This is a genomic window from Streptomyces sp. NPDC001852, assembly GCF_042891825.1.
In the GTDB taxonomy this organism is placed as follows: Bacteria; Actinomycetota; Actinomycetes; order Streptomycetales; family Streptomycetaceae; genus Streptomyces.
In genome coordinates, this window is the sequence record NZ_JBIATN010000003.1 from 429,162 (window position 1) to 482,767 (window position 53,606).

The 53,606-nt window shown below is 71.2% G+C and carries 59 protein-coding genes and 2 pseudogenes (2 of these 61 cut by a window edge); 22 read left to right on the top strand and 39 right to left on the bottom strand.

What is annotated here, in order from left to right; all coding sequences use genetic code 11:
• The 3 genes from msiK to ACFYZB_RS07345 all read left to right on the top strand — a co-directional run.
• A protein-coding gene (gene msiK, locus ACFYZB_RS07335; RefSeq protein WP_351214166.1) for a diacetylchitobiose ABC transporter ATP-binding protein MsiK crosses the window boundary here: on the top strand, positions 1-639 show its 3' portion. It extends 498 nt beyond the left edge of the window; only the last 639 of its 1,137 coding nucleotides appear in the window; its start codon lies off the left edge, out of view; its stop codon occupies positions 637-639.
• Between the two features lie 210 nt (positions 640-849).
• On the top strand, positions 850-1,311 hold the full coding sequence (locus ACFYZB_RS07340; RefSeq protein WP_388755389.1) for a hypothetical protein: 462 nt from the start codon (positions 850-852) through the stop codon (positions 1,309-1,311).
• 157 nt (positions 1,312-1,468) lie between these two features.
• A complete protein-coding gene (locus ACFYZB_RS07345; protein ID WP_388755392.1) occupies positions 1,469-2,200 on the top strand; it encodes an NDP-sugar synthase in 732 nt (243 codons plus the stop codon).
• An 82-nt stretch (positions 2,201-2,282) separates the two neighbouring features.
• Here the strand turns inward: ACFYZB_RS07345 and ACFYZB_RS07350 are convergent, their stop codons facing one another.
• The 7 genes from ACFYZB_RS07350 to ACFYZB_RS07380 all read right to left on the bottom strand — a co-directional run bounded on the left by ACFYZB_RS07350 (position 2,283) and on the right by ACFYZB_RS07380 (position 9,126).
• Positions 2,283-3,965 (bottom strand): DoxX family membrane protein, encoded by a 1,683-nt coding sequence (locus ACFYZB_RS07350; protein ID WP_388755395.1) that lies wholly within the window; start codon positions 3,963-3,965, stop codon positions 2,283-2,285.
• A 154-nt stretch (positions 3,966-4,119) separates the two neighbouring features.
• Positions 4,120-5,061, bottom strand: coding sequence for a 23S rRNA (guanosine(2251)-2'-O)-methyltransferase RlmB (gene rlmB, locus ACFYZB_RS07355; RefSeq protein ID WP_388755398.1), 942 nt, complete (start codon positions 5,059-5,061; stop codon positions 4,120-4,122).
• Positions 5,062-5,152: 91 nt separating this feature from the next.
• Positions 5,153-6,568: a cysteine--tRNA ligase gene (gene cysS, locus ACFYZB_RS07360; protein ID WP_388755401.1), complete on the bottom strand. Its 1,416-nt coding sequence runs from the start codon at positions 6,566-6,568 to the stop codon at positions 5,153-5,155.
• 45 nt (positions 6,569-6,613) lie between these two features.
• Complete coding sequence (locus ACFYZB_RS07365) at positions 6,614-7,018, bottom strand: PPOX class F420-dependent oxidoreductase (protein WP_388755404.1); 405 nt, start codon at positions 7,016-7,018, stop codon at positions 6,614-6,616.
• Positions 7,019-7,105: 87 nt separating this feature from the next.
• Positions 7,106-7,603 (bottom strand): 2-C-methyl-D-erythritol 2,4-cyclodiphosphate synthase, encoded by a 498-nt coding sequence (gene ispF, locus ACFYZB_RS07370; RefSeq protein WP_388755407.1) that lies wholly within the window; start codon positions 7,601-7,603, stop codon positions 7,106-7,108.
• Positions 7,593-8,345 (bottom strand): 2-C-methyl-D-erythritol 4-phosphate cytidylyltransferase, encoded by a 753-nt coding sequence (ispD, locus tag ACFYZB_RS07375; RefSeq protein WP_388755410.1) that lies wholly within the window; start codon positions 8,343-8,345, stop codon positions 7,593-7,595. The genes ispF and ispD overlap by 11 nt, the downstream gene beginning before the upstream one ends.
• 298 nt (positions 8,346-8,643) lie before the next feature.
• The gene (locus ACFYZB_RS07380; RefSeq protein ID WP_003953493.1) at positions 8,644-9,126 is read right to left on the bottom strand and encodes a CarD family transcriptional regulator; all 483 of its coding nucleotides are present in this window, start codon (positions 9,124-9,126) and stop codon (positions 8,644-8,646) included.
• 627 nt (positions 9,127-9,753) lie between these two features.
• On the opposite strand from ACFYZB_RS07380, the gene ACFYZB_RS07385 reads away from it, so the two are divergent.
• Positions 9,754-10,437: a DUF461 domain-containing protein gene (locus ACFYZB_RS07385; protein ID WP_388755413.1), complete on the top strand. Its 684-nt coding sequence runs from the start codon at positions 9,754-9,756 to the stop codon at positions 10,435-10,437.
• Between the two features lie 113 nt (positions 10,438-10,550).
• On the opposite strand, the gene ACFYZB_RS07390 is transcribed toward ACFYZB_RS07385, so the two are convergent.
• Together ACFYZB_RS07390 and ACFYZB_RS07395 are read right to left on the bottom strand one after the other, a co-directional pair.
• Positions 10,551-11,231 (bottom strand): response regulator transcription factor, encoded by a 681-nt coding sequence (locus ACFYZB_RS07390; RefSeq protein ID WP_076087010.1) that lies wholly within the window; start codon positions 11,229-11,231, stop codon positions 10,551-10,553.
• Complete coding sequence (locus tag ACFYZB_RS07395; protein WP_388755417.1) at positions 11,228-12,487, bottom strand: sensor histidine kinase; 1,260 nt, start codon at positions 12,485-12,487, stop codon at positions 11,228-11,230. The genes ACFYZB_RS07390 and ACFYZB_RS07395 overlap by 4 nt, the downstream gene beginning before the upstream one ends.
• Before the next feature lie 180 nt (positions 12,488-12,667).
• Between ACFYZB_RS07395 and phoU the strand changes: the two genes are divergently transcribed.
• The 4 genes from phoU to ACFYZB_RS07415 all read left to right on the top strand — a co-directional run bounded on the left by phoU (position 12,668) and on the right by ACFYZB_RS07415 (position 15,426).
• Positions 12,668-13,357: a phosphate signaling complex protein PhoU gene (phoU, locus tag ACFYZB_RS07400; protein ID WP_351213797.1), complete on the top strand. Its 690-nt coding sequence runs from the start codon at positions 12,668-12,670 to the stop codon at positions 13,355-13,357.
• 326 nt (positions 13,358-13,683) lie between these two features.
• Positions 13,684-13,839, top strand: a complete 156-nt coding sequence (locus tag ACFYZB_RS07405) for a hypothetical protein (RefSeq protein WP_351213795.1) — start codon at positions 13,684-13,686, stop codon at positions 13,837-13,839.
• Between the two features lie 220 nt (positions 13,840-14,059).
• Entirely contained in the window at positions 14,060-14,713 is a 654-nt protein-coding gene (locus ACFYZB_RS07410; RefSeq protein WP_388755422.1) for a LuxR C-terminal-related transcriptional regulator, read from the top strand.
• 140 nt (positions 14,714-14,853) lie between these two features.
• On the top strand, positions 14,854-15,426 hold the full coding sequence (locus ACFYZB_RS07415) for a hypothetical protein (protein ID WP_388755425.1): 573 nt from the start codon (positions 14,854-14,856) through the stop codon (positions 15,424-15,426).
• 141 nt (positions 15,427-15,567) lie between these two features.
• On the opposite strand, the gene ACFYZB_RS07420 is transcribed toward ACFYZB_RS07415, so the two are convergent.
• Entirely contained in the window at positions 15,568-16,329 is a 762-nt protein-coding gene (locus ACFYZB_RS07420) for a phosphoglyceromutase (protein ID WP_351213773.1), read from the bottom strand.
• A gap of 150 nt (positions 16,330-16,479) precedes the next feature.
• On the opposite strand from ACFYZB_RS07420, the gene ACFYZB_RS07425 reads away from it, so the two are divergent.
• Positions 16,480-17,733 carry an MDR family MFS transporter gene (locus tag ACFYZB_RS07425; RefSeq protein WP_388755428.1) on the top strand — a complete coding sequence of 418 codons (1,254 nt, stop codon included), beginning with the start codon at positions 16,480-16,482 and terminating at the stop codon, positions 17,731-17,733.
• A gap of 136 nt (positions 17,734-17,869) precedes the next feature.
• Here the strand turns inward: ACFYZB_RS07425 and ACFYZB_RS07430 are convergent, their stop codons facing one another.
• Positions 17,870-18,097, bottom strand: a complete 228-nt coding sequence (locus ACFYZB_RS07430) for a hypothetical protein (RefSeq protein WP_351213770.1) — start codon at positions 18,095-18,097, stop codon at positions 17,870-17,872.
• Positions 18,098-18,304: 207 nt separating this feature from the next.
• Positions 18,305-18,514: a hypothetical protein gene (locus ACFYZB_RS07435; protein WP_351213769.1), complete on the bottom strand. Its 210-nt coding sequence runs from the start codon at positions 18,512-18,514 to the stop codon at positions 18,305-18,307.
• A gap of 522 nt (positions 18,515-19,036) precedes the next feature.
• Here ACFYZB_RS07435 and ACFYZB_RS07440 point away from each other — a divergent pair.
• Positions 19,037-19,510, top strand: coding sequence for a carboxymuconolactone decarboxylase family protein (locus tag ACFYZB_RS07440; protein ID WP_351213768.1), 474 nt, complete (start codon positions 19,037-19,039; stop codon positions 19,508-19,510).
• 15 nt (positions 19,511-19,525) lie between these two features.
• Here ACFYZB_RS07440 and ACFYZB_RS07445 read toward each other — a convergent pair whose 3' ends face one another.
• Positions 19,526-20,002 carry a DUF2000 family protein gene (locus tag ACFYZB_RS07445; protein WP_388755431.1) on the bottom strand — a complete coding sequence of 159 codons (477 nt, stop codon included), beginning with the start codon at positions 20,000-20,002 and terminating at the stop codon, positions 19,526-19,528.
• On the opposite strand from ACFYZB_RS07445, the gene ACFYZB_RS07450 reads away from it, so the two are divergent.
• Positions 20,001-20,798 carry a helix-turn-helix domain-containing protein gene (locus tag ACFYZB_RS07450; RefSeq protein WP_388755433.1) on the top strand — a complete coding sequence of 266 codons (798 nt, stop codon included), beginning with the start codon at positions 20,001-20,003 and terminating at the stop codon, positions 20,796-20,798. The genes ACFYZB_RS07445 and ACFYZB_RS07450 overlap by 2 nt on opposite strands.
• Here ACFYZB_RS07450 and ACFYZB_RS07455 read toward each other — a convergent pair.
• The 3 genes from ACFYZB_RS07455 to mshA all read right to left on the bottom strand — a co-directional run bounded on the left by ACFYZB_RS07455 (position 20,777) and on the right by mshA (position 24,357).
• Positions 20,777-22,423 (bottom strand): glycosyl hydrolase family 28-related protein, encoded by a 1,647-nt coding sequence (locus ACFYZB_RS07455; protein WP_388755436.1) that lies wholly within the window; start codon positions 22,421-22,423, stop codon positions 20,777-20,779. The genes ACFYZB_RS07450 and ACFYZB_RS07455 overlap by 22 nt on opposite strands.
• Before the next feature lie 103 nt (positions 22,424-22,526).
• A complete protein-coding gene (locus ACFYZB_RS07460; protein ID WP_388755439.1) occupies positions 22,527-23,027 on the bottom strand; it encodes a YbjN domain-containing protein in 501 nt (166 codons plus the stop codon).
• Positions 23,020-24,357 (bottom strand): D-inositol-3-phosphate glycosyltransferase, encoded by a 1,338-nt coding sequence (mshA, locus tag ACFYZB_RS07465; RefSeq protein ID WP_388755442.1) that lies wholly within the window; start codon positions 24,355-24,357, stop codon positions 23,020-23,022. Before mshA ends, ACFYZB_RS07460 begins: the two co-directional genes overlap by 8 nt.
• Before the next feature lie 148 nt (positions 24,358-24,505).
• Between mshA and ACFYZB_RS07470 the strand changes: the two genes are divergently transcribed.
• The 3 genes from ACFYZB_RS07470 to ACFYZB_RS07480 all read left to right on the top strand — a co-directional run bounded on the left by ACFYZB_RS07470 (position 24,506) and on the right by ACFYZB_RS07480 (position 28,288).
• Complete coding sequence (locus ACFYZB_RS07470) at positions 24,506-25,318, top strand: class I SAM-dependent methyltransferase (protein ID WP_351213757.1); 813 nt, start codon at positions 24,506-24,508, stop codon at positions 25,316-25,318.
• Positions 25,319-25,517: 199 nt separating this feature from the next.
• Positions 25,518-26,609, top strand: a complete 1,092-nt coding sequence (locus tag ACFYZB_RS07475; protein ID WP_388755446.1) for an NlpC/P60 family protein — start codon at positions 25,518-25,520, stop codon at positions 26,607-26,609.
• A 377-nt stretch (positions 26,610-26,986) separates the two neighbouring features.
• Positions 26,987-28,288 (top strand): PP2C family protein-serine/threonine phosphatase, encoded by a 1,302-nt coding sequence (locus tag ACFYZB_RS07480; RefSeq protein ID WP_388755449.1) that lies wholly within the window; start codon positions 26,987-26,989, stop codon positions 28,286-28,288.
• A 162-nt stretch (positions 28,289-28,450) separates the two neighbouring features.
• Here the strand turns inward: ACFYZB_RS07480 and ACFYZB_RS07485 are convergent, their stop codons facing one another.
• The 5 genes from ACFYZB_RS07485 to ACFYZB_RS07505 form a co-directional block, all read right to left on the bottom strand.
• Complete coding sequence (locus ACFYZB_RS07485; protein ID WP_388755665.1) at positions 28,451-28,795, bottom strand: DUF2516 family protein; 345 nt, start codon at positions 28,793-28,795, stop codon at positions 28,451-28,453.
• Positions 28,796-28,915: 120 nt separating this feature from the next.
• Positions 28,916-29,503, bottom strand: coding sequence for a hypothetical protein (locus ACFYZB_RS07490; RefSeq protein ID WP_388755451.1), 588 nt, complete (start codon positions 29,501-29,503; stop codon positions 28,916-28,918).
• Between the two features lie 76 nt (positions 29,504-29,579).
• A complete protein-coding gene (locus ACFYZB_RS07495) occupies positions 29,580-30,056 on the bottom strand; it encodes a helix-turn-helix domain-containing protein (protein ID WP_351213749.1) in 477 nt (158 codons plus the stop codon).
• Between the two features lie 90 nt (positions 30,057-30,146).
• Entirely contained in the window at positions 30,147-31,013 is an 867-nt protein-coding gene (locus ACFYZB_RS07500; protein WP_388755453.1) for an RNA polymerase sigma-70 factor, read from the bottom strand.
• Positions 31,010-31,576, bottom strand: a complete 567-nt coding sequence (locus ACFYZB_RS07505; RefSeq protein WP_388755456.1) for a carboxymuconolactone decarboxylase family protein — start codon at positions 31,574-31,576, stop codon at positions 31,010-31,012. The genes ACFYZB_RS07500 and ACFYZB_RS07505 overlap by 4 nt, the downstream gene beginning before the upstream one ends.
• 173 nt (positions 31,577-31,749) lie before the next feature.
• On the opposite strand from ACFYZB_RS07505, the gene ACFYZB_RS07510 reads away from it, so the two are divergent.
• A complete protein-coding gene (locus ACFYZB_RS07510) occupies positions 31,750-34,119 on the top strand; it encodes an ATP-binding cassette domain-containing protein (RefSeq protein WP_388755459.1) in 2,370 nt (789 codons plus the stop codon).
• A gap of 60 nt (positions 34,120-34,179) precedes the next feature.
• Here the strand turns inward: ACFYZB_RS07510 and ACFYZB_RS07515 are convergent, their stop codons facing one another.
• The 8 genes and pseudogenes from ACFYZB_RS07515 to ACFYZB_RS07550 all read right to left on the bottom strand — a co-directional run bounded on the left by ACFYZB_RS07515 (position 34,180) and on the right by ACFYZB_RS07550 (position 41,928).
• Positions 34,180-34,719, bottom strand: coding sequence for a DUF6817 domain-containing protein (locus ACFYZB_RS07515; protein WP_388755462.1), 540 nt, complete (start codon positions 34,717-34,719; stop codon positions 34,180-34,182).
• 143 nt (positions 34,720-34,862) lie between these two features.
• Positions 34,863-35,339 (bottom strand): annotated as a pseudogene (locus ACFYZB_RS07520) (HAD domain-containing protein).
• Between the two features lie 12 nt (positions 35,340-35,351).
• Positions 35,352-35,848 (bottom strand): annotated as a pseudogene (locus ACFYZB_RS07525) (RraA family protein); the annotation flags it as partial.
• A gap of 38 nt (positions 35,849-35,886) precedes the next feature.
• Entirely contained in the window at positions 35,887-36,501 is a 615-nt protein-coding gene (locus ACFYZB_RS07530; protein ID WP_388755465.1) for a TetR family transcriptional regulator, read from the bottom strand.
• Positions 36,502-36,510: 9 nt separating this feature from the next.
• A complete protein-coding gene (locus ACFYZB_RS07535; protein WP_388755466.1) occupies positions 36,511-38,805 on the bottom strand; it encodes a phosphotransferase family protein in 2,295 nt (764 codons plus the stop codon).
• Positions 38,806-39,021: 216 nt separating this feature from the next.
• Positions 39,022-39,972, bottom strand: a complete 951-nt coding sequence (locus ACFYZB_RS07540; protein ID WP_388755469.1) for a winged helix-turn-helix domain-containing protein — start codon at positions 39,970-39,972, stop codon at positions 39,022-39,024.
• 337 nt (positions 39,973-40,309) lie between these two features.
• Entirely contained in the window at positions 40,310-41,047 is a 738-nt protein-coding gene (locus tag ACFYZB_RS07545; RefSeq protein WP_388755471.1) for an HAD family hydrolase, read from the bottom strand.
• Positions 41,047-41,928: a GntR family transcriptional regulator gene (locus tag ACFYZB_RS07550; protein ID WP_351213729.1), complete on the bottom strand. Its 882-nt coding sequence runs from the start codon at positions 41,926-41,928 to the stop codon at positions 41,047-41,049. The genes ACFYZB_RS07545 and ACFYZB_RS07550 overlap by 1 nt, the downstream gene beginning before the upstream one ends.
• Before the next feature lie 143 nt (positions 41,929-42,071).
• Between ACFYZB_RS07550 and ACFYZB_RS07555 the strand changes: the two genes are divergently transcribed.
• Entirely contained in the window at positions 42,072-42,239 is a 168-nt protein-coding gene (locus ACFYZB_RS07555) for a hypothetical protein (protein WP_351213727.1), read from the top strand.
• A gap of 18 nt (positions 42,240-42,257) precedes the next feature.
• Here ACFYZB_RS07555 and ACFYZB_RS07560 read toward each other — a convergent pair whose 3' ends face one another.
• The 3 genes from ACFYZB_RS07560 to ACFYZB_RS07570 all read right to left on the bottom strand — a co-directional run bounded on the left by ACFYZB_RS07560 (position 42,258) and on the right by ACFYZB_RS07570 (position 45,388).
• A complete protein-coding gene (locus tag ACFYZB_RS07560) occupies positions 42,258-43,172 on the bottom strand; it encodes a winged helix-turn-helix domain-containing protein (RefSeq protein WP_388755474.1) in 915 nt (304 codons plus the stop codon).
• A 307-nt stretch (positions 43,173-43,479) separates the two neighbouring features.
• Positions 43,480-44,715, bottom strand: coding sequence for a GNAT family N-acetyltransferase (locus ACFYZB_RS07565; protein ID WP_388755477.1), 1,236 nt, complete (start codon positions 44,713-44,715; stop codon positions 43,480-43,482).
• A 52-nt stretch (positions 44,716-44,767) separates the two neighbouring features.
• Complete coding sequence (locus ACFYZB_RS07570; RefSeq protein ID WP_388755480.1) at positions 44,768-45,388, bottom strand: aerial mycelium formation protein; 621 nt, start codon at positions 45,386-45,388, stop codon at positions 44,768-44,770.
• Between the two features lie 170 nt (positions 45,389-45,558).
• Between ACFYZB_RS07570 and dtd the strand changes: the two genes are divergently transcribed.
• Positions 45,559-45,984 carry a D-aminoacyl-tRNA deacylase gene (gene dtd / locus ACFYZB_RS07575; protein ID WP_351213719.1) on the top strand — a complete coding sequence of 142 codons (426 nt, stop codon included), beginning with the start codon at positions 45,559-45,561 and terminating at the stop codon, positions 45,982-45,984.
• 12 nt (positions 45,985-45,996) lie between these two features.
• Here the strand turns inward: dtd and ACFYZB_RS07580 are convergent, their stop codons facing one another.
• The 6 genes from ACFYZB_RS07580 to ACFYZB_RS07605 form a co-directional block, all read right to left on the bottom strand.
• Positions 45,997-46,962, bottom strand: a complete 966-nt coding sequence (locus ACFYZB_RS07580) for a folate-binding protein (RefSeq protein WP_351213717.1) — start codon at positions 46,960-46,962, stop codon at positions 45,997-45,999.
• Positions 46,963-46,971: 9 nt separating this feature from the next.
• Positions 46,972-47,409 (bottom strand): transcriptional repressor, encoded by a 438-nt coding sequence (locus tag ACFYZB_RS07585; RefSeq protein ID WP_351213715.1) that lies wholly within the window; start codon positions 47,407-47,409, stop codon positions 46,972-46,974.
• A 46-nt stretch (positions 47,410-47,455) separates the two neighbouring features.
• On the bottom strand, positions 47,456-48,031 hold the full coding sequence (locus ACFYZB_RS07590) for an FABP family protein (RefSeq protein WP_351213713.1): 576 nt from the start codon (positions 48,029-48,031) through the stop codon (positions 47,456-47,458).
• 235 nt (positions 48,032-48,266) lie between these two features.
• Positions 48,267-49,103: a hypothetical protein gene (locus tag ACFYZB_RS07595; RefSeq protein ID WP_388755484.1), complete on the bottom strand. Its 837-nt coding sequence runs from the start codon at positions 49,101-49,103 to the stop codon at positions 48,267-48,269.
• Complete coding sequence (locus ACFYZB_RS07600) at positions 49,100-49,954, bottom strand: hypothetical protein (RefSeq protein WP_388755486.1); 855 nt, start codon at positions 49,952-49,954, stop codon at positions 49,100-49,102. Before ACFYZB_RS07600 ends, ACFYZB_RS07595 begins: the two co-directional genes overlap by 4 nt.
• A complete protein-coding gene (locus ACFYZB_RS07605; RefSeq protein WP_388755489.1) occupies positions 49,951-50,664 on the bottom strand; it encodes a hypothetical protein in 714 nt (237 codons plus the stop codon). The genes ACFYZB_RS07600 and ACFYZB_RS07605 overlap by 4 nt, the downstream gene beginning before the upstream one ends.
• A 77-nt stretch (positions 50,665-50,741) precedes the next feature.
• On the opposite strand from ACFYZB_RS07605, the gene ACFYZB_RS07610 reads away from it, so the two are divergent.
• The gene (locus ACFYZB_RS07610; protein ID WP_351213705.1) at positions 50,742-51,104 is read left to right on the top strand and encodes a DsrE family protein; all 363 of its coding nucleotides are present in this window, start codon (positions 50,742-50,744) and stop codon (positions 51,102-51,104) included.
• Between the two features lie 4 nt (positions 51,105-51,108).
• Here the strand turns inward: ACFYZB_RS07610 and ACFYZB_RS07615 are convergent, their stop codons facing one another.
• Entirely contained in the window at positions 51,109-51,372 is a 264-nt protein-coding gene (locus ACFYZB_RS07615) for a DUF3099 domain-containing protein (RefSeq protein WP_351213703.1), read from the bottom strand.
• Positions 51,373-51,492: 120 nt separating this feature from the next.
• On the opposite strand from ACFYZB_RS07615, the gene ACFYZB_RS07620 reads away from it, so the two are divergent.
• The 4 genes from ACFYZB_RS07620 to ACFYZB_RS07635 form a co-directional block, all read left to right on the top strand.
• On the top strand, positions 51,493-52,236 hold the full coding sequence (locus tag ACFYZB_RS07620; protein WP_388755493.1) for a DUF2993 domain-containing protein: 744 nt from the start codon (positions 51,493-51,495) through the stop codon (positions 52,234-52,236).
• 197 nt (positions 52,237-52,433) lie between these two features.
• Positions 52,434-52,514, top strand: a complete 81-nt coding sequence (locus tag ACFYZB_RS07625; protein WP_350751515.1) for an Ms5788A family Cys-rich leader peptide — start codon at positions 52,434-52,436, stop codon at positions 52,512-52,514.
• A gap of 128 nt (positions 52,515-52,642) precedes the next feature.
• On the top strand, positions 52,643-53,488 hold the full coding sequence (locus ACFYZB_RS07630; protein ID WP_351213699.1) for a sulfurtransferase: 846 nt from the start codon (positions 52,643-52,645) through the stop codon (positions 53,486-53,488).
• 58 nt (positions 53,489-53,546) lie between these two features.
• Positions 53,547-53,606, top strand: the 5' portion of a protein-coding gene (locus tag ACFYZB_RS07635; RefSeq protein ID WP_004000115.1) for a DUF1416 domain-containing protein. Its footprint extends 231 nt past the window's final position; 60 of the gene's 291 nt are visible here — the first part of the coding sequence; it begins with the start codon at positions 53,547-53,549; its stop codon lies off the right edge, out of view.

The window sequence follows — 53,606 nt, forward strand, 5'->3', positions numbered from 1 at the left end:
GACGCCAAGCTCCGTGTGTCCACCCGTACGCAGATCGCGTCGCTGCAGCGCCGCCTCGGCATCACCACGGTCTACGTCACCCACGACCAGGTCGAGGCCATGACGATGGGCGACCGGGTCGCCGTGCTCAAGGACGGTCTGCTGCAGCAGGTCGACTCGCCGCGGAACATGTACGACAAGCCCGCGAACCTCTTCGTCGCCGGCTTCATCGGCTCCCCGGCCATGAACCTGGTCGAGGTCCCGATCACCGACGGCGGCGTGAAGTTCGGCAACAGCGTCGTACCGGTCAACCGGGACGCCCTGAAGGCCGCCTCCGACAAGGGCGACCGCACGGTGACGGTCGGCGTCCGGCCCGAGCACTTCGACGTGGTCGAGCTGGGCGGGGGAGCGGCCGCCTCCCTGACGAAGGACAGCGCGGACGCGCCGGCCGGTCTCGCGGTCTCCGTGAACGTGGTCGAGGAGCTGGGCGCCGACGGCTATGTGTACGGCACCGCCGAGGTGGGCGGTGAGGTCAAGGACCTGGTCGTCCGCGTCAACGGCCGCCAGGTCCCGGAGAAGGGTTCCACGCTGCACGTGGTGCCGCGGCCGGGCGAGATCCACGTGTTCTCGACGTCCACGGGTGAGCGTCTCTCCGACTGAGCAGCGCGTTTGTACCGAGGTTGACGAAAGGGGCCCCCGCGGATGCCGTGGGGGCCCCTTTCGGGTCGTTTGCGGGCCTGCGCATACCCCGGCACAGCGATCATTTCGGGCGGGCCGCGTCAACCCCTTACCCAGAAAGTGGCACCTCTTCATCCCCCGAAGGGGTGACTAAATGTCGCCAAATCATTACCCCGCGCTACCCTCACACGCGTGAAGCACTCCACCACCCCACAGACGCGACGCGGCCACCGGGGCGGCCCTGCCCGCCGGATCGGCCGCACTCTCGCCCTCGTCCTGCCCGTCTTCCTGGTGCTCTCCGGGACCCTCGCGGTGACCCGGGTCAACTGGACGGGCAGCCCCTCCAGCTCGGCACTGACCGCCACGGACGTCTCCTCGGCGGAGGTCTCCACCAAGACGGTCTCCCGCGCCCCGCAGGACGTGCTCCGCGACCAGCTGATGGGCGAGCTGCAGGAGGAGAACCCGGGGGTCGTCCTCACCCACCTCCAGCAGGCCGTGACCGAGCACCCCTCGCTGGCCCAGCACTGCTCCGGCATCGCGCGCGCCCTGGGGCAGCTCGCGGTGCGCATCTACGGCGCCTCGCGCGCCCAGTCCTACGCCCGCCCGGTGTGCGACACGTCGTTCGCCTCGGGCGTGCTCGCCGCGCACAGCTGAACGCCGCGCACAGCTGGACGCCGAGTGCGCCGGGATGTCGGTGACGCCTCCTTCGGGTACCGGTTCCTCCCCCCTGGAGGGTCCGTCGAGGAAACGGCTCCCCAAGGAGCGCGTCGCTGCCGGCCGGCCCGAGCGGGGCGCCACGTACAGTGCGGTCATGACCCATCCCAACGCCGCGTCGCGCCCCACTCAAGCCGTGGTCCTGGCCGGTGGCCAGGGCTCCCGGCTGCGTCCCTACACCGATGACCGGCCCAAGCCGATGGTCGAGATTCCCGGCACGGGCACGCCGATCATCGGCCACCAGCTGACCTGGCTCGCCGAGGAAGGCGTGACCGACGTGGTGGTCTCCTGCGGCCATCTCGCCGAGGTCCTGCAGAAGTGGCTGGACTCCGCCGACCTGCCCGTCTCCGTGACCACCGTGGTCGAGACGGAGCCCCTCGGCCGCGGTGGCGGCCTCAAGTACGCCGCCGCGCATCTGCCCCGCCCCGACCAGCCCTGGTACGCCACCAACGGCGACATCTGGACCCGCTTCTCGCTGCGGGACATGGCCGACTTCCACACCGAGCGGGATTCCGTCGCGACCCTGGCCCTGGCCCGGCCGCGCATCCCGTGGGGTGCGGTGAGGACCGACGGGTTCGGGCACATCACCGACTTTATCGAGGCCCCGCCGTCGACGTTCGAGATCAACGCGGGTGTGTACGTCTTCTCGCCCGAGTTCGCCGAGTTGCTGCCCGAGCGGGGGGATCACGAGCGCACGACGTTTCCGGGGCTGGCCCGGGAGCGGAAGCTGTTCGGGTTCCCGATCCCTCAGGGGGCCTACTGGCGGGCGATCGACACGGCGAAGGATCTGACGGAGGCGGCCAAGGAGTTGGCGGCCTTGGGCCGTTAGCCGTCTGTGGGAGAAGTTCCCGCCACAGCATCGAAAAGGCCCCGTACCTCCGTGGTACGGGGCCCTCTCTCGTCTCGTGCCGTCAGCCCAGCAGGCCGCCCACCAGGCCCTGCTCGCCGGAGGACGAGGAGCCGCCGGAACCGGAGGAGCCGCCCGAGCCGGACGTGCCGCCGGTGCTCGTCGGGCCCGCCGTGGTGCTCGGGGCGCCGCCCGTCGGGGAGGACTGGCGGGGCGGGGTCTGGCCCAGGGTGCCCTGGGTCTGGCTGGGGGTCGTGGTCGTACCGCCGGCCGTGCGGGTGGCGCCCGGGGCGGTCGCGGAGGGGCTCACGCCGGCCGTGGCGCCGCCGGTGGGCGAGCTGGACGCCGCCGGGGTCCGCTGGTGCCGCTTGCCGGGTCCCTGCGGGAGCGGGGAGCCGGGGAGGTTGTTGCGGGGGGCCTCGCCGGGGCCGGGGACGACGACGCGGCTGGAGTCGCGTACGGCGCCGCCGAGCAGGGAGCCGACGAGCAGGGTGAGGCCGGCGGTGACGGCCGTGATCAGGACGCCACGACGCAGGACGTAGCGGCGCAGGTCCCAGATGTCGGCACGGGGGCCGAGGCGGCGCCAGGCACCGGCGGCGAGGCGGCCGTCCACGGAGTAGACGGGGGCGCCGGCGATGATCAGCGGGGACCAGGCGGCCATGTAGATGATGTCGGGGGCGTCGTAGGCGGGGACCGTCTTCCAGCTGACGGTGACGATCAGGGCGGCGGACAGCAGGGCGCCCAGGACCGCGGCGACGCGCTGCCAGCAGCCGAGGACGGTCAGGACGCCGACGACCACCTGGAGGAAGGCGATGACCAGCCCGGAACCGACGGGGTGGTGCAGGGCGAACTGGCGCAGCGGCTCGGCGACCTCCCAGGGGTGCAGGGTGTTGAGCCACTTGACCATCGAGCCGCGCTTGCCGCCGTCGAAGTAGAGCGGGTCGCACAGCTTTCCCATGCCGGCGTAGATGGAGATGAAGCCGAGGAAGATGCGGAGCGGGAGGAGGACGACGCCGAGGTTCATCCGTCGGCCGGGGTAGTAGGCGTGCCGGGCCGGGTCGTCCCCCTGACGGCGGACGGGGCGCGGGGCGTCGGGGTCGGCGTAGTCGTCGTAATCGTCGTAGCGGCCGTGGCCGTCGGGGTCGTCGTGGCCGTCGTAGGGCTCGAAGTCGGCGTACGGGTAGGAGGGTTCGTCGTAGGCGCCGCCGACCGTGCGCATGTGCGGCAGCAGACGGGTGCCGTCGGCGGCGTCGGGGGCGGTGCGCTGGTGGCCCACGACCGGGGTCTCGACGGTCTGTTCCACCTCGTCGTAGCCGTCGCCGTAGTCGGTCCCGACGCGGGGGATGACCTGGGTGGCGCCGGGCTCGGGCTCCTCGGCGTGACGGACGCTGCTGCCCCGCACGGCCTGGAGGAGCCGGTGGGCGCCGGTGTCGTCGGGGGCGGACTTGCCGCTCCACACGACGGCGCGGCGGCGCCCGGCGGCGGCGCCCGGCCGGCCCACCGCGCCCACGACGGGCATCCGGGCGGGGTCCTGGGCGGCGCTCAGATGCCGGGCGATCCGCGGGGATTGGGTGCGCCTCGCCGATGCGCCCAGCTGTACGCGGAAGCTGGCGTGATTGACGATGACCTGCGCCGGATCGCTCGGCACCTTCACCATGCTCAGCGCGGGAGCCTCGTCGGACCCGGACTGGAATCCCGACGAGCGTCCCCCCGTGGGTGTGCGGGGTGTTCTGGTGTCCACACTCATCTAACCGAGCGACGTGGAGTTAGGACACTGCTTTGACCGGGCGGATGTGTCCGGACCCCGTCAAAGCGGCCTCTCACGCCACATGGACGCCAGAATTACCCCGCAAGGGTGAAATTCCGGACGGGTGTTCAGTCCCGTCGGCGCGCCGGATACGTCAGCTGCGCCTGCGCGCCGCCTCGTACAGGACGATGCCCGCCGCCACACCCGCGTTCAGCGACTCCGCGCCACCGGGCATCGGAATGCGGACACGGAAGTCGCAGGTCTCGCCGACCAGGCGGGACAGGCCCTTGCCCTCGCTGCCGACGACGATGACGACCGGGCCGTCCAGGGCCTCCAGATCGCCGAGTTCGACCTCGCCGTCCGCCGCCAGGCCCACGACCGTGATGCCGGCCTTCTTGTACGCCTCCAGGGCGCGGGTGAGGTTGGTGGCGCGGGCGACCGGGGTGCGGGCGGCCGTGCCGGCGGAGGTCTTCCAGGCACCGGCGGTCATGCCGGCCGAGCGGCGCTCGGGCACGACGACGCCGTGGCCGCCGAAGGCGGAGACGGAACGGACGACCGCGCCGAGGTTGCGCGGGTCGGTGACGCCGTCCAGGGCGACGATCAGCGGGTCTTCGGACTCGTCGTAGGCGGCCTCGGTGAGGTCCTCGGGGTGCGCGTACTCGTACGGCGGGACCTGCAGGACGAGGCCCTGGTGGTTGAGGCCGTTCGTCATGCGGTCCAGCTCGGGGCGGGGCGCCTCCATGAGGTTGATGCCGCCGCGCTCGGCCGCGAGCTGGAGCGCCTCGCGCACCCGCTCGTCGTTGTCGATGAACTGCTGGACGTAGAGCGTGGAGGCGGGGACGCCCTCACGGAGTGCCTCGACCACCGGGTTACGGCCCACGACCAGCTCGGAGGCCGACTTGCCGCCGCCCCGGCGCTGCGGCGGGCGGCCCTGGGCGCGGCGCGCCTTGGCCTGGGCGGCGCGCTGCTTGGCGTGCCCCTTGCGCATCTCGGCGGGCGGGGTCGGGCCCTTGCCCTCCAGGCCCCGGCGCCGCTGGCCGCCGCTGCCGACCTGCGCGCCCTTCTTGCCGGACATGCGGCGGTTGTTCGCGGCCATGACCTACCTGTTCTCTGCGAAAAAGTGTGCGTACGTCTATGCAGTGTGCCGCCCGGGGGGCCGGGCGGCACAATCGATCAAGAGTTGGGGCCTACCGGGGCCCGAGGGTCCAGCGCGGGCCCTGCGGGCTGTCCTCGATGACCAGCCCGGACTGGTTGAGCTGGTCGCGGATGGCGTCGGCGGTGGCCCAGTCCTTGCGGGCGCGGGCGGACTCGCGCTGCTCGAGGACGAGCCGGACGAGGCTGTCGACCACGCCGTGCGCGCTTTTGTTGAGCACGGTTTCGCCCGTGTCGGACCCTCCCGCCCACTGCTCGTCGAGCGGGTCGAGGCCGAGGACGCCGAGCATGGCCCGTACCTCGGCGAGGCGGGCGACCGCGGCGTCCTTGTCGTCGGCGGCCAGCGCGCTGTTGCCCTGCCGGACGGTGGTGTGCACGACGGCGAGGGCCTGCGGGACGCCCAGGTCGTCGTCCATCGCCTCGGCGAAGGCGGGCGGGACCTCGGCAGCCGGCTCCACGGCCTTCCCGGTCAGCTCGGTCACCCGCTGCACGAAGCCCTCGATCCGCGCGAACGCCGACTCGGCCTCACGCAGCGACTCCTCGCTGTACTCGATCATCGAGCGGTAGTGCGGGGTGCCGAGGTAGTAGCGCAGCACGACGGGCCGCCACGCCCTGACCATCTCGGACACGAGCACGCTGTTGCCCAGCGACTTGGACATCTTGTCGCCGGCCATGGTGACCCAGGCGTTGTGCACCCAGTACCGGGCGAAGTCGTCGCCGTAGGCCTTGGCCTGGGCGATCTCGTTCTCATGGTGCGGGAAGATCAGGTCCAGGCCGCCGCCGTGGATGTCGAAGGCCGTGCCCAGGTACTTGTGCGCCATCGCCGAGCACTCCAGGTGCCAGCCGGGCCGGCCCTCGCCCCACGGGGTCGGCCACGTCGGCTCGCCCGGCTTCGCCGCCTTCCACATGGCGAAGTCACGCGGGTCCCGCTTGCCGGTCTCTCCCTCACCGGACGGCTGGAGCAGGTTGTCCAGCTCCTGCCTCGACAGCTGGAGGTACTGCGGGAAGGAACGGACGTCGAAGTAGACGTTGCCGTCGGCCGCGTAGGCGTGTCCGCGCTCGATGAGACGCTGCATCATCTCGACCATCTCGGTGATGTGGCCGGTGGCGCGCGGCTCGTAGGTCGGCGGCAGGCAGCCGAGGGCGGTGTAGCCCTCGTCGAAGGCGCGTTCGTTCTCGTACCCGATCGACCACCAGGGCCGGCCCTGCTCACGGGCCTTGGCGATGATCTTGTCGTCGATGTCCGTGACGTTCCTGACGAACGTCACCTCATAGCCGCGGTAGGTGAACCAGCGGCGCATGATGTCGAAGTTGAGGCCCGACCGGATGTGCCCGATGTGAGGTGCCGCCTGCACGGTGGCGCCACACAGGTAGATCGAGACGCAGCCCGGCGTGAGCGGGGTGAAGTCACGGATCTGCCGGGCGCTGGTGTCGTACAGGCGAATGGTCACCACTCCAGAGTAGTGGGCGCGGGGTGGTGCCCAGTGCCGCACGCCTCAGAACATGCCCACGATCTTCTCCGGGGTGATCCTCACGACCACGCGGTCGGCGTCGTTGACGGAGTCGGGGTTGAACTCGGCGTACTGCTTGCCGGTGTACTTCAGGGACAGTTCGTCGATCAGTTCCTTGGCGCCCTGGGTGGCGAACTCCGCGGTGCCCCGGATCTCGGCGTAGACGTACGGCATCTCGGGGTCCTGGACCACGACGCTGACCCGGGGGTCGCGGTCGAGGTTCTTCTTCTTGCGGCGGTCGACGGTCGTGGAGAACAGGATCTGGTCACCGTCCCGCTTCACCCACACCGGGGACATCTGCGGGCGGCCGTCGGGCTGGATCGTGCCGACCACGATGAAGACGGGACCGTCGAGCAGGGACTTGAGCCGGTCGGGCAGGGTGGCGGGCATGGGTGCCTCCTTGGGTCGGCGGTGACTCTCCGGGTACCCTCGCACGCTCTCCGCTCACCCGCACCACGGGAATCCCGGGCGCCGGACTCAGGCGGTGCGGACCACCAGGGCCGTCGCGATCGCCATCAGGCCCTCCTCCCGGCCCGGGAAGCCGAGGCCGTCCGTCGTGGCGCCGGAGACGGAGACGGGCGCTCCGGCCGCCTCGGAGAGGATCTTCTGGGCCTCGTCCCGGCGCTTGCCGATCTTCGGGCGGGGGCCGACCACCTGGACGGCGATGTTCCCGATGGTGAAGCCGGCCTCGCGGACGATCCGGGCGGCCTCCGTCAGGAGGGTCACGCCCGAGGCGCCGGACCACTCGGGGCGGCCGGTGCCGAAGTGCCGGCCCAGGTCACCGAGGCCGGCGGCGGAGAAGAGGGCGTTGCAAGCGGCGTGGGCGACGACGTCCGCGTCGGAGTGCCCGGCCAGGCCGGTCCCCTCGCCCTCCCATTTCAGGCCCGCGCACCACAGCTCGCGGCCCTCCTCGAAGGCGTGGATGTCGGTGCCGATGCCCACCTGGGGAAGGATCAGCGGCTGCTCAGAAGCCATCGTTGAGCCTCCTGCGGGCCAGGACCGCCTCGGCGAGGACCAGGTCGAGGGGGCGGGTGACCTTGAAGGCCTCCTCGTGCCCGGCGACGGTCACGACGGGCAGACCCAGCTGCTCAACCATGCTCGCGTCGTCCGTGACGTCTTCGGTGACGGTCTCGTGGGCGCGGACCAGGGTCGCCCGGTCGAAGCCCTGGGGCGTCTGGACGGCGCGCAGGCGGGCGCGGTCCGGGGTCGCCACGACCGGCTCCGGGTCGCCGGAGGCGGCCGCGGGCTCGACCTCCTTGACCGTGTCGGCGAGCGGGATCGCGGGGACGACGGCGGGGGCGCCCGCGCGTACGGCCTCGATGACGGCGTCGACCGTGTCGACCGGGACGAGCGGGCGGGCCGCGTCGTGGACGAGGACGATGCCGTACTCGGGAGGAAGCGCGCCGAGGCCGAGACCGACCGATTCCTGGCGGCTGTCCCCGCCGGGGACGACCAGGAAGTCGGTGCGCTCGGGCAGCGCGTGCGCGTCGAGCAGGGACTTGACCTCGGCGGCGCCGTCCGGCGGGGCGACGACGATCACCAGGGAGACATGGCGGGACGCGGCGAGCGCGCGGACCGCGTGGATGAGCATGGGCGTGCCGTTCAGCGCGCGGAGCGCCTTGGGGGCGCCCGGACCGAGGCGTACGCCCCGGCCGGCGGCGGGAATCACGGCGGCGACGGGGGTCAGCGCGGGCGAAGGGCGCGATTCGTCAGACATCGGTTCCTGTCAGGTTTGTGTGCTCGACCTAGGTGGGTATGGCCTGGAGGAGTGCCGGGCGCGACGCCTTGACCGGACCCTTTCCGTGACCCTGGTCGAGCCATCTGCCCGGGCCCGGCACGTCAAGTATCGGGGGGCCGATCCACTGGTTTCACCGAGGAACACCCGTTGCGGGGCACTGCGGGTATGAACATGCCGCAGCGCCCGGCGACATGGTCCGTGTCATCGGGCACCGCGGCATTTCACTGTGCTGAACGTGCTGAGCGTGTCGGAAGCGAGGGTTCGCCGCCGTGGCGCGTCAGGAGGCGAGCACCTCGTCGAGCAGGGCCTCGGCCTTGTCCTCGTTCGTGTTCTCCGCGAGAGCCAGCTCGCTCACCAGGATCTGGCGGGCCTTGGCGAGCATGCGCTTCTCACCGGCGGAGAGCCCTCGCTCGCGCTCACGACGCCACAGGTCACGCACGACTTCCGCGACCTTGATGACATCGCCGGAGGCGAGCTTCTCCAGGTTTGCCTTGTAACGACGCGACCAGTTCGTGGGCTCCTCGGCGTACGGCGCGCGCAGCACCTCGAAGACCCGGTCCAGCCCGTCCTGACCGACCACATCACGCACGCCCACGAACTCAGCATTGTCCGCTGGCACACGTACCGTCAGGTCACCCTGGGCGACCTTCAGCACCAAGTAGGTCTTGTCCACGCCTTTGATCTGGCGAGTTTCGATGGCCTCGATCAGCGCGGCCCCGTGATGGGGATAGACCACGGTGTCGCCAACCTTGAACGTCATGTGACAGGTACCCCTTCCGTGGCTATCCAGGGTAACACGGATACGGCGTCTTCTGAATGGCGTTTTCGCAGGTCAGGGCATATCTCGGGGCTTGACAACTGCGACAGGAACGTGCTGCGAGGGGCCTCGCGAGACGGGAATTCGCAGGTGGGAGGGGCTCTTCGGGCGGGGTGAAACGCGTACGTTACACACTCCGCGAGCCGTCTCCAAGTGGATGAACGTCCCGTTTTGTCCGCTTCCAAGCGTACGACTTCCGCTACTCCGTTCGGTGTGCCGGGACCGATCCGGGCCGTTTCCGGAATTGATCAACGGCTGCCGGGAGGGGGTGTCGCGTGATCAATATCGAGGCGGTCATCGGGGTTCACCGAGAGGCCGCGCATTCCTTCACGGAAATTTTGCGAGCGCTTATGTGAATGGCGGACGAGCGCTCGGCAAAGTGACCGGAGAGTCACGTGTGACAGGAGTGACGAAGGGCTCCGCGGTACCCCCAGGCGGAGGGAAGCCGGGCGCTTGGGGAGGGTCGGGTGCGAAGGCCCAGGAAGGGCTCGGTAACCTGAGGCCGCTGACAGACACTTAGGGTGGCTTTATAAGGGGAGCCGCCCGCGCGTTCAAGGAGTTGCCGCCGCCGTGAGCAGCAGCCTTCGACGCGGCGCCCTCGCCGCCTCCGCCATCGTCTTCTCGATCGCCTCGCTCGCCGCATGTGGTGCCGGCAACGGCTCGCAGACCCTCGAGGTCAAGCCGGACAACGCGGCGACCACGGTCGGCAACATCAAGGTCCAGAACGCCCTGGTCATCACCCAGCCCGACCTGAAGTCGACGGGTCCGGCGGTGATCTCCGCGACCCTGTTCAACCAGGGCATCACGGACGAGACCCTGCAGTCGATCACCATCCAGGGCAGCACCGAGACCGTGAAGCTGACCCCGGCCAAGGGCGGCAGCCTGACCGTCCCGGCGCACGGCTCCCTGATCCTCGGCGGCCAGGGCAACGGCTCCGCCGAGATCCCCAGCGGCCGCGCGTCCGTCCAGGACGGCAACGCCCAGCAGATCACCTTCACCTTCAGCAAGACCGGTGCCGTGAGCCTGCGCGCCTTCGTGGTGCCGGCCACCAGCTACTTCGACAAGTGGGGCCCGAGCCAGATCCCGTCCGCCCCGGCGACGGCCTCCCCGGCCCCGGGTGCCACCGCCTCCGGCAGCGCCAAGCCGCACAAGCACGGCAAGACCGGCCCGTCGGCGACCGCGAGCAACACCGCGACGGCGGGCGCGGGCGCGTCCCCGAGCGGCTCCGCCTCCCAGTCGACCGCCGGCCAGTGAGTCCGAGCCACTGAGCAGCCGTACGACGAAGGGCGGCACCCCAGCACGGGGTGCCGCCCTTCGTCGTACGGCCGGTGCAGGACTCAGTCCGCCGGCGGAGGCGGAGCTCCGGTTTAGGGCTCGAACTTGTAGCCCAGGCCCCGCACCGTCACCAGGTAACGCGGCGCGCCCGGGTCCGGCTCGATCTTGGCGCGGAGGCGCTTGACGTGGACGTCGAGCGTCTTGGTGTCGCCCACGTAGTCGGCGCCCCAGACGCGGTCGATCAGCTGCATGCGGGTCAGGACCCGGCCGGCGTTGCGCAGGAGCATCTCCAGCAGGTCGAACTCCTTCAAGGGGAGGTCGACCTTGGAGCCGGAGACGGTGACCACGTGGCGGTCGACGTCCATGCGGACCGGGCCGGCCTCCAGCGCGGCCGGGGCGACCTCCTCCGGCTCGCCGCGGCGGCGCAGCACGGCACGGATGCGGGCGACCAGCTCGCGGGAGGAGAAGGGCTTGGTGACGTAGTCGTCGGCTCCTATCTCCAGGCCGACGACCTTGTCGATCTCGCTGTCCTTGGCCGTCACCATGATCACGGGGACGTTGGAGCGGCCGCGCAGCTGGCGGCACACCTCCGTGCCGGGCAGCCCCGGCAGCATCAGGTCGAGGAGGACGAGGTCGGCGCCGTTGCGCTCGAACTCGTCGAGTCCGTCGGGGCCGGTCGCCGCCACGGCGACCTCGAAGCCCTCCTTGCGGAGCATGTACGACAGGGCGTCGGAGAAGGACTCCTCGTCCTCGACGACGAGCACTCGGGTCACGGAAGGACCTCCGGGGCGGGAAGCGGTTCGTACGGGGATGACTCGGTGGCGCCGCCGTCCTCGTCTTCTTCGTCGAGGTCGGGGTGCTGTTGTGCACGGTCGCGGGCCGCACCAGCCTCCGGCAGCCTGAGGGTGAACGTGGAGCCCTGGCCTTCGGCGCTCCAGACCGTGACCTCCCCGCCGTGCGAGGCGACCACGTGCTTGACGATCGCGAGACCCAGACCGGTGCCGCCGGTGGCCCGCGAGCGGGCCGGGTCGACGCGGTAGAAGCGCTCGAAGATGCGCTCCTTGTCCTTGTCGGAGATGCCGATGCCCTGGTCCGTCACGGCGAGCTCGATCATGTCGCCACCGGGTGCGCTGACACGGCGGGCGGCTATGCCGACGCGCGTGCGGGCCGGGGAGTAGTTCACGGCATTTTCGACCAGGTTGCCGAGGGCCGCCGCGAGCTGGCCGCGGTTGCCCCAGACGTGCAGGTCGGCGGTGCCGCCCGCGGCCATGGTGATCTGCTTGGCGCCGGCCTGGTGGCGGCAGCGGTCCATGGCCTCGGCGACCAGCTCGTCCACGCGGACGGGCTCGGCGTCCTCCAGCGGGTCGTCGTTCTGCACCCGGGAGAGGTCGATCAGCTCCTGGACCAGGTTGGTCAGCCGGGTCGCCTCGATCTGCATGCGGCCCGCGAAGCGCTGCACGGCCTCGGGGTCGTCGGAGGCGTCCATGACCGCCTCGGACAGGAGGGAGAGCGCGCCGACGGGCGTCTTCAGCTCATGGCTGACGTTCGCCACGAAGTCGCGTCGTACGGCCTCGATCCTCCTGGCCTCGGTCAGGTCCTCGACCAGCAGCAGGACCAGGCGGGAGCCGAGCGGGGCCACGCGCGCGGAGACGGCGAGTGCCTCGCCGCGCCCGGTGCCACGCCGGGGCAGGTCCAGCTCGACCTGCCGTATCTCGCCGTCGCGTCTGGTGTCCCGGGCCATCTGGAGCATGGGCTCGATGGCGAGCTTGCCGCCGCGCACCAGCCCGAGGGCGTAGGCGGCGGAGCTGGCCTTGACCACGGCGTCTGCCTCGTCGAGGACGACGGCCGAGGAACGGAGCACGGACAGTACGGTGTCCACGCCCGGCGGGAGTACGGGATCGGTGTGCAAAGAAGTCCTGGTCGGTCGCTTCTGGTCGCGTTCGCTCCAACGGAACGCCAGCATGGCGATGACACCGGTGAGCACCCCGGCGATCGCTGCCGCTGCGGCGACCGCCGCGTTCACGTCCATGCATCCAGGTTAAGCAGGGCCTACGACATGACCACAGCCGTCGAGGTGGGACCTCGGACACTCGTCGCCCAGAGTTCACCTTGGAGCCAGTGTTGGTTCATTTGGGGTGGCGGAAACGGACGCGTGCGGGGCAGAACGTGGGAGCGTGGGGACCAAGCACACCTATGAGAGGGAACCCTGATGCGGGACGCGTACCACGAGGAACTTGACTCGATCGGCGACGGTCTGGTGGAGATGGCCCGGCTGGTCGGGTCGGCGATCGGGCGCGCCACGACCGCCATGCTGGACGCCGACCTCAAGCTGGCCGAGAGCGTGATCGAGGCCGACCAGAAGGTCGACGAGCTCCAGCACGACCTGGAGGCCCGGGCCATAGCCCTGCTCGCCCGGCAGCAGCCGGTGGCGACCGACCTGCGGATCGTCGTCACCTCGCTGCGCATGTCCGCCGACCTGGAGCGGTCCGGCGACCTCGCCCAGCACGTGGCGAAGCTGGCCCGGCTGCGCTTCCCCGAGCGCGCGGTGCCGCGCGACCTGCACGCCACGATCCTGGAGATGGGCCAGCTCGCGCAGCGCCTGATGGCGAAGGCGGCCGAAGTGATCATCACCAAGGACGTCGACCTCGCGCTGCAGCTGGAGCAGGACGACGACGAGATGGACCTGCTGCACCGCACGCTGTTCCAGCACCTGATCGACGAGCGCTGGAAGCACGGCATCGAGACGGCGGTGGACGTCACCCTGCTGGGCCGGTACTACGAGCGGTACGCCGACCACGCCGTGGCCGTCGCCAAGCGCGTCGTCTACCTGGTCACGGGCGAGCACGCGGACGATCTCCAGGCGGACATCCAGCCGGTGACCGGGGTCGAGGGCGCGTAACCCTCCGGGGCACGCGGGGCCCTCCGGGGCGCGCGGGGTTTTCGCTGAGCCTCGGCTTCCGGGCTGCTCCGGCGCCGGCGCCGGGCGGGGGCCGGTTCGCGCGCCGACGCTTACCGGCGCTCACCGGGTGCCACTGCGGGGACGGCCCTCCCGCGGCCGCGGGGCTTGCCGGGGCTTGCCGGGGCTTGCCAGGTGGTGTTGGGGCTTTCCGGGGCTGCCGGGTGCCGTCAGGGGCGCGTGGGCGCCTCCGTGCGCCGTTGATGCGCCCAGGGATCCGGGCATGAAATAGGCGAGGGCACCCCTGCCCCAGCGTCTAGGAGGGACCCATGGCCGAATCCCCCAGCACCACGCCCGACCCCACGCAGGAGCGCGAGAGCGACCAGCCCGCCGAGACCAGGAGCCTTCCGTTGATCGGCGCGTGCGGCTGCGGCTCCGGCTGCGGTTGCGGGTGCCAGTCGGGCGCCCCCTGCCAGTGCGGCTGAGGAGCGGTACGACGTCGTAGGGCCGGTGTGAACACGATTCACACCGGCCTCTCCGGGACACCCCCGGACCGACTCTCCCAAGGCGGAACCCGGAGGCCTCCGGTTGGTCCAGTCCGGCGGGCGGGGCCGGTCCCGGCTCGGGATGCTGGGAGGACCATGGCCTGCCACCTGGTTGCCCAGCCGGCGTCCCCCGTGGCCGGCCCCGACCGCGGGGAACCGGATGAGCCGAGAACCGACGCATGTGGCGGTCGTCTCCGACTGCCCCCTCCTTCTGCACGGCCTGATCCGCGTCGTCGACAGCGCGCCGGAGCTGCGGCGGCTGCTCGCGGCGGGCAGGAACGGCGCGGCGCCGCACGAGGTCGGCGAGGCGGACGTGGTCCTGCTCAATCTGCGCGTCCCGGTCGGGGAGGTCTGCGACCTGGTGGCCCGGCTGCACCGGAAGGGCCGCCGGGTGGTCGTGCTGTCGGCCGCCGCGACGCAGACCGACCTCGTGCTGCTGATCGAGTCCGGGGCCCGGGGATATGTGAACCAGTGGGCGGGCGAGGAGGAGCTGCTGACCGCGCTGCGTACCGTAGCCTCCGGCCGCAGCTATTTCTCCACCAGCTTTTTCGGCGACCTCGATGTGCACAAGAATCTGCCCCGCATCACCGACCGGGAACAGCAGATTCTCCGACTCGTCGCGAACGGTGCCACGGACCGCGAAATCGCCGCTGAATTGAATATCAGCGAGCACACCGTGCATTCCCATCTGGACCGGCTGAGCAGCAAGACCGGATACCGCCGCCGGGCCGATCTCACGCGTCTCGCGCTCAGGCGGGGAATGGCAGCCGTGGAGCCCGCCGAGGAGGGGTTCGAGCTGCCGCGCCGGGACTGAGCACGGGTACGCGGCCGCTGGTGCGTAGCAGGCAAGGTAGTTCTCCCCACACCACCTGGGTGATTCTCCCTCTGGAGCTTCCGCGGACCGGCAGCGATGCTCGAGTACGTCCGTGTGAAACGACACCAGGGTTTGGGACTATGGACAACAAACTCAGGAAGATCTGTGTCGCGGCGACGGCCTCCTCCTGCCTGGCGGCCGGCGCCTGGGGCATTTCGACAACCGACGCCGGTGCGACGTCGAAGGCACCCTCTCTCGCGCCCACCGCCAAGGTCATCAAGTGCTACCGGACGCACAAGAATCCGAAGAAGATCGTCTGCTACCGGGTCAAGAAGCGGCACGAGCACCACAACGGCCGCGACGTCATCGTGATCATCCTGGTGCAGGTTCCCACACCGAAGAATCCCCCGGCCGCCGCCGTCGTACCGTCACTGCCGAAGCCGACCACGACGTCGCCGGCACCGACCACGACCCCACCCACGACGAGCCCGACCACGAGCCCGACCACCGGGGCGCCGACCACCGCACCGTCCCCCGGTGGTGCGACCACCAGCCCGCCGAGCACCGGCTCGCCGACCGGCGGCGCCACGGAGACCGGAGCGCCGAGCCCGACGGACACCGGAGGCGGCGCGAACACCGGAGCGCCCACCCCGACGGACACCGGTGGCGCCAACACCGCAGGTGGCGAAACCGCGACACCGACCAGCAGCTGAGCACCCCGAACCTGCCCGGACCTGAGCCCTGCGGCAGGTCCGGGCAGCGGCGTACGCGGCCCTTGAGGTGAAGTAGACCCAGGCCGTGAAAATGCCCCCGAGCCGCGCCATCAGCGCTGCTCAGGGGCATGATCGCAATACCTACTTCTTCTTGCCCTGGTTCTTGACCGCCTCGATCGCCGCTGCGGCCGCCTCGGGGTCGAGGTACGTGCCGCCGGGGGTGACCGGCTTGAAGTCGGCGTCGAGCTCGTAGACGAGCGGGATGCCCGTCGGGATGTTCAGGCCCGCGATGTCGGCATCGGAGATGCCGTCCAGGTGCTTGACCAGGGCGCGCAGCGAGTTGCCGTGGGCCGCGACCAGGACCGTGCGGCCGGCCAGGAGGTCGGGGACGATGCCGTCGTACCAGTAGGGGAGCATCCGGACGACGACGTCCTTCAGGCACTCCGTGTTGGGGCGAAGCTCCGGGGGGATGGTCGCGTAGCGGGCGTCGTGCGCCTGGGAGAACTCGGAGTCGTCCGCGAGCGGGGGCGGCGGGGTGTCGTAGGAGCGGCGCCAGAGCATGAACTGCTCCTCGCCGAACTCGGCCAGCGTGGCCGCCTTGTCCTTGCCCTGGAGGGCGCCGTAGTGGCGCTCGTTCAGGCGCCAGCTGCGGTGGACGGGGATCCAGTGGCGGTCCGCGGCCTCGAGGGCCAGCTGGGCCGTGCGGATCGCGCGCTTCTGGAGGGACGTGTGGACCACGTCGGGCAGGAGGTCGGCGTCCTTCAGGAGCTCGCCACCGCGGACTGCCTCCTTCTCGCCCTTCTCGTTGAGGTTGACGTCCACCCAGCCGGTGAACAGGTTCTTCGCGTTCCACTCGCTCTCGCCGTGGCGGAGGAGGATCAGCTTGTACGGTGCGTCGGCCATGGGACAGAGCGTAATCCACACGTTCGGGGCGTCGCCCGGCCCGGCCGGTGGGTGGACCGTTGACGGCATCTGTTAATCCAGTGGCCGGCAAGAGCACCCGTATGTAAGTTGTGCCTGCTGCTTGAGCCACTTACCACTGGGGGTCTTGTCATGTCCGCCGCTCGTCTCCGACGTGCCGCCCGGGAGAGCGTCTCCGGGCTACCCCGCGAGTTCTGGTGGCTGTGGACCAGCACCCTCGTCAACCGGCTCGGCGCGTTCGTGGCCACCTTCATGGCCCTCTACCTCACCCTCGACCGCGGCTACTCCGCCTCGTACGCCGGTCTCGTCGCCTCGCTGCACGGGCTGGGCGGGGTCGTGTCCTCACTGGGGGGCGGGGTGATGGCCGACCGGCTCGGCAGGCGGCCGACGCTGCTCCTCGCCCAGTCCGCGACGGCCGCCTCCGTCGCGGTGCTCGGCTTCATGACGAGCCCCGTCACCATCGCCGCCGTCGCCTTCGTCGTCGGCATGGCCTCCAACGCCTCCCGGCCCGCCGTACAGGCGATGATGGCCGACATCGTCCGGCCCGAGGACCGGCTGCGGGCGTTCTCGCTGAACTACTGGGCGATCAACCTCGGGTTCGCCGTCTCCTCCATGGCCGCCGGGTTCATCGCCGGGTTCAGCTATCTCGCCTGCTTCCTCATCGAGGCCGGGATGACCCTGGCCTGCGCGCTCGTGGTCTTCCTCAAGGTGCCCGAATCCCGGCCGACGGCACAGGTGAGGGAGGGGGACGGCGCCGTCGGCCTCGGGACCGTGCTGCGGGACGGGCGGTACATGGCCGTCGTCGGGCTGTCCTTCCTGGTCGCCCTCGTCTTCCAGCAGGGGTCCGTGGGACTGCCGGTGGCCATGGGACGGGCCGGGTTCTCGCCCGCCGACTACGGCCTCGCCATCGCCGTCAACGGCATCCTGATCGTCGCCCTGCAGATTCCGGTCACCCGGTTCCTCGAGCACCGCGACCCGCGCACCCTGCTGGTCGCCTCCTCGCTGCTCGCCGGCTACGGCTTCGGGCTCACCGCCTTCGCCGGATCGGTCGGCGTCTTCATGGTCACCGTGTGCGTGTGGACCCTCGCCGAGATCGTCAACGCCCCGACCCAGACCGGACTCGTCGTCCGGCTGTCCCCCGTGCACGGACGCGGCCGCTACCAGGGCGTCTACACACTGTCCTGGTCCGTCGCCGGACTCGTCGCCCCGCTGATGTCCGGCGCGGTCATCGACCGGCTGGGCGCGGCGTGGCTGTGGGGCATGTGCGCCGCGGTGGGCACCGTCGCCGGGCTGGGGTACGGGCTGCTCATGCGCGGCCTGCCGAAGGAGAGCCCGGCGGTTCCGGCACGGCAGCGACGGCCGCGCGCGTCCGAACAGGCCGCCTGAGCCGCTCGGACACCGAACCGCGCGGACACCGAGCCGCTGGGGCGTCCGCGCGCGGAGCACGACCACCCGGAGAAGACCCCCGCCCCGCACCACGGGCATCGCGGTGCGGGGCGGCGAGTGAAGAACGGACCAGCGGTCAGCGGGAGTCGGTGCGATCGAAAATGCCCCCCACCTTGCCGAAGCCGGACGAGTCCTGGCCGGAGCCGGGTGAGGCGTGAGAGGAGTTCCCGAAATCGCCTTGGGCGTTGCCCATGACGCTGCCCATCCCCATGTCGTCGTTGTCGTCGGCGAGGGCCTGGGCCGCGCCTCCCAGCAGAACGGTACCGGCGAGAGCGATGGCGGCCAGCACGGCAGGTGCACGCATAAGCGTCTCCTTCGGTCGGTTTGTGGTCGCCAGAGGTATGCCGCCGGCCCGCGGGCCAGAAGCGCCGACGTACGCACAAGCACCCGAATAGGCGCCGCACATGGCCCTACCCGCGTAAGGGCGTTCCCAAGACATGACCGAGCCCCCCACCTGGGACTTCTCCACCGGCAGGGGGCTGGGTACGGCGATCGGAGCGGTTCAGCGCCCTCAGAAGGCGAGGTCGACGCCGATCTGGTGGGACTGGCCGAGGGCGCCCAGCACCTGGCCCTGGACGGCGCCGAGCTGGGACAGCGCGTCGGCGGTGCTCAGGGTCGTGGAGTCGGCGGTGAGGCTGGCCTCGGGGCTCAGGCCGCCGGAGACGGTGTCGAGCTCGGCGTCGGTGATCTCGAGGGTCTGGATCTGGTGAGCGGCGTTCATGGTGAAACTGCCCTTCGCATGGGTGGTCCACAAGGGGATGCGGCCCCGCTGGGGACAGACGGCGGGCCGCGGCCGCAGGCGTGCGCCATCCCTTTCAGGACACCTGGCGCGATCCCTGCGGCGCGAGCGATCAAACCACGGAGCGTGCGGGGCATCCAGTCAACCGCCGCTCACACCCCGTCGGTTGGCCGCCCCGGGTGACCCATCCGTGCGGGCACGGTCACGTGTTGGGGCCAGTTCCTCCACATGCCGGGCCGCACAGGCGGTGCACAGCTCTTGCCCGCGCCGCGCCGACCGGGACATCTCCACACCAACGGAACCCGCACCGCCCGTGGTTGCGGACGCGATGTGCAGATTTCGTTCACGGATGGATCCGCGGCCCGGGCGGCGCTCGTCGAGGCGGACGTCCGGGCGAGCCCGCCCCGGCAGTCCGGTGGCGTAGGTCACACTCCGCCCCGTCACATCTCGCCGGCGGGATCCGTCAGGGATGTGCAGCCGACGAAAACCACACGGGAGCACACCATGGACGCTCGTCTGAACCTCTTCACCAACCCTGTCACCGGCAAGTTCTTCAAGTTCATCAACTCGGCGGGGAAGGTGGTCACCGACTCCCCGCTGCCGGCCGCGACGCAGGAGCTGGTGAAGATCCGGGCCAGTCAGATCAACGGGTGCGCGATGTGCACCGACATGCACACCAAGGACGCGACCGCCGCCGGGGAGACGGCGCAGCGGCTGCACCTGGTCGCCACCTGGCGGGAGGCCAAGGTGTTCAGCGAGGCCGAGCGGGCCGCGCTGGAGCTGACCGAGCAGGGCACCCGCATCGCCGACGCGGCCGGCGGCGTCCCGGACGAGGTCTGGGCGAACGCCGCCAAGCACTACGACGAGGACCAGCTCGCCGCGCTCGTCGCGCTGATCGCCCTGATCAACGCGTACAACCGCGTCAACGTCATCGTCCAGCAGCCCGCGGGCGACTACCAGCCCGGCATGTTCGACTGACCGGCGGCGCCCACCTCACGGGTGCATCCGCGCACCCTTGAGGACCTTGTCCACACCGCCGCGCGGGCCGTACACCGCCAGCCCCACCAGGTCCAGCTCCGCCGTCGGTACGGCCCGCACCGCCGCGCGGTTGTCGCGGTCGTTGCCCGTGGCGAACAGGTCCGAGGTGAAGACGGCACGGGGCAGGGCGCGGCTCAGCGCCCTGCCGTGAGCCGCCTTCAGGGTCTCCTTCGAGCCCTCGAAGACCAGCACCGGCTGACGGAACATGGGGAGGTAGGACACCCCGTCCGCGTCCTCGTACGGCTCGCCGATCACCTCGGGAACCGTCGCGCCCAGGCCGCTGACCAGGAACGCGGTGACGTTGAGCCGCTGCCAGGGCTCCAGGTCCGCGCGCAGCAGCACGGCGATCTTCGTGTCGAAACGGATGGGTTCAGCGCTCATGGAATGAGACTGCCGACCACCACCGGACGCGGTCTTGTACGTTCTTTGCATGGCCGCCCGGCAGGAAGTCAGCGCGTGGCGCCCCCGCGTCCCGGGCGTCACCGAGGTTTTCCACGCCCACTTCACCGAGTACGCCTACCCGATGCACGTCCACGATGCCTGGACGCTGCTCATCGTGGACGACGGGGCCGTACGGTACGACCTCGACCGGCACGAGCACGGCACCCCGCACGACACGGTCACGCTGCTCCCGCCGCACGTGCCGCACAACGGCTCGCCGGCCACCCCGGACGGCTTCCGCAAGCGGGTCGTCTACCTCGACAGCAGCCGTCTCGGCGAGGACCTCATCGGGCACGCCGTCGACACGCCCGACCTGCGGGACCCGGTGCTGCGGCGGCGCGTCGGGCAGCTGCACTCCGCTCTCGCCCGGCCGGGCGGCGAACTGGAGGCGGAGAGCAGGCTGGCCCTGGTCGGGGAGCGGCTGCGCGGCCATCTGCGGCGGCGGACCGACGCACCGGCGAGCCGTCCGGATCCCGCTCTCGCCCGTTCGCTGCGCGAGCTGCTCGACGCCCGGGTGGTCGACGGCGTCTCGCTGGCCCAGGCCGCGCGGCTGCTGCACGGCCATCCCGCCCATCTGGTGCGGGCGTTCAGCGGGGCGTACGGCATCGCCCCGCACCAGTACCTGGTGTCCCGGCGGGTCGGCCGGGCGCGGCGGCTCCTGCTGGACGGGCTGGCGCCCAGCGACGTGGCCTCGGCCACCGGGTTCTGCGACCAGGCCCATCTCACCCGGCACTTCAAGAAGCTGGTGGGAGTGACGCCGGGGCGTTACCGCAACAGCTCGCGCTGAGCGTCGTACAGGTTGCGGGGGCGTACGGCGTCCGTGGTGCCGTACAGCTCCAGGCGGGAGTGCAGGTCGCCGGTGAAGTCGGGCACGTCGATCTGGTCGAACTCGGTCACCGTGTTCAGGCCGACGGTGGCCGAGTACGGCGCCAGGCCGTCGATCTTCATCAGGCCCGCGCGGCCGTTGGTGACCCTGATGTTCCAGTGAGTGAAGCGGGCACCGAACAGCGGGCCCGCGTTGGCGTCCCCGCCGTGGCGGCCGTTGTTGTTCACCGTGATGTCCGTGCGGACGTTCCCGAAGGGCAGGCCGCGGTGGCTGTCGAAGGTGCCCATCTCCATCCGGCCGCGCGACCAGACGTTGTACGAGGACAGTCCCTCGACGTTGATGCCGTGGAGCTGGGTGTCCGGCGGGGCCGGGACCGTTCGCTGCTCGATGGTGAAGTCCTCGATCAGGTTGTCGTGGGAGCCCTCGCGGCAGAAGTAGGGGTGGTGCGAGCCACGGCCGGAGACGCGCGTGCGGCGCAGGGTGCAGGCGGAGGCGGCGACCAGGCCGAAGCCGTTGTCGACGTTCGTCACCGTGACGTCGTCCACCCAGCAGTCGTAGGCGCACTGCAGGACCACACCGTTGTAGCCCTTGTCGAGCAGGTGCGGGGACTGCGGGGTCTCGACCGCCTCCAGGGACAGGCCCTCGACCCCCGATCCGGTCAACTCGGGTACGTGAGTGGTCAGTTGCGGGGTCCACTCGGGGCGTACGTCGAGCGGGAGGGGGCGTTCCAGGGTGACCCGGCGGCCTCGGACGCGGGTGATGCGCACCGGCCACTCGTAGGGGACGTACGACAGCAGCTTGGTCTTGTCGTCCCAGGAGTACGACGCCGGGCCCGCGCCGCCGCCCGCCATGTGCTGGAGGAGGGTGTGGGCCCGGTCGTCCACGAGGCGGAGCAGGACGAGCCGGCCGGGGTGCAGCCCTTGCGGATCGGCGACGGTGACCGTCCAGGAGCCCTGCCGGGCCGGTTCCACGGCCGTCAGCGGCGTCCACTCGTCCCGCCTGTTGCCGGTCCAGCCCTCGAAGGGCCAGGCCCGGGACCGGATCGCGGCCACCAGGGAGTCCCAACGCGCCCTCGGCGCCAGCCATATCAGCCCGCCGGCCCAGGACCAGGCCGACTTGTCGCCGCCGTAGCGGGAGCCGTAGGCGCCGATCAGTTCGGTGAGGGACTTCGTCGCGTACAGGGTCGTACGGCCGCTGCCGGCGCCGCGCAGGACGACGCCCGGGTCCCCGACGCGGATCAGGCCGTCGATGCGGAAGGTGCCGGGCGGGATGGTGACCGTGCCACCGCCGGCCCTTCCGGCGGCGGCGATGGCACGGTTGATCGCGGGGGCGCAGTCGGTGGTGCCGTCGGGTACGGCGCCGTACTCGGTGACGTCGGCGACGAACCGCCCGCGGCTTCGGGTACCGCATCCCGCCCGGCCTATGTACGGGATCTGCGGGTGGGTGAAGGGGGTGCGGGCGAACTCCTTCCAGAGGGAGGGGACTTCGGTGCGTTCGGCCGCGGCCGCCCTGCCGGTCGCCGTGCCGAGCGCCACGGCCGTGGCACCGGCCAGCAGGGTCCGTCTCGTGAGGTGCGTGCTGCTCATGTCCACCCGCCCCTTCATATTCATGTATATGAATAGCGTTCAGGATTGCGTCGGCCGTGAGCATGCCACTGCCCCGTCGGTGGGGGAAGGGGTCGTACGGAAGTCAGTCCGCAGGGCGGTCGATCAGGTGCCTGAACGCGTCCAGGTTGCGTGTGGACTCGCCCCGGGACACCCGCCAGGCGTACTCCTTGCGGATGGAGGAGGCGAAGCCCAGCTCCAGCAGGGTGTTGAAGGCGCCGTCGGCCGCCTCCAGGACCTGGCCGAGGAGGCGGTCGATCTCGTCGGGGGTGACGGAGGCGAGGGGCAGGCGGGCGGTGACGTAGACGTCGCCGAGGCGGTCGACGGCGTAACTCACGCCGTACAGCTTGAGGTTGCGCTCCAGGAGCCAGCGGTGGACGCCCGCCTCGTTCTCGTCGGGGTGGCGGACGACGAAGGCGTTGAGAGAGAGGGAGTGACGGCCGACGAGGAAGGAAACCGTCGTGGCGAGCTTGCGGGTGCCGGGGAGCCTGACCACGTAGTTTCCGGCCTCGGGGCTCTCCCACTCCAGTTCGGCGTCCTTCAGGACACCTTCCAGGACCTGCCCGGCCTTCTCGACGTCACCCATGGTGGGAGCGTACGCGACGGCGGTGGGAGTGGGTCGCGGCCGTGTAGACGTCCGCGGTCTCGGCGGCCGCCCTGTCCCAGCCGAAGGACCGCGCGTGCCGGGCGGCCGCCCGGCCCATGCTCGCCGGCAGGGACGGCTCGTCGACGAATCGGCTCAGCACGCGCGCGTAGTCGGCGGGACGGTGGCCGTGGACCAGGAAGCCGGTCTCGCCGTCGCGCACGGCCACCGGCAGTCCGCCGACCGAGGCCGCGAGCACCGGCGTGCCGGCCGCCTGCGCCTCTATCGCGACCAGCCCGAAGGACTCGCTGTAGGACGGCATGACCAGCACGGACGCGGCCCGGAACCAGTCCGCGAGCTGCTCCTGGCCGACCGGCGGGCGGAACCGCACCACATCGGCGACACCGAGCCGCGCCGCGAGCTTCTGCAGCCCCTCCGGCTTGGCGAGCCCGCTGCCGCTCGGGCCGCCGACGACCGGGACGAGCATGCGGGAGCGGAGCTCGGGGCGCTCCTCCAGCAGCACCGCCACCGCGCGCAGCAGGATGTCCGGGGCCTTCAGGGGCTGGATGCGGCCGGCGAAGAGCGGGATCAGGGCGTCCTGGGGCAGGCCGAGGCGGGCGCGGGCGGCGGCGCGGCCGTCGGCGGGGCGGAAGCGGTCGAGGTTGACGCCCGGGTGGACGACGGCGACCTTCCCGGGGTCGGCGGAGTAGTGCCGTACCAGCTCGTCGGCCTCCTCCGCCGTGTTGGCGATGAGCCGGTCGGCGGCGGCCACGATCTGCGTCTCGCCGATGACGCGGGCGGCGGGCTCCGGAGTGTCGCCGTCGGCCAGGTTGGCGTTCTTGACCTTGGCCATGGTGTGCATGGCGTGGACCAGGGGCACGCCCCAGCGCTGGGCGGCGAGCCAGCCGACGTGGCCGGAGAGCCAGTAGTGGGAGTGGACGAGGTCGTAGTAGCCGGGACGGTGACCGGCCCAGGCCTGCATCACGCCGTGCGTGAACGCGCACAGCTGGGCCGGCAGGTCCTCCTTGGCGAGGCCCTCGTAGGGGCCGGCGTCGACGTGCCGGACGAGGACACCGGGGGCCAGCTCGACGGTGGGCGCGAGGCCGCCCGCCGTGGCCCGGGTGAAGATCTCGACCTCGATGCCCAGGGCGGCCAGCCGCTGGGCCAGCTCCACGATGTAGACGTTCATGCCGCCGGCGTCGCCGGTGCCGGGCTGGTGGAGCGGTGAGGTGTGCACGGAGAGCATGGCGACGCGGCGGGGCCTGCGGTGCAGTCGTAGCCGTGACGCGGCCGACGGGGAGCGTCGCCCGAGCCTGCTGACGTACTGGCTCACCTGGCGGTCCTCTCCTTGCTGCGGGCATGCCGGACGGAGGACCGGTCTCGCCCTCCGAGGAGGTCCAACAGCGACGGCGGCCGCGCCATTTCCCGATCAAGGGGCTTTACTCAATCATTACCTTCGGGTGCCCCTTACCCTCGGAGTCATGAAAGCCCGCGCAACCTACCGGCCCGTCGGAAATGTGACGCGCGGGACCACCAACCCCAACCGGCTCCGCCGCATGGACCGCTGGATCGCGGCGACCCACGGCGTCGAACTGCGGCGCGCCGGGGATCCGCTGGCGATCGACCTCGGCTACGGCGCCGCCCCCTGGACCGCCGTGGAACTGCTCGGCCGGCTGCGGACCGCCGCGCCGCGCACCCGCGTCGTCGGCATCGAGATCGAACCCGAGCGGGTCGCGGCGGCGAAGGCGTACGAACGGGAGGGGCTGGCCTTCCGGCACGGCGGCTTCGAGGTGCCCGTACCCGGGCGCCCCCTGCTCATCCGGGCCGCCAACGTGCTGCGCCAGTACGACGAGGCCGAGGTCGCCGCCGTCTGGGCGCGGCTGTGCGCGCGGCTCGCCCCGGCCGGCGGCGGCTCGCGCGGCGGACTGCTGGTCGAGGGCACGTGCGACGAGATCGGGCGGCGGCACGTCTGGGTGGCGCTCGGCCCGGAGGGCCCGCGGACCGTCACCTTCGCCACCCGGCTGGGCTCGCTGGAACGGCCCTCCGACCTCGCCGAGCGGCTGCCGAAGGCGCTGATCCACCGCAACCTCCCCGGCGAGCCGGTGCACGCCTTCCTGCGCGACTTCGACCGCGCCTGGGCCGCCGCGGCGCCCTACGCCTCCTACGGCGCCCGGCAGCGCTGGCTGCGCGCGGTACGGGACCTGAGGGCCGACTGGCCGGTGGCGGACGGCCCGGCGCGCTGGCGGCAGGGTGAAGTGACGGTGACCTGGGCGGCATTGGCACCCCGGAGCTGACAACACCCGTTCGGGGGCGGTGAGACGGAACGATCTCCGTGCGCCGTTCGTCACACCGGCGGGGAGATGGGCATGCCGGGGCGGATGCAGGGGAACACCTCACTGCGCCGCCTGCCTCTGTCGTTTTGTGGCGCAACGTGACACCATCCCCCGGACACCGTAAGTTACTGACGGTAAATCAGCTTTGGGGGAATGTGTGATGGGCTGGGGCAAGCGCAGCATCCTCTCGGCCGCCGTGACCGTGGTCTGCGCGGTGACCGTGCTGGCAGCGCCCGGCACGGCCTTCGCCGCCCCGGCACCCACGCCGAGCACCTCCCCGTCTCCCACGCCGAGCACCTCCCCGACTCCCCCGCCGAGCAAGGACCTCGAGAAGGTCCGCGAGAAACTCGACCAGCTGTACCACGCGGCGGCCGTCGCCACCGACGCCTACAACGCGGCCGAGGAGAAGGCGAAGCAGCAGTCCGCCCAGATCGTCGCGCTGGCCAAGAAGATCGACGAGGGGCAGCAGAAGCTCGCCAGGCTCCAGGACCAGGCGGGCGCGGCCGCCCGTGAGCAGTACCGCACCGGCGGCATCCCGCCCACCGCCCAGTTCCTGCTCAGCGACGACCCCGGGCAGGTCCTGGACGGGGCCGGGCTGGTGCTCCAGGGCCAGCGGGCGACGAAGTCGATGATGAGCGAACTGACCACCACGCAGCAGCAGTTGCAGGCGTATGCCGACGACGCCGCAGCGCAGTGGCAGAAGCTGGACGCCGAGCGCACGGCCAAGGCCGCCGCCCAGAAGAAGATCCAGCAGCAGATCACCGCCGCCCAGAAGCTCGAGTCCGAGCTGGAGAAGAAGGACCGGGAGCGGCTGGCGAAGCTGGAGGACGAGGCCGCGCTGAAGGCGCAGACGCAGTGGCTGGACACCGGCATCCTCAAGAGGATCCACGGAACAGCGTCCGCACAGGGCGAGAAGGCGGTCGCGTTCGCCACCGCCCAGCTCGGCAAGCCCTATGTGTGGGGCGCCGAGGGCCCCACGTCCTACGACTGCTCCGGCCTGACCTCCCAGGCCTGGGCGGCGGCCGGCCGCCCCATCCCGCGCACCTCGCAGGAGCAGTGGCAGCAGCTCAAGCACGTCGACATCAAGGACATGCGCCCCGGCGACCTCATCATCTACTTCGACGACGCCAGCCATGTCGCCATCTACGTCGGCGACGGCGCGATCATCCAGGCCCCGCGGCCCGGGCGGACGGTGACGGTCGCGGGCGCCGGTTCGATGCCGATCCTGGGGGTCGTACGACCCGACGCGTAGGCCTCCGGCGGGGGCACGGGGCTCGGTGCAGCGCCGTTGAAGCGCGGCCGTCGTCCGAGTGCGGGTAATCATCGTGACGCACGCCATATACACCCCCTCGGCACACGCCGCCTGCGTGCTCGTGACCCACGCCACGTGACCCACCGCACCGCCAACCCCCGCCCAAACCCCGGCCCGACGTGAGCTTCGTCATCCCCTGTGGCGGGGCGGCCTGTCCAACTGTCGTACGGAAAGCGGCATATGACAGCGGCCTGCGCGCGAGCGACGCGGCTCACACCATTCCATCGGGGCGGCAGCACCCGCTATGGTCCCCGTCGGTGGCTTCGAGACCCTCGACGCCCGCCATGCCCTCGGGGGGAGGGAAGGAACCCAGGACGATGCCCGTACCCGTACCGCGGCAGCGAGCGATCCCGGCCGTGGAGAGTGGTCAGGCGCCGGCCGCCTCCGCAGCAGGCGGCCCCCTCAAGGACGAGGCCCACCGCGACGCCGTGCCCACGAACGGCACCGGCGCCACTCTCACCCTGCTGCTGATCGAGGACGATCCGGCCGGTTCGCCGATCGTGCCCGACCTGCTGGACTCGGCCGGCAAGCCGATCCGTGTCCGTACCGCCCGGAACCTCACCGAGGCCGAGCGGCTGCTCACCGACGACGTCCACTGCATCCTGCTGGACCTGGCCCTGTCGGCGCCGGGCGGCAGCGACGCCGACGACGAGCTGGCCGTGCTCAAGCACGTGCTCCGGCTCGCGCCCCGGCATGCCGTGCTCGCCCTGACCGCCTCCGGCGACGCCGAGCGCGGCGCCGAGGCCGTGCGCGTGGGCGCGCAGGACTACCTCTTCCGGGACGAGCTGGACGGCCGGCTGCTCAGCCGCGCCATTCGCTACGCGGTGGAGCGGAAACGTTCCGACACGGCCGAGCGGCGCCTGGCCGAGGGCAGGCTGCGCGCGCAGGAGAACCGCCGCCTGGAGCGCGGCCTGCTGCCCACCCCGCTGCTGGACGGTTCCGCGCTGCGCTTCGCCGCCCGCTACCGCCCCGGCCGCTCCCGTGCGCTGCTCGGCGGCGACTTCTACGACGCCGTCCGCACCCCGGACGGCACCGTGCACGCCATGATCGGCGACGTCTGCGGCCACGGCCCGGACGAGGCCGCGCTCGGCGTGGAGCTGCGCATCGCCTGGCGGGCGCTGACGTTGGCCGGGCTGTGCGGGGACGAGCTGCTCGGCACGCTGCAGCAGGTGCTGGAGCACGAACGGGCCGACGAGGAGATCTTCGCGACCCTGTGCACGGTGGACATCGCCCCCGACGGCCGCAGCGCGGGCCTGTGCCTGGCCGGTCACCCGGCCCCGCTGCTCGCCCGCCCCGGCCGGCAGGCCCGGCTGCTGCCGTACGACAACAACGGCCCCGCCCTCGGCCTGCTGCCCGGCGCCCGCTGGCCGCGGATGCAGGTGGAGCTGGGTTCCGAGTGGAGCCTGATGCTCTACACCGACGGCCTCATCGAGGGCCGGGTCGGTGCGGGCGGCGAGCGGCTGGGCCAGGACGGGATGGTCTCGATGATCCGCCGCCAGCTCTCCGAGGGTCTGCGGGGGGAGGAGCTGCTGCGGGCCGCGGTGAGTGAGGTGCGGGAGCTCAATGGCGGGGAGCTGACGGACGATGTCGCCGTGGTGATGTTGGACCGGGCCCCGTAGGAACCGGGGTCTCGCCGCAGGGGTGCTGCGCCGCCGCCGCGTGCGGCGGCGTCGTGGCCGTTCGCGCCCACGCGGCGGAGCCGCACATCGATACAGCCCCGCGCCCCTCAGGTAGGACCCCGCACCCGGCGACCGACAAGCGGCCCTTCGGCGAGACTGGCTCTAGCGGCCCCCGTTGTACGGCCCATAGGGGCCATCGCTGCTGCTTCCCCGGCCGCGCCGGAACCCTCGGCCGCCCCTGCCACCGGAAACCTGCTGCAGCGCGGGCCGTACGTCCACGAAGAAGACGATCGAGGCGACCAGGCCCGCGAGCTGCAGGAACAGCATGGGCACGAACAGGTTCACAGCGACCGCGATGCCCAGGATGATCAGCCAGAAGCCCTTGTTCTGCTTGTCCGCGGCGCGGTACGCGTCCTCGCGGAAGATCGCGGCCATCACGAACGCCACGATGGCGAGCGCCAGCATGGCGGTGAAGATCAGCCACATCACTCCGCCGACTGCCGTCATCAGCACAATGCCCACCACCCGAGTCGAGTCGTCCGTACAGCCACCGTACCCGTACAACGGGCCGGACACCCCCAAGGTGCCCGGCCCGCTGTCATCCCGTTGTGCGCCCGCCGCTGCCGGTCACTTGGCCGGCGGGGTCGTCTTCCTCGCGGTGGTGGACTTGCGGGGAGCCGGCGCCTTCTTCGCCACCGGCTTCTTCTCGACGGGCTCGGCCTGGGCCTCGGCCGGCTTCGGCTCGGCCTGGGCCTGCTCCGGCCTGCCCTCGACGGCGATCGCGAAGTCCTCGATCTCCTCGGCGGCCTCGCCGCGCCAGCTCTTCACGGCCTGCTCGCCGTGCTCGGCGACCTTCTCGTAGGTCTCGCGGGCCTTGACGGCGTACTCGGCGGCGACGCCGACACCGCGCAGGGCGAGGTCCTGGGCCTGCTCGCCGAACTTCTTGAGGTCGACGTCGAGGGTGCCGAGGAACTCGTTGACCTTGGTCTGGAGGGTCTCCTGCGCCTCCTTGGCCCGGGCGGCGGCCTTCTCCTGCACGGCCTTGGGGTCGGTGTTGCGCACGGCCTCGATGCGGGCCGGCGCCTCGGCGCGCAGCTGCTCGACCAGGGCGGGCACCTTCTTGGCCTGCTGGAGGGCGAGGTCGGCGGTGCCGGCGGCGAAGTAGAGCGGAGTCGGGTCGCTGAGGGTCTTGCGCAGGTCGTCGGTGATGGCCATGGTGATCTGGTCCTCCCGGATTCGCGTTCGGCTGAGGTTGGTGTGGTCCGCGGTGGGAGCCGGCGCCCTGGTCCGGTTATCCGGCCGTCCGCCGCGGGCCTGCATCGACATCGTGTCCGCCGGCCGTGCCGGTGCCCGGCACGGCGGTGCCGTCGGTGTCCGCTCCCTGTGCGCCGCCCTCGTCGCCGGCGGGCTCGCCGATCCCGGATCCGTTCTCTTTGCGGAAGGACTCGTAGATCTGGAGCAGCACCTGCTTCTGCCGCTCGTTGAGCGAGGGATCGGCGAGGATGACCGCCCTGGTCTCCACTTCATCCCGGTCCCGCTCGGCGTCGAGGATCCCGGCGCGGACGTACAGCGTCTCGGCGGAGATGCGCAGGGCCTTGGCGACCTGCTGGAGCACCTCCGCGCTGGGCTTGCGCAGCCCGCGCTCGATCTGGCTCAGGTAGGGATTGGACACCCCTGCGGCGTCGGCGAGTTGCCGCAGCGACAGCTGTGCGTTCCGCCGCTGCTCGCGCAGGTACTCACCGAGATTGCCGACGTTCAGCGATGCCATGCCTCCACCATGCCCCATCCTCGCTAACAATTGCAAGCACCCTGCTTGCAAGAGTGTGTCGCGGGGTGGGGCACGCGGCAGCGGGCGGAGCTACCGGGCGAGTTCGGCGGTCTCCCGCAGGCGGGTCAGCTTGTGCGGGTTGCGCACCACATGGATCCGGGTGATCCGGCCGTGCTCCACCGTGAGGCTCACCGCGCTCGGCTCGCCGTCGAAGTCGATACGGCCGGCCGGGGCGCCGTTGAGCCACACCGCCGTCGTCTCCAGCGTGTCCACCAGCCGGTGGGCGCGCGCGAGCACGGCCGCGACCTCGGCGGACCCGTGGAACGGCGTCATGGCGGCGGCGACCACGCCGCCCCCGTCGGTGACCATGACCACGTCCGGGGCCATGAGCTCCAGCAGCTCCCCGAGCTGCCCGGTGCGCAGTGCGGCCAGGAAGCGGTCCACCACGGCCTGCTGCTCGGAGCGGCTCACCCGCACCCGCGGCCGGCGGGCCGCCACGTGCTCGCGGGCACGCCGCGCGATCTGCCGTACCGCGGCCGCCGTCCTCCCGACCGCCTCGCCGATCTCGCCGTACGGCAGCTCGAAGACCTCGCGGAGCACGAACACCGCCCGCTCGACCGGCCCCAGGGTTTCCAGGACCGTCAGCATCGCGATCGACACGCTCTCCGCGAGTTCGACGTCCTCGGCGACATCAGGGCTGGTCAGCAGCGGTTCCGGCAGCCACTCGCCGACGTAGTCCTCACGGCTGCGGGACAGGGCGCGCAGCCGGTTGAGCGCCTGCCGGGTGACGATCCGGACCAGGTAGGCCCGCGCGTCGCGCACCGCGGTCTGCTCGACGCCGGCCCACCGCAGCCAGGACTCCTGCAGTACGTCCTCGGCGTCGGCCGCCGAGCCGAGCATCTCGTAGGCGACCGTGAAGAGCAGGCTGCGGTGGGTGAGGAAGGGATCCTCGGTCATGAAGCCGGGTTCTCCGGACGCGCGGCCAGGGGAATCTCGCAGGCGTCGGAGAAGCCCTGGGACCTGACCCCGAGAGCCGTGTTGTTCCTCGTCGCGTAGTTGGCGAAGGCGATCGACGCGGTGATCTCGACCAGCGCCGCCGCGCCGAGCCGGTCCAGCAGGCGCGCGGACAGCTCGTCGGTGACGGCCGGCGGCGTGAGGGACATCGCCTCGGCGTACTCCATCACGTCCCGCTCCAGCGGGGTGAAGACGTCCGACTCCCGCCAGCGCGGCACCTGGCTGGCCTTGGCCAGGTCCAGGTTCTTGTTCCGCGCCTGGAAGTAGTTGATGTCGAGGCACCAGCTGCAGCCGACCAGTGCGGCGACGGCCATGTGCGCGAACGACTTCAGGCTCTCGTCGGCCACGTTCCAGGCGCTCACCCGTGCCCCCATCTCCTGGCCCGCCTCGGCGACCTCGGGGTTGTGCCAGGTGGCCTCGAGCGGTTCGGGCACGGTGCCGAACTGCTCGTTCAGGACTTCGGTGAGCTCGGGGGTGAGCTGGGCCCTCGGGACGCGGAGCGTCATGGTGTCCTCCTCGTACGACTCATGTGCTGACCGGTGTACGACTCATGTGCTGACCGGTTCGGCATGAAGACACCGCAGGGCTCCCGGATGTGACAGGCGCCCCTCAGGATCGTCGGGATGGTCGTCAGGATTCGAGAAGCGCCGGGCGGCCCGCCCCCGCTACCGTGACCGCCATGGACGACGCCACCGCACCGCACGCAGCCGACAGCCACGACCTGATCCGTGTGCACGGCGCCCGGGAGAACAACCTCAAGGACATCAGCGTGGAGCTCCCCAAGCGCCGGCTGACCGTGTTCACCGGGGTGTCCGGCTCCGGCAAGAGCTCGCTGGTGTTCGACACGATCGCCGCGGAGTCGCAGCGGCTGATCAACGAGACGTACAGCGCGTTCGTGCAGGGCTTCATGCCGACGCTCGCACGCCCCGAGGTCGACGTCCTCGACGGGCTCACCACCGCGATCATCGTGGACCAGCAGCGGATGGGCGCCGACCCCCGCTCCACCGTGGGCACCGCCACCGACGCCAACGCCATGCTCCGCATCCTGTTCAGCCGGCTCGGCAAGCCGCACATCGGCTCGCCCAAGGCGTACTCCTTCAACGTCGCCTCGATCAGCGGTGCCGGTGCGGTCACCGTGGAGCGCGGCGGGCAGCAGGTGAAGGAGCGGCGCAGCTTCAGCATCACCGGCGGCATGTGCCCGCGCTGCGAGGGCCGGGGCACGGTCACCGACCTCGACCTCACCCAGCTCTTCGACGACTCCCTGTCCCTCAACGAGGGCGCGCTCACCATCCCCGGCTACAAGACCGGCGGCTGGAACTACCGCCTCTACACCGAGTCCGGCCTGTACGACCCGGACAAGCCGATCCGCGACTTCACCAAGCGGGAGCTGCAGGCCTTCCTGTACAAGGAACCGACCCGGATGAAGATCGCGGGCATCAACATGACCTACGAGGGTCTGATCCCGCGGATCCAGAAGTCGATGCTCGCCAAGGACAAGGAGGGCATGCAGCCGCACATCCGGGCGTTCGTGGACCGGGCGGTCACCTTCACCGTCTGCCCCGAGTGCGAGGGCACCCGGCTCACCGCGGCGGCCCGGTCCTCGAAGATCGAGGGCGTCAGCATCGCCGACGCGTGCGCGATGCAGATCAGCGACCTGGCCGAGTGGGTACGGGGGCTGGACCAGCCGTCGGTGGCTCCGCTCCTCGCCTCCCTGCGGCACACCCTCGACTCGTTCGTGGAGATCGGCCTCGGCTATCTCTCGCTCGACCGGCCGGCGGGCACGCTGTCGGGCGGCGAGGCCCAGCGCGTGAAGATGATCCGCCACCTCGGCTCCTCGCTGACCGATGTGACGTACGTCTTCGACGAGCCCACGATCGGCCTGCACCCGCACGACATCCAGCGGATGAACGAGCTGCTGCTGCGCCTGCGCGACAAGGGCAACACCGTGCTGGTCGTGGAGCACAAGCCGGAGGCCATCGCGATCGCCGACCATGTGGTCGACCTCGGTCCGGGCGCGGGTACGGCGGGCGGCACCGTCTGCTTCGAGGGCACCGTGGCGGGGCTGCGGGCCAGCGGCACCCTCACCGGCCGGCACCTCGACGACCGGGCCCGCGTCAAGGACACCGTGCGGGGGGCCACCGGATCCCTGGAGATCCGGGGCGCGACGACGCACAACCTGCAGCGCGTCGACGTCGACATCCCGCTGGGCGTGCTCTGCGTCGTCACCGGTGTGGCCGGCTCCGGCAAGAGCTCGCTGGTGCACGGATCGATGCCGGCGGGCGCGGACGTCGTGTCCATCGACCAGACCCCGATCCGCGGCTCGCGGCGCAGCAACCCGGCGACGTACACCGGGCTGCTGGAGCCGATCCGCAAGGCGTTCGCCAAGGCCAACGGGGTGAAGCCGGCGCTGTTCAGCGCCAACTCCGAGGGCGCCTGCCCCACCTGCAACGGCGCCGGGGTCGTCTACACCGACCTGGCGATGATGGCCGGGGTCGCCACCACGTGCGAGGAGTGCGAGGGCAAACGCTTCCAGGCCTCGGTGCTGGAGTACACCTTCGGCGGGCGGGACATCGCGGAGGTGCTGGCGATGTCGGTGACCGAGGCGGAGGAGTTCTTCGCCGCGGGCGAGGCGCGCACCCCGGCCGCCCACAAGGTCCTGGAGCGCATGTCCGACGTCGGCCTCGGCTACCTCACCCTCGGCCAGCCGCTCACCACGCTCTCCGGCGGCGAACGCCAGCGGCTGAAGCTGGCGACGCACATGGCCGACAAGGGCGGAATCTACGTCCTCGACGAGCCGACGACGGGCCTGCACCTGGCCGACGTCGAACAACTCCTCGCCCTCCTGGACCGCCTGGTCGACTCCGGCAAGTCGGTCATCGTCGTCGAACACCACCAGGCCGTCATGGCCCACGCCGACTGGATCATCGACCTCGGCCCCGGCGCCGGCCACGACGGCGGCCGCGTGGTCTTCGAGGGAACCCCGGCCGAGCTGGTCGCTGCGCGCTCGACGGTGACGGGGGAACATCTGGCCAAGTACGTAGGGATGTGAGGGCGGTTCAGCGCCGTCGAGCCGAGCGCCACCCCGCACGCGCGGGCGAGCGACCCACCCCTAGACGGCCAGCACCGTCTCGCACGCCGACCAGGCCGGCGGGCTCAGCAGGGGCCGCAACCGGGTGAAGAGGGCGAGCAGAGCGGATCCCCACTGAGCGCGGAACGCGGGATCCAGCCGGGCCAGGTCGAGTTCGTTGGCGGCGGTCAGCTCGGCGAGGTCCCCGCGCGGGCCGGGCCCGGGGACATGGGCGCGGCCGGTGAACCGGTCCCGGAAGACCCCGTCGGCCTCGGCGAGGACCGGATAGGTGACCCTGCGGTCGCAGGAGCCGTACAGGTACACGAGCGCCTCGGCCTCGGGACCGATGACGGCAGCGAGTCCGGTACGGCGGTCGGGCGGCAGCAGGGCCTCGGGAAAACCGTCGGTTCCGTAGCAGGCGTGGCACAGGCCCGCGAGGCGGAGAGCCGGGCGCGCGTCCCACTCCGCCAACTGCCGTTCGACGCGCTGGAGATGGGCGAGGAGGGTGCCGCCCGGATGGGCGAGCTCGGCGGCTCCCAGGTCGCGCAGGAACGCGACCGCGGCGGCTCGGGAATCCGGCACGGGTCTCCTCCGTCCGTCGGTCCACGGGACATCGCCCTGCCGATCCTCCGGCGGCCGGTACGGGCGGTCAATCCTCGGTCCGCCTACACGGACCCGAGCTTTCGCTTACCCCACTCCCCGCCCCACCCCGGCGGTTCCCCCGATCACCGCCCCCTCACCGCCAGCCACTCCTCCAAGGCGCCGAAGTCGGCCGCCGTCAGCCCGTGCCGGGGGTCGACGCGGTGCAGCAGGGCCGGGCCGGGGTGGTGGTCGGCGACCCAGGCTCGGTCGGGGGCGGTGATCTCGTCGTCCAGCCAGATGAAGGGCCGGCCCGCCGCCCAGGCGAGCAGTGGCCGGGTCTTCCAGTGGAGCGGGCCGGAGGGCTCGTCCTCGTCCGGTCAGGCAACGACCGGCAGCGCGGGCAGGCCGAGCCAGGGTGCGAGGACGGCGTTGGCCTCGTCCGTCCAGGTCGTGGCCCACACCAGTTCGCAGGCCAGCGCGGCCAGCCGGTGGCCCAGCGCCGGATCGACCCGGTGCAGCAGCGGGTGACCGGCGCCGGCCGCCGAGGGACCGGCGTACCGCGGGTAGGGGCCCCCGCCGAAGGGGATCAGCGGGCCGTCGACATCGAGGAAGAGCAGCATCACCGTCCAGGATCAGCCCTGGAAGCCCTGTGCCGCGAGGATCTCGTCGATCCGCGCCCGATGGGCCTTCTCCCAGTCGTCCAGGGTCTCGTCCGCCTCCTTGGCGAGCTTGGCGCAGGCGGCCCGCAGGATGTCCTCCGCGCGGGAGGCCGGCACGACCACCACGCCCTCCTCGTCGGCCACGGCCACGTCCCCGGACTCGACCCGTACGCCCCCGCAACGCACGGGCCCGTTCAGCGGTCGTACGGCCTTCTTGGCGCCGGGGACGGGGATGATCCCGCGGGCGAAGACGGGGAAGGCCAGATCCCGGACCTCGGCCAGGTCGCGGATCAGGCCGTCGGCGACGAACGCCGCCACCCCGCGGCGCCGGGCGACCGCGCACACGTTGCCCCCGGCCAGCGCGTAGTCCAGGTCGCCGGACTCGACCACGACGACCGAGCCGGGCGCGGCACGGTGCACGGCCGCGTGCAGCATGAGTAGTCGCCCGGCGGGCAGCTGACGGTGAACGCCGCGCAAAACGTTACCGAGTTATATTTTTAATCAAGTCTCACTGCGCCTGCCGCAGCTCCGGCAGCCCCGCCCCCAGCCGCCGGAAGGCCCGCTCGGCCGCCCGTACGGCGTCCGCCTCCACGTCCTCGAGGCGCTCCCCCGCCGCGACCCGCCGCCAGTTCTCCTGGGCGAGGATGCGCTGCACCGCGACGATCTGGCCGGCGGCCAGCCGCGCGTCCAGCCCCCCGCCGAGCGCCTCGGCGAGCGCCGCCTCCGAGCGCTCCAGATGGGAGTGCGCCCGCGCCACCAGGGCCGGGGTGCCGTAGAGCAGGGTGTGGAAGGCGAGCACCTGGGGATGGTCGTTCAGCCCGGTGACCGGATCGCGCCGCTCGAGACCGGCGAGGAAGTGCCGGCGCAGCGCGTCCACCGGGTCGGCCGAGCCGGCCGCCACCCGCGCGGCCTCCGTCTCGTGGTCCGCGATCCGGTGCAGGACCAGGTCCTCCTTCGCCGGGAAGTACCGGAAGAGCGTCGGCTTGGAGATCCCGGCCGCCGCCGCCACCTCGGCCACGGACACCGCGTCGAAGCCCCGCTCCAGGAACAGCCGCACGGCGATGTCCGACACGTCCTGGTACATCCGCCGCTTCTTGCGCTCACGCAGGCCCATCTCACCCATGGGGGGAGCCTACGCAGCGCCGCCCGGGCGGGTCGGCCAGGCCAGGGCGCGGGTGAGGTACGGGTTGGTGCGGCGCCGCGACGACAGCCCCAGGGACGCGGTGGCGGCCGCCAGGGTCATCGCGTAGGAGTCCACCGCGCGGCGGACGTTGGGGGCGTCCAGGCTCGCGCCGGTGACCAGGCGGTCGAGGTCGACGTAGGCGGAACGGACGATCTCGATCCACCGGTACACCCGCCAGTCCTCCTGCCAGTTCCTGGTGAACCGGGGGGCCAGCCGGCTCTCCCAGCGGCGGAACATGCGGTCGCGGATCTCCGGGCGGGTCGGGGTGAGGTGCATGTGCCGGACCAGCTCGTACAGCGGGTCACCGACCACGGCCAGCTCCCAGTCGATGAGAGTCAGCGCCAGATCGTCGTCGCGGCGCACCAGGTTCCAGGGGTTGAGGTCGCCGTGCAGCAGGGCGGCGGCCCGGTCGGTGACCTCGTGCCGGCCGAGGATCTCGCGCAGCCGGGCCGCGTCGGGCAGGCCGAGGAAGCGGGCCAGCTGCTGGGACTCCTTGGGCAGCCGGGCCACCAGCGCCACCAGCTGGTCGCTCAGCCAGGCGTAGAAGCCGGGCCGGCCGGCCAGCGGGTCGACCGGGGTGTAGTCGACCTCGGTCAGCGCGGCCAGCTGGTCGACCAGGCGGTCCGCCTCGTGCGGGAGCAGCCCGTGCACCGGGTGCCGGGGCCGCCGGTCCACGTCGGGCGGGCCCTCGTAGGTGTGGACGGCGAAGAGGTCCCCGGAGTAGGTCCGGATGCCGGAGAGGCTCTCCGAGTGGCTCTCCCCCAGCGCCAGCACCCGGGGCGCGGCCACCGCCGCCCCCGACCGCTCGATCGCCTGGAGCACGGCGTGCTCGCTGAGGAAGCTGCGTTCGCGCCGGGTGACGTGCGCGACCTTGCGCCGTACGACGACCGGGAACGGCGTGCCCGGGACCCGGAGCACGGTGTTGAGGTGCGCGGTGCCCTTGAACACCCGGTGGGCCGGGGCCGCGCCCTCCAGGACCAGGGAGTCGGCCACGGCGGAGTGCGGGAAGCCGGGGTGTTCCGGCACACGCCGGTCCGGCTTCCAGTCGATCGCCCGGGCGACCGGACCCCGCAACCGCCCACCACCGGCCTGCGTCCCGGCACCGGCGCCCGTCCCGGCACCGGGCCGTACGGACGCCGCCCGCCAGCGGAACAGGATCCGCTCGATCTCCTCCCGCCCCGGCACCCGGCCCAGCCGCAGCGGCTCCGCCGCCGCCTGCACGGCCTGGTGCACCCACGCCGTCGCCTCGTCCAGGCTCTTCTGGTCGAAGGCCTCCTCCAGCGACGTCGCGGCCCGCATCACGTCGGGGTAGACCGACTGCGCCCGTTCGAAGGCCACGTAGTGCCGCAGGTCCCGGGCCACGCCGCTCACCGCCGCCGGCCGCACCCGGCCCATGGCGCACGCCCACGCCTCGACGACCTCGTCCCACTGGTGGTCCGGATAGTGCATCCGGACCAGGTGGACGGCGAGGTCGTGCAGCGGGTCGCCGTAGGTGGCGAGCTCCCAGTCGACCCAGATCAGGGGCGCGTCACCGCCGTACGACATGATCACGTTGTCGCGGTGCAGATCGGCGTGGAGCAGGCCGTAGGGGCGGCGGGACATGGCGGGGACGCGTTCCGCGAGCCGGGCCAGGGCGTCCTCGGGGATGCCGAGAGCGGCGAACAGGCCCCCGAAACGGCGCCAGTTCGGCTTGCGGATCTGCAGGTCGGCCATGCGGGCCAGGGTCTGCAGGAAACCCTGGCTGTCGGTGTGGTTCCGGGGCCACAGGGACGGCAGGGGCGGCAGCGCGGGCCCCCGCACCTGGGCCGTCCGGGCGAGCAGGTCCGCCAGCGCCCCGACCAGCAGGCCGTCGACCGGTTTGCCGGCCGGGCAGACGCTGGAGAGCGGCACGCCTTCCACATAGCTGTGGATGGCGAAGCCGTCCCCCTGGGTCAGGCACTCGGGCACGTCGGGCAGCACGCCCTTGATGGCCCGCAGGATCTCCGCCTCGCTCGGCCAGGTCCGGATCACCACGGGCAGCGCGCCGGCGCGCGGCAGCCGCACGGTCACCAGGGTGCCCGCCTTCCGGCCGAGCAGCCGGGCCATGGGCTCGGTGAGGGGCAGCACGTAGTTCTGGTTGTGGAAACCGCCGCTGGTGCGGCCCCGCGCGGCGGCCTCCGCCACGAACGCCCGGCAGAGGGCGTCGGGCCTGGCCCGGTCGGCGCGCGCCCCGGCCATGTCGCGGGGGACGGGTGGTGCGCCCACTGGCCGCTCCGGGGTCTCGATCGCGCTGCACGGGACGGGGACGGGACAGGTCGGGGAAACGCTAACTCCCCGGCCGACGAACGACACAACCTGCGGGGCCGGACGAGCAGCCGGGCGGGTGGTCCGCCGCTCGTCCGCGCCAAGTCGCCGGGGCGGGCCCGTTCGCCATCCCTTGCGCGAAAAACCTGAGCGGTCGCTCAGACGGTAGGGCGGATGCTATCCCATACCGGCCGCCGTGCGGGCCTCATCGCCTCGAGTGCCACTCGAACCGCCGACGCCGCCGGCCTCGTCGGTCAGCAGTTCCCACATGGCCTCGAACCACGCCGTCATGCCCTCCACGAAGGTCGTCCCCGGCGAGTCCGCGCGGCCGTCGCGGACGTGGTGGGTGAGGGTCGCGCCGAGCCCCAGGACGTCCACCGCCGCGACCTCCTCTCGCGGGTCGAGCATCACCGGGCGGACGAGCGGTATGTAGAGGCCGTGCAGCACCTCGGAGCGGTTGATGAGGTAGAGCTTGAACGTGGGTGCGAAGGGGGCATGGCGGAACTCGTACTCCACCTCCGGGACGAGCTTCTCGGTGTGCAGTTCCCCGAGGACCTTGTCGAGGGAGGCGATGTGGGTCTCGGCGATGCCCCGCAGCCGTGCGCGCAGCCGTGCGTCGTCCTTCCTGTTCACCCCTCGCGGATAGGGCAGGGTGTCGATCGCCGACGGGACGATCAGGCGGAGCGCGATACGCCGGGGGCTGATGATCCTGGCGCGGATCCGCTCCGCCTGGGCATGGATGTGGGTGTCCAGGCTCTCCGACGTCAACGTGTAGATGTCCAGCGTGACTTCGGGCTGCTCGAACGCCTCGGCGATCAGCGGCCCGAGGGTCAGCTGGTGCCGGGACCTGCTCGCCCGGGGCGTCGAGGACTGGATGCGCTGGTTGCGCACCACCCGCGAGCCCTTGCCCTGCCGGGACTCGATCCACTTCTCGCCGCGCAGCACACGCAGGGCCCGCTGCACGGTGTCCCGGGAGATCCCGAACTCCTTCGCGAGCGTGGTCTGGGAGGGCAGATAGGCGTCCACCGGATAGAAGCCGTCGGCCATCCGCGCCCGCAGTTCCTCCGCGACCCGGAGAAACTCGTGGCCGCCGGCCTCGCCGGCCTCGTCCTTCCGATCCACCGTCACAGGCGGTACGTACCTCGCGGGCACCAGCGGCAAACTCCTACCGGTCAGTCAAGCAGTCAAGTCAACCACCCGGTTACTGGATCTAGTTGGCCGGGCATGCTGCCACAAGCAGTCAACTTCACCAGTCAACAGAGCGGGCTTGAGGGGTTGACCGGTTGCCCGGGGCCCGAGGGGGAGGAAGCCGTGACGATCCATGTGCTCGGGTTCGACGTGCAGATCGACCTCGGTCAGCTCGTCCTGTGGGGCGCGGGACTGGTGGTGTCGCTGACGGCCTGGATCCGCGGGCGGGTACGGACCCGGGCGCGGGCCGGGGTTCCGCGCGCCGCGCGGGTGGCTGTCACCAGCCGCGCAGCACGCGCAGCAACGGCTCCAGGGACGCGACCACGCACCCGGCTCCGGCCTCCCGCAAAAGCTTCCCCTTCCGTTCGTTACGCGCGTAGCCGAGGAACGGCACGCCGGCGTGGTGCGCGGCGGCGAGGTCGGAGGGCGAGTCACCGATCATCAGGGCCGCCGAGGGGGCGGAGCCCATCGCGGCCAGGGCCCGGTTGAGGCAGTGCGGATCGGGCTTGAGCAGGTGCAGGTCGGTGGTGCGGCCGTAGATGTGAGGGGCGAAGCAGGCGGTGAGGCCGCGGTCGTCGAGGTAGGTGCGGACCACCTTCGGGGAGTTGTTGGTGGTGATGGCCAGCCGGGCGCCCACCGCGGTCCAGGTGCGTATCAGGGGGTCGGCGTAGGCGGTGGGCAGCGCGGAGCCGGCGGCGCGCAGCTCCTCCTGGGTGAGACGTTCCTCCAGCTCGGTCACGAGGTCGCTGCCGGGGTGCCGGAGGTCCACGGCACGCAGCACCTCGTGCGGGTCGAGCGAGTCGCGCTCGGAGTCGCTGAGCAGATTGCGCAGCCCACGCCCGGCCAGCCAGTCCACCAGCTCGGTCGCCACCCGTTCGGCCGTGTGCCGCGCGAACAGACGGCAGATCGGTCCGTCGAAGTCCCACAGGACCACTCGGGCACTTTCGATCAGAACCCGGAGCTTCTCGATCTCGTTCGCGGTCTGATCGGTCTTCGTCGTCGCATCAGAAGTCACTAGGAGAGTGTCAGGTCCGTGGTGATGGTTTCCCAGAGGGCGTCGAACCACTTCTGCGATTGCTCCACGAACGCCGCGTCCCGCTGTCCGGCCCGCTGCTCGAAGGAGAACAGCAGGGACTCCGAGCCGAGGGTGTCGTACATCTCCAGGGTGCCGCTGTCGGTGGGCTCCTCGCGTCGCGTGATCATGTAGTGCGCGAACAGCGCCTCCACCCCGTTGAGCAGGTACAGCTTGACCGGCGGGGTGAACGGCAGCGCCCGGAAGGTGACCTGGACGTCGATGTCGTGGGTGCCGCGCAGCGCCTGGAGGTTGTACTGCAGCACCTGGCCCTGGGCGTTGCGCATGGCCAGCCAGCGCTGGTGGACCGCGTCGTCCTCCTCGCTGCCGGCGTCGACCGAGACCGGGAAGGCGAGGTTGATGTCGCGGGACGGCAGCAGGATGCGGGCGTCGATCCGCTCGGGGTGCAGCCGGCCCTCGTGGACCAGGCGCAGCGGCTCGCCGAGCGCGGGGATCAGGCTCTGCGCGGTCAGGCAGACGGCGTCGATGCGCACGTGCGGCGCGGAGAACGCCTCGGTCAGCCGGGGCGCGAGCGCCACCATGGTCGGCTGCGGCTCCCCCCGCGTGGTCCGCGGCTCGGCGACCCGCGGCGGGCTGCCCTTGCTGACGTCGGCGAGCAGCCCGTCCTCCTGGAGCACCCGCAGCGCCTGGCGTACGGCACCCCGCTCGACGCCGAACTCGCCGGCCAGCTCGGCCTGCGTCGGCAGCCGCTCGCCCGGCTGCAGCTCGCCAGAGCGGATCCGCCCGCGCAGGGTGTCGGCGATCTCCTGGGGCGTGAGCCTTCTGCTGCCGTTCACTGCCACATGCTCCTGAGTCACGACCAAACGCTATAACTCTGATCCATCTTTGGGGAGTTGCCGAGAAGTTGTTTATGAACTCAAACCAAGTGGGGACAACTTAGTTGGAGTTGGTTGCCAACTTCTTGGAACTTTTCCAAGTTGGCCAATCTTCTGAAGGGGGAACCGCCGTGCCCGCCCTCGCTCTCCTCGTCGAACAGCTCGTCCAGTGGAAGTACGGCGTCGCCGGCGCCGTCGGCCTGCTCCTGGTCTCCGTCGGCATCGAGACCAGGAGCCACAAGGCCCTCTCGGCCGGCGCCGTCCTGCTCGCCGTGCTCCTCGCGGGCCCGGCGCTGTGACTCCCCGGGGGTCCGGAGCTAGGTACTGAGCAGGAGTTCCGAACTGATCGTCTCCCACAGCGCGTCGAACCACCGCCGCGACTGGTCCACGAACGCCGCGTCCCGCCGCCCGGCACGCCGCTCGAAGCCGAACAGCATCGAGCGCGTGCCGTCGGCGTCGTACAGCTCCACGTGCTCGTTCCCGATCTCCCGCTCGCGGCGCTTCAGCGTGTAGTACGCGAACAGCGCCTCGGAGTCGCCCAGCAGATACAGCTTGACCGGCGGGGTGAACGGCAGGGCGCGGAAGGAGACCCGGACGTCGACGCCGTGCGTGGTGCACAGGGCCAGCAGGTTCTGCCGCAGCACCATGCCCTGGGCGTTGCGCTGGGCCAGCCACCGCCGGTGCAGCAGGCCGTGGTCGTCGGCGTCCACCGGCGCCGGGAAGGCGAGGTCGATGTCACGGCTGGGCAGCAGCACCCGGACGTCGATCTTGGCCGGTTTCAGCCGTCCCGCGTGGATCTGCCGCAGCGGCTCGCCGACGGCCAGCGTGAGCGAGACCGAGGTCAGGCAGAGCGCGTCGATCCGCACGTGGGGGGCGGCGAAGGCCTCCGCTATCCGGGGTGCCAGGCCGACCATGGTGGGCTGCGGCGGCGCCGCCGGTCCGGCCGGCGGCAGGGCCGGTCCCGGCATCAAGGCCACGGTGGCCGGGCTGCCCTTGGAGACGTTGGTGAGCAGGTGCTCCGACTGCAGGATGCGCAGGGCCTGGCGCACGGCCCCGCGCTCGACACCGAACTCGACGGCCAGCTCCGCCTGCGTGGGCATGCGCTGACCCGGCTGCAGCAGACCGGTCCTGATCCGGCTGCGCAGTGCGTCGGCGATGTCGCGATGGGACGTGTGGGGCCGCTGTGACCTCGTCCGTCCACTGGCGGAGGCGTGCTCCGGGTCCACGGACAAACACTACAACTTCCCGCCAACTTGCGGCAGTTCGTCGACAGCTGGTTATGAGTCGCTTCCCAACGGACATAAGTACGGTGAAGTTGGCTGCCAACTTGCACGACATGGTCAAGCTTCCCAGTGGTTGGCCGACCGGGCTCCCTTCCGGAGGGGAGCCGGGAGCCCGGGCAGGGGACGGCCACCGAAGCGCACAGTCACAACTGAACACGACATCGCACAGCCACAACCGAACAGGGTCAGCACAGCCACAACTGAACAGCTCGCTACGGATGCACAGTCGGTGTCGCAACGAAAGAGAGAGGAGCCTTCAGAAGATGTCCGGGCACCAGGGACGCCCGGTCGAGCGAAGCAGGGCGTCGGCCTTCCGGGCGGCGCCCTCCCGTTCTTCCTGCACCCGCCCGAGCGCCGCGAGCCGCAGCAGCGACTCACCACCGAGCCACACCGAGGCCAACTCGCCGACGCCCAGCGTCAGATCGGCACCCTCGGCGGTGGGCACGCAGGAAGCCCCCTGAGGCGAGGCCTCCAGCCGGAACCGCCCGCCGGCGAACCCCCCGCCGTCCACCACCTCCAGCACCACCGACCCCGACCCCTCGTACGTCCGCGCCTCAAGGGCCCGTACGACGTCGAGGATCCGCACCCACAGCCAGTCCCCGTGCCCGGTGATCCGGGCCGCGCGCGGGTCGGGCAGGTGGAGGGGGAGCAGGTCGTCCGGGCCGCGGAACCCGCTCTTGACCTTCGTGATCCAGTCGATGGAACACAGGAAGTGCCACAGGGCGCGCTCGGCGGCCGCGGTGGTCGCGACGAGCTTGCGCACGGTCGCGGTCTGGTCGGGCTGCTTGCCGGCCCACGTCTCGTCGCACACATACGTCACCAGGCCCTCGACCTCGCCGGAGGCCGAGCGGTAGACGGCGTGGAACGGCTCGGTCCAGTCGGCGTTCATGCGGACCGCGCCCGTGTTCACCTGCCACCACAGCTCGTCGCGGCTGACCGCGCCGGGCTGGGCGCGGCGGAACCGCTCGAACAGCTCCGGACCCAGCTTGCGCACGTCCGCGCCGTCCACCAGGTCGATCCGCCCGCCGTCACCGGGGCCGGACCAGCGCGGGTCCAGACCGGCGCGCGGCACCTCGACGGTCCACTGGGTCGACCAGGTGGCCGGGCCGAATCCGTAACGCCCGTAGATCGGGTACTCCGCGGCGATCAGGGTGGCGACGACGTCACCGCGCTCCTTCGCCGCTGTGAGGTCCCGGTTCATCATCTGCGTGAGCAGGCCGCGGCGGCGGTGGGTGGGGCTGACGGTGACGTTGGAGATGGCGTCGGCGGGCACCGGGCCGCCGCCCACCGTGGTCAGTTCCTGGGCGAAGGAACGGAAGGTGGCCACCCAGCGGTCGCCGTCGACGGCCCCCAGCGACCGTCCCGGCTCGAACAGCCTGCGCCGGGCGTCGAGTTGCTCGCGCGCCAGCACCGGCGGCTGGGTGAACCCGGTGGCCAGCGCACGCTGCCAGTCCTCGAAATCGGCCTCGGTAACGGTGCGGACGTCGCTCATGGGGTCACGGTAGGCGGACCCACGGCCGGGTGTCCCCTCCTTTTCCGCTGCCTCAGATCAGCAGGTCGTCCACCTGTGCCTCACCCACCCGGTACCGGCGGGCGATCTCCGCGCTGCAGTCGTCGGTCGTGCGCTGCAGCCGCTGGCGGCGCCCGGAGACCTCCTGCTCGTACCGCACCAGGCGCCCCATGGCCGTGGTCAGTTCGAGATCCGTGCGGGCCTCGAGGTCCGACAGCTCGACCTCGGCGAGCATCTCGGCGGCCAGTTGCCGGTACTCCTCGTTGTGCGGGGTGCCGAGCGTGACATGGCGGGCCGAGGAGCGGTGCCGGGCCGGGGCGTCCTTGAGGATCTCCGGGAGCCGGTCGACCACGGAACCGTCTGTCGGCGCCGGCAGGGACGCGCGGCCGCGCCGGCACAGCTCCGCGCGCAGAATGTCGATCCGCCCCTGCAGCAGCCGCCGCACATAGCTGAGGTCCGCCTCGTCGCGCTGGGCGTCGCGGCGCAGCGTGCGCAGCTCGGGCAGGCTCAGCCGGGCCAGCTCGGGCTCGGGCGGCTCCGCGGGCAGCGCGGGGCCCGCCGGAGCCGCGGGGCCCGCCGGAGCGTCGGCGCGCTGGGCGGGCGGCCGGTACGTCCCCTGCGTGCCCAGCCCCCCGCTCGTACTCGGTGTGCTCATGTGCTTGTGACCGTCCCCTCGACCGGCGTGTGGAAGCATCGTGCCACCCCAACCGGCCACTATGTGACCGAGTGCCCCCGAACAGCCCCAGATGGGGGGTAAGGGATCTATAAGGGATCTATGATTGGCTCTCTGTGCCCATGTGCCGGGCACCCGGCATGATGGTCCGCATGCGTGCGGTGGTGCAGAGAGTGGACGGCGCGAGCGTCGTCGTGGACGGCGAGACGGTCGGCGCGATCGAGGGCGAGGGGCTGTGCGTCCTGGTCGGGGTGACCCATGAGGACACCAAGGAGAAGGCGGCGCAGCTGGCCCGCAAGCTCTGGTCGATCCGCATGCTGCAGGACGAGAGGTCGTGCAGCGACATCGACGCCCCGCTGCTGGTCATCAGCCAGTTCACGCTCTACGGCGACGCGCGCAAGGGCCGCCGCCCCACATGGAACGCGGCGGCCCCGGGTGACATCGCCGAGCCGCTGGTCGAGGAGGTCGTGGCCCAGCTGCGTGCGCTGGGCGCGACGGTGGCCACGGGGCGCTTCGGCGCTAAGATGCGGGTGTCGCTGACGAACGACGGGCCTTTCACGGTGCTGCTGGAGATCTAGGCGGCCCTGCGGCTACGGCTCGACCACGACCTCCTGTGCCGCCGCCGTCTCTCCGGCCAGGAGCCGCGCGTCGACGGGGACGTTCCGCTTGACCAGGGCCAACGCCACCGGGCCCAGTTCGTGGTGGCGTACGGACGTCGTCACGAAACCGATCCTGCGGCCCTCCGGGCCCTCGTCCGCGAGGCGGATCTCGGTGCCCGGCACCGGCAGGTGCACCTCGCTGCCGTCGAGGTGGAGGAAGACCAGGCGGCGCGGCGGCTTGCCCAGGTTCTGGACGCGGGCGACCGTCTCCTGGCCCCGGTAGCAGCCCTTCTGCAGGTGCACCGCCGTGCCGATCCAGCCCAGCTCGTGCGGGATCGTCCGGTGGTCGGTCTCGAAGCCGAGCCGGGGCCGGTGCTGCTCGACGCGCAGCGCCTCGTGGGCGAGGAGACCGGCGGCGGGCCCGTGCGCGGCGGCGAAGGACTCCAGGTCCTCGCGAGGCAGGAAGAGATCACGGCCGTACGGCGTCTCGCGTACGACGACGCCCTGGGGCACCTCGGCGATGGACCCGGCGGGCAGGTGGACGACCGCGAAGTCGGCCGTACGGTCGGCGACGTCCACCCGGTAGAAGAACTTCATCGACTCCAGGTACGCGATCAGCGCGTCCTGCGTGCCGGGCTCCACGTGCGCCCAGACGGTGCTGCCGTCGTCCACCAGGTACAGCGCGTGCTCGATGTGCCCGTGCGCGGAGAGGATCAGCGCCTCGGTGGCCTCACCGGCCGGCAGCTCGCTGACGTGCTGGGTGAGCAGCAGGTGCAGCCAGCTCAGCCGGTCGTCGCCGCTGACGGTGACGACGCCCCGGTGGGACAGGTCGACGAAACCGGTGCCGTCGGCGAGGGCGCGCTGCTCGCGGAACAGGTCGCCGTAGTGGGCGGCGACACCTTCGTCCACACCCTCGGCAGGGACGGCGCCGGGCAGGGACAGCAGGGGGCTCTTCATACCGCCAGCCTACGACGTGGTAGTTGAACTCTTCAGCGAGCAGTCCCTGCACCGGCCGAAGATCGCGAAGTGCTTCATGTCGGTGTCGAACCCGAACTGCTGCCGCAGCTTCGCGGTGAACTCCGCGGCCACGTCCACGTCGGCCTCGATGACGTTCTCGCAGTCGCGGCAGACCAGGTGCAGGTGGTGGTGGCGGTCGGCGAGGTGGTACGTCGGCGCACCGTGCCCGAGGTGGGCGTGGCTGACCAGCCCCAGCTCCTCCAGCAGCTCCAGCGTGCGGTAGACCGTGGAAATGTTGACCCCCGACGCCGTCTTCCTCACTTCCACGAGGATGTCGTCGGGGGTCGCGTGCTCAAGGGTGTCCACGGCTTCGAGGACAAGCTGCCGCTGCGGCGTCAGCCGGTAGCCGCGCTGCCTGAGGTCGCTCTTCCAGTCGGTGCTCACCACACCAGAGAGTCTAGGACCAGTTGGTGCCGGACCTCTGTGTACAGGCCTACTTGAAGAAGGCGATCCCGTCGTCCGGGAGGTCGTCCGGGAGGGCCTTGGCCCAGCGCTCGACGTCCTCCGGGGTGACGACCTTCTTCAGGTGGGCCGACATGTAGGGGCGCAGCTCGACCTCGGGGGTCTGCTTCTCGCCGACCCACATGAGGTCGCTCTTGACGTAGCCGTAGAGCCGCTTGCCACCGCTGTACGGCTGCGAGGCGGCCGTCCGGGCGACGGCGTCCGTGACCAGGTCGATCTGCGGCTTCTTGTCGGCCATCTCGCCGTACCAGATCTCGATGACGCCGTCGTCGCGGGTCATCGTCACCTCGACCTTGCGGTGGGCGTCGATCCGCCAGAAGCCGTGCTCCGACTCCAGCGGGCGGACCTTGTTGCCGTCCTTGTCCAGCACCCAGGTGTGGGAGTGGTACTCCAGGAAGTCCCGGCCGTCGTGGGTGAAGCTGACCTCCTGGCCGAAGTTGCACTTCTCCGATCCGGGGAAGTCGTGCACGCCCGCGCCGGCCCAGTTGCCGAGCAGGAAGGCGAGCGGGACGAGGTCCTTGTGCAGGTCGGACGGGATCTCGATCATGAGGGGCGGTTCCTGGGTGTCAGTGGTCAGCGCTGGCCCTGGTACAGCTTCTTCACGGTCAGACCGGCGAAGGCGAGCACGCCGACGCAGACCAGGACCAGCAGGGTTTCGAAGAAGATCTCCACGGGTGCTCCTTGAGCGAGGGTGGGCATACGACAGAGCCGGAGCCCAGCTTACGCGGCCGGGCGCAGGCTCTCCCTGCGAGGTGGGCCGTAACGGCGCCACCCGGGTCGGCTCAGCCGAGCAGCTGCTGCTGCAGGACCACCGTCTGCTGGAACGGGATCTCCCTCGCACCGCCCGGGCGGGACTGCACCACGAGGGCGATGACGTCGCCGCAGGAGATGTAGGCCTGCCGCACCTGCTCGGCGCCGTACGGCTGCTTCTCGGCGAACTCCTCCACCACGCCGTTCCCGTCGGCACTGGCCGCCTCCGGGAACGACTCGTCCATCACGTTGGAGGCAGCCCCGCGCAGGGCCAGCCCCGGGTCCTGGTAGCCGGCGAACTCGTCCTGCTGGACCTTGCCTGCGATCAGTCCGGTCTCGAACTGCAGCAGGTAGATCCGGGTCCGGGTGCCGTCCGGCATGGTCCAGCCGCGCGCGGCGATGTGCCGCAGGCCATGGTCGGTGAGCTCGCCCTGCAGGTTGTCCCGGTCGTCCTTGCTCGCGTACTCCGCGAGGTACACCGTCGGCTTCGTCCATCCGTGGTCACCGGCGAGCGCGGGGTCGGCCTTGGCGCCCTTCGGCGCGGGCAGCACCAGTTTGCGCAGGTCGGCGTAGTGGATGTCGGCCGCATTGCCGGGGGCGAAGGGGGCCGGGCGGCCGGCGGGCAGCGGCGGGCGGACGATCTGCGGGTAGTCCCAGCGGCCGTCCGGTCGCGTGGCGAGGCCGGGCAGGTCGGCGCGCTGCATCCGGGTGATGCCGTACGCCGTCGAGGTGCCGGCCACCGCGAAGACCACGACGGCCGCGGTCCAGCGCAGGACGCTCCGCAGGACCCGGCGGTCCTTCGGCGCGGGCTCCGGTGTGGGCTCCGGCACGGGCAGCGCGGGGGTGACGGGAATCTGCTGCTCGCTCATACGGCCTTCCCCGGGTCCTTGTCCTTGATGCGGTCGAGCTGTCTGCCGACGAAGACGGCGATGGCGCCGGTGTCGAGCGGGCGGGGCCCGGCCGCGTTGACGGTGACGAGCACGTCACCGATGGAGGCGGAGCAGACCATGCGGTCGATCTTCTCGTCGCTCGCCTTGGGCATCCGGAAGCAGGCCGCTTCCTTGTGGCCCGGTATCTGCGGCCCCTTGGGGAAGACCCCGAGGGCCTTGAAGATCTCGTCCCGGCCGGCGGAGAGCTCGCGCACGGACTCGCGGTTCGCCATCCGGACCAGCTCGAAGGTGAGCGTGAAGGACTTGTCGGAACCGCCGAGTTCGTTGAACGGGGCGTAGCTGCGCATCGCCAGGCCCTGGATGTGCTCCTTGTCGATCGCACGGTCCATCGCCTGCCGGGTCGCCGACGGCAGGCCGATGATCTCCCGCTTGCGCAGAGCGGTGGCCTCGCGCCCGTTGAGCGCGACGTCGGAGCCGAACTCGCCGATGTCCGGCCCCTGGACGTAGCCCTGGGACCCGGGGCTGTCGTACGGCATCAGCAGGCCGCGCAGTCCCGCGACGTCCGTGCCCTGCTGCTCGTCCTGGCCGCTCCGGTCCGCCTTGGCGGCCTCGGGGAACTTCCAGACGGGGTCCCCGGCATCCCGGTCGGCCCCGGCGACCGTCACCGCGGTGAACCCGACGCCGCCGACGACGGCGAGGGACAGCAGCGCGACGGCGACGATCCGCCCTACGGGGCGCCGACCGGGGGCCGCTGCGGCGCCCTCGCCGGGCTCGGTGGTCTCCGGCAGACGCGGGTCTTCCGCGAGCGACTCGTTCACAGCCTCGTTCACAGCTGGGCCACCTGCCGCTTCGCCAGATCCATGATCTTGTTCTCGGGGATCGGCCGAGTGTCGCTGATCCAGATGTCCATGTAGACGTCACCGCGTGAGGCGATCGCCTCGGCCAGGTACACCGGCAGGTACCCGCTCTTCGTCTCGGGCGTCCGGTGCACGTACACCATGCCGTCGCCGGTCCCGGGGATGGGCGAGCTGCCGGTGTCCGGCACCTGCTCGGCCCAGTGCCGCTGGCTCTCCACCTGCTTGGCGGCGCCCGGCTCCAACACCTGGCGGTACTGGACGAGCCGTATCTCGACGGCGTACGTGCCGATCTGCCAGGTGGTCCGGGCCGCGCGCCGGAACTCGGTCCTCAGCTGGTACTGGAAAGCCCCGGTCGGCTGCTTGAAGGTGCTCGCGTAGCCGGCCAGGTCCATCCAGCCGTCGGAGCTCCCGAAGTCGGCGGCACGCGCGCCCGCGGGCCGCCTCAGCAGCAGCTTGCGCAGGTCGCCGTCGGTCTTCACCCGGCGGTCGTACGCCGCCGACAGGGGCTCGACGGCCCCCTTGGCCTGGCCGACGACGGGCTGCGACAGGGAGGGCAGCTTCGTGGGCGGGCGGTAGGCCTGGACGACGTAGCCGGTGCAGACACCCGCGACGACACCGAGCACGGCGGCCCCCGCGACCAGCGCGACGGTCCGGCCCCTGCCCGGTCTTTCAGGTGATTCCAAGATCCCTCCCTAGGTGTTTCCCAGGAGACTCATGGCATGCACACGGAGTTGTAGGGCGGGTTGATTACGATTCGGACATGACCAAGAAGCTCGTGATCAAGGTGACGGCCGGGGCGGACGCCCCCGAGCGCTGCTCGCAGGCGTTCACGGTGGCCGCGGTGGCCGTGGCCAGCGGGGTCGAGGTGTCGCTGTGGCTGACCGGGGAGTCGTCCTGGTTCGCACTGCCGGGCCGGGCCGCCGAGTTCGAGCTGCCGCACGCGGCCCCGCTCCCGGACCTGATCGAGTCGGTCCTCGCCGCCGGACGGATCACGCTGTGCACGCAGTGCGCGGCCCGGCGCGAGATCACCGAGGAGGACGTCATCGAGGGCGTACGGATCGCGGGTGCCCAGGTCTTCGTACAGGAGACGCTCGCCGACGACACCCAGGCGCTCGTGTACTGATCCCTCACGAACGCGGGCGCTTCTTGCCGTCCAGTTCGTCCCACCACTCGTCGGACTGGGGATCGCCGGAGGGGTCGTCCCACCAGCGGTCCTCGGGGCCCCGGCGGTTCGCGATCATCGCCGCCACGGGCGGGATGATCATGGCCACGACGCACATGCCGACGGCCGCCGGCACCGACCAGAGGCGCACGACTCCCCACGCCAGGACGAAGAGGCCGATGCACGTCCCCATCATGGCGAAGTAGAGGTGCCGCCGCCGCGCGTACATAGGTCCAGGGTAGGCCGGGCCGTACCTGTCACAACTGATCGACAATCGCCGCCCGGACGGCGCCCGCAGAGTTACCGTGGCGTAGCCGTACACCGCTCTCGCCCCCGGGGGAAACACCACATGCGCGCCCTGCGAATAATCCTGATCCTCGTCGTGATCCTGGGTGGGCTGTTCGTGATCGCGGACCGGGTGGCCGTGCACTTCGCCGAGGGGCAGGCCGCCGACAAGCTGAAGTCGACGCAGAACCTGGCCTCGACGCCGGATGTGAGCATCGAGGGGTTCCCGTTCCTCACCCAGGTCGCGAGCGGTTCGCTCGACGACGTCCAGGTCGGGATCAAGGACTACGAGGCCGCCACCGGGACCGCCGGCAAGACCATCCGGATCGACGATCTGCACGCCGACATGAAGGGCGTCTCCTTCTCCGGCGACTACAGCTCCGCCACCGCGGACAGCGCCACCGGCACCGCGACGATCTCCTACGCCGAGTTGCTGAAGACCGCCAAGTCCGAGCCCACCGAGGTGGCCCCCGGGATCGAGGCCAGGGTCGTGGGTCTCTCCGACGGGGGCAACGGCAAGATCAAGGTCCAGGTGCACGTGACGGGCACGGTCCTCACCGTCCCGGTCGACCGGACGCTGTCCGTGCTCAGCTCCGTGAGCGTGGTGAACGACAAGGTCGAGGTGCACGCCGACTCCCTGCCCAGCCTGGCCGCCCTCTCCCTGGCGGAGAACCGCGTCCGCGAGATCACCGACTTCCAGCAGGCCATCGACCGGCTGCCCGGCGGCATCAAGCTGGACAAGGTGCAGGCAGCGAAGGACGGCGTGGAGATCACGGTGAAGGGTTCGGACGTCAAGCTGGCGGGGTAGGACCAGAGCCGGTGGACGCGGAACGTCCGACTGGCGAGACGATCAGGTCCGTACCGCAGATACGGTGACCTTCACGAGCGTCCGGCGGCCCCGAGGGGCTCGCCGGGCGCTCTTCTCGTCCCACCATACGGACGATCGCGTCTCGTCATATGACACACCGGTGACACGCCCACCCGGACGTCCCTACGATCGCTCCCATGAAGCGACAGGCGGATCTCACGAAGCGGCGGGCAGTGGACCTGTGCCGCGTTGCCGCCATGCTCTGTCGCCCCTTCTGAGCGAAAGTCCCCGACTTCCGCATCTCACGCCTGCCCTGCTGGAAGGGCACCCGTGCGCCGCCCGGCCTCACGAGGGCGCACCCCTGTACCCGCACGCCCCGCCGCAACTGCCCCGGAGGAGAAAGAGCATGAGCCGCACCGACGTCCTGGTCGACGCCGACTGGCTGCAGGAGCACCTGGACGACCCGGCCATCGCCATCGTCGAGGTGGACGAGGACACGTCCGCCTACGACAAGAACCACATCAAGAACGCGATCCGCATCGACTGGACCAAGGACCTGCAGGACCCGGTCCGCCGCGACTTCGTCGACCAGGAGGGCTTCGAGAAGCTCCTGTCGAAGAAGGGCATCGCCAACGACACGCTGGTGATCCTCTACGGCGGCAACAACAACTGGTTCGCCTCGTACGCCTACTGGTACTTCAAGCTGTACGGCCACGAGAACGTCAAGCTCCTCGACGGCGGCCGCAAGAAGTGGGAGCTGGACGCCCGCGAGCTGGTCGCCGGCGACGAGGTCCCCGAGCGCCCGGCCACCGACTACAAGGCCAAGGCCCAGGACACCTCCATCCGCGCCTTCCGTGACGACGTCGTCGCCGCGATCGGCTCGCACAACCTGGTCGACGTGCGGTCGCCCGACGAGTTCTCCGGCAAGCTGCTCGCCCCGGCGCACCTGCCGCAGGAGCAGTCGCAGCGTCCCGGTCACGTCCCGAGCGCGCGCAACATCCCGTGGTCGAAGAACGCCAACGACGACGGCACCTTCAAGTCGGACGAGGACCTGAAGGCCCTCTACGCCGAGGAGAACGTGGACCTCGCCAAGGACACGATCGCCTACTGCCGCATCGGCGAGCGCTCGGCCCTGACCTGGTTCGTGCTGCACGAGCTGCTCGGCGTGGAGAACGTCAAGAACTACGACGGCTCCTGGACCGAGTACGGCTCCCTCGTCGGCGTGCCGATCGAGCTCGGCGCCAACAAGTAAGTCCCCACCCACACATCCGACCGGCCTTCCTTCCGGTCAGACCCCTCTGGAGAAAGACATGTGCGGAGCGAAGGCCGGCGGCCCCGACGCCTCGACGATCAAGCCCGGTGAGACCACG

Excerpts from the sequence above, each read along its gene's own strand:
- ACFYZB_RS07345 (WP_388755392.1), top strand. The coding sequence starts at position 1,469 with ATGACCCATCCCAACGCCGCGTCGCGCCCCACTCAAGCCGTGGTCCTG.
- ACFYZB_RS07350 (WP_388755395.1), bottom strand. The coding sequence starts at position 3,965 with ATGAGTGTGGACACCAGAACACCCCGCACACCCACGGGGGGACGCTCG.
- rlmB (WP_388755398.1), bottom strand. The coding sequence starts at position 5,061 with ATGGCCGCGAACAACCGCCGCATGTCCGGCAAGAAGGGCGCGCAGGTC.
- ACFYZB_RS07365 (WP_388755404.1), bottom strand. The coding sequence starts at position 7,018 with ATGCCCGCCACCCTGCCCGACCGGCTCAAGTCCCTGCTCGACGGTCCC.
- ispF (WP_388755407.1), bottom strand. The coding sequence starts at position 7,603 with ATGGCTTCTGAGCAGCCGCTGATCCTTCCCCAGGTGGGCATCGGCACC.
- ispD (WP_388755410.1), bottom strand. The coding sequence starts at position 8,345 with ATGTCTGACGAATCGCGCCCTTCGCCCGCGCTGACCCCCGTCGCCGCC.
- ACFYZB_RS07380 (WP_003953493.1), bottom strand. The coding sequence starts at position 9,126 with ATGACGTTCAAGGTTGGCGACACCGTGGTCTATCCCCATCACGGGGCC.
- ACFYZB_RS07395 (WP_388755417.1), bottom strand. The coding sequence starts at position 12,487 with ATGGACGTGAACGCGGCGGTCGCCGCAGCGGCAGCGATCGCCGGGGTG.
- phoU (WP_351213797.1), top strand. The coding sequence starts at position 12,668 with ATGCGGGACGCGTACCACGAGGAACTTGACTCGATCGGCGACGGTCTG.
- ACFYZB_RS07405 (WP_351213795.1), top strand. The coding sequence starts at position 13,684 with ATGGCCGAATCCCCCAGCACCACGCCCGACCCCACGCAGGAGCGCGAG.
- ACFYZB_RS07410 (WP_388755422.1), top strand. The coding sequence starts at position 14,060 with ATGAGCCGAGAACCGACGCATGTGGCGGTCGTCTCCGACTGCCCCCTC.
- ACFYZB_RS07415 (WP_388755425.1), top strand. The coding sequence starts at position 14,854 with ATGGACAACAAACTCAGGAAGATCTGTGTCGCGGCGACGGCCTCCTCC.
- ACFYZB_RS07420 (WP_351213773.1), bottom strand. The coding sequence starts at position 16,329 with ATGGCCGACGCACCGTACAAGCTGATCCTCCTCCGCCACGGCGAGAGC.
- ACFYZB_RS07425 (WP_388755428.1), top strand. The coding sequence starts at position 16,480 with ATGTCCGCCGCTCGTCTCCGACGTGCCGCCCGGGAGAGCGTCTCCGGG.
- ACFYZB_RS07430 (WP_351213770.1), bottom strand. The coding sequence starts at position 18,097 with ATGCGTGCACCTGCCGTGCTGGCCGCCATCGCTCTCGCCGGTACCGTT.
- ACFYZB_RS07435 (WP_351213769.1), bottom strand. The coding sequence starts at position 18,514 with ATGAACGCCGCTCACCAGATCCAGACCCTCGAGATCACCGACGCCGAG.
- ACFYZB_RS07440 (WP_351213768.1), top strand. The coding sequence starts at position 19,037 with ATGGACGCTCGTCTGAACCTCTTCACCAACCCTGTCACCGGCAAGTTC.
- ACFYZB_RS07450 (WP_388755433.1), top strand. The coding sequence starts at position 20,001 with ATGGCCGCCCGGCAGGAAGTCAGCGCGTGGCGCCCCCGCGTCCCGGGC.
- ACFYZB_RS07445 (WP_388755431.1), bottom strand. The coding sequence starts at position 20,002 with ATGCAAAGAACGTACAAGACCGCGTCCGGTGGTGGTCGGCAGTCTCAT.
- ACFYZB_RS07455 (WP_388755436.1), bottom strand. The coding sequence starts at position 22,423 with ATGAGCAGCACGCACCTCACGAGACGGACCCTGCTGGCCGGTGCCACG.
- ACFYZB_RS07460 (WP_388755439.1), bottom strand. The coding sequence starts at position 23,027 with ATGGGTGACGTCGAGAAGGCCGGGCAGGTCCTGGAAGGTGTCCTGAAG.
- ACFYZB_RS07470 (WP_351213757.1), top strand. The coding sequence starts at position 24,506 with ATGAAAGCCCGCGCAACCTACCGGCCCGTCGGAAATGTGACGCGCGGG.
- ACFYZB_RS07475 (WP_388755446.1), top strand. The coding sequence starts at position 25,518 with ATGGGCTGGGGCAAGCGCAGCATCCTCTCGGCCGCCGTGACCGTGGTC.
- ACFYZB_RS07480 (WP_388755449.1), top strand. The coding sequence starts at position 26,987 with ATGCCCGTACCCGTACCGCGGCAGCGAGCGATCCCGGCCGTGGAGAGT.
- ACFYZB_RS07485 (WP_388755665.1), bottom strand. The coding sequence starts at position 28,795 with ATGACGGCAGTCGGCGGAGTGATGTGGCTGATCTTCACCGCCATGCTG.
- ACFYZB_RS07490 (WP_388755451.1), bottom strand. The coding sequence starts at position 29,503 with ATGGCCATCACCGACGACCTGCGCAAGACCCTCAGCGACCCGACTCCG.
- ACFYZB_RS07495 (WP_351213749.1), bottom strand. The coding sequence starts at position 30,056 with ATGGCATCGCTGAACGTCGGCAATCTCGGTGAGTACCTGCGCGAGCAG.
- ACFYZB_RS07500 (WP_388755453.1), bottom strand. The coding sequence starts at position 31,013 with ATGACCGAGGATCCCTTCCTCACCCACCGCAGCCTGCTCTTCACGGTC.
- ACFYZB_RS07505 (WP_388755456.1), bottom strand. The coding sequence starts at position 31,576 with ATGACGCTCCGCGTCCCGAGGGCCCAGCTCACCCCCGAGCTCACCGAA.
- ACFYZB_RS07510 (WP_388755459.1), top strand. The coding sequence starts at position 31,750 with ATGGACGACGCCACCGCACCGCACGCAGCCGACAGCCACGACCTGATC.
- ACFYZB_RS07530 (WP_388755465.1), bottom strand. The coding sequence starts at position 36,501 with ATGGGTGAGATGGGCCTGCGTGAGCGCAAGAAGCGGCGGATGTACCAG.
- ACFYZB_RS07565 (WP_388755477.1), bottom strand. The coding sequence starts at position 44,715 with ATGAGCGACGTCCGCACCGTTACCGAGGCCGATTTCGAGGACTGGCAG.
- ACFYZB_RS07570 (WP_388755480.1), bottom strand. The coding sequence starts at position 45,388 with ATGAGCACACCGAGTACGAGCGGGGGGCTGGGCACGCAGGGGACGTAC.
- dtd (WP_351213719.1), top strand. The coding sequence starts at position 45,559 with ATGCGTGCGGTGGTGCAGAGAGTGGACGGCGCGAGCGTCGTCGTGGAC.
- ACFYZB_RS07580 (WP_351213717.1), bottom strand. The coding sequence starts at position 46,962 with ATGAAGAGCCCCCTGCTGTCCCTGCCCGGCGCCGTCCCTGCCGAGGGT.
- ACFYZB_RS07590 (WP_351213713.1), bottom strand. The coding sequence starts at position 48,031 with ATGATCGAGATCCCGTCCGACCTGCACAAGGACCTCGTCCCGCTCGCC.
- ACFYZB_RS07595 (WP_388755484.1), bottom strand. The coding sequence starts at position 49,103 with ATGAGCGAGCAGCAGATTCCCGTCACCCCCGCGCTGCCCGTGCCGGAG.
- ACFYZB_RS07610 (WP_351213705.1), top strand. The coding sequence starts at position 50,742 with ATGACCAAGAAGCTCGTGATCAAGGTGACGGCCGGGGCGGACGCCCCC.
- ACFYZB_RS07615 (WP_351213703.1), bottom strand. The coding sequence starts at position 51,372 with ATGTACGCGCGGCGGCGGCACCTCTACTTCGCCATGATGGGGACGTGC.
- ACFYZB_RS07620 (WP_388755493.1), top strand. The coding sequence starts at position 51,493 with ATGCGCGCCCTGCGAATAATCCTGATCCTCGTCGTGATCCTGGGTGGG.
- ACFYZB_RS07625 (WP_350751515.1), top strand. The coding sequence starts at position 52,434 with ATGAAGCGACAGGCGGATCTCACGAAGCGGCGGGCAGTGGACCTGTGC.
- ACFYZB_RS07630 (WP_351213699.1), top strand. The coding sequence starts at position 52,643 with ATGAGCCGCACCGACGTCCTGGTCGACGCCGACTGGCTGCAGGAGCAC.